Annotated in this window: 49 protein-coding genes (1 of these 49 running past the window's edge); 16 read left to right on the top strand and 33 right to left on the bottom strand. The window is 67.0% G+C overall.

The window, feature by feature from the left end; genetic code table 11:
* On the top strand, positions 1 to 436 hold the 3' portion of the coding sequence (locus B7K21_RS11145; RefSeq protein WP_159448513.1) for an anti-sigma factor. It extends 443 nt beyond the left edge of the window; 436 of the gene's 879 nt are visible here — the last part of the coding sequence; its start codon lies beyond the left edge, outside the window; the stop codon is at positions 434 to 436.
* Positions 437 to 684: 248 nt separating this feature from the next.
* Positions 685 to 1,353 (top strand): dienelactone hydrolase family protein, encoded by a 669-nt coding sequence (locus tag B7K21_RS11140; protein ID WP_084075573.1) that lies wholly within the window; start codon positions 685 to 687, stop codon positions 1,351 to 1,353.
* 10 nt (positions 1,354 to 1,363) lie between these two features.
* Here the strand turns inward: B7K21_RS11140 and B7K21_RS11135 are convergent, their stop codons facing one another.
* The 3 genes from B7K21_RS11135 to B7K21_RS11125 all read right to left on the bottom strand — a co-directional run bounded on the left by B7K21_RS11135 (position 1,364) and on the right by B7K21_RS11125 (position 2,837).
* The gene (locus tag B7K21_RS11135; protein ID WP_084075571.1) at positions 1,364 to 1,873 is read right to left on the bottom strand and encodes a DUF6226 family protein; all 510 of its coding nucleotides are present in this window, start codon (positions 1,871 to 1,873) and stop codon (positions 1,364 to 1,366) included.
* 97 nt (positions 1,874 to 1,970) lie between these two features.
* Positions 1,971 to 2,489, bottom strand: a complete 519-nt coding sequence (locus tag B7K21_RS11130) for an aminoacyl-tRNA deacylase (protein ID WP_084075569.1) — start codon at positions 2,487 to 2,489, stop codon at positions 1,971 to 1,973.
* Between the two features lie 72 nt (positions 2,490 to 2,561).
* On the bottom strand, positions 2,562 to 2,837 hold the full coding sequence (locus B7K21_RS11125) for a hypothetical protein (RefSeq protein ID WP_084075568.1): 276 nt from the start codon (positions 2,835 to 2,837) through the stop codon (positions 2,562 to 2,564).
* A gap of 305 nt (positions 2,838 to 3,142) precedes the next feature.
* Between B7K21_RS11125 and B7K21_RS11120 the strand changes: the two genes are divergently transcribed.
* Positions 3,143 to 4,465 carry an MFS transporter gene (locus tag B7K21_RS11120; protein WP_159448511.1) on the top strand — a complete coding sequence of 441 codons (1,323 nt, stop codon included), beginning with the start codon at positions 3,143 to 3,145 and terminating at the stop codon, positions 4,463 to 4,465.
* Positions 4,466 to 4,571: 106 nt separating this feature from the next.
* On the opposite strand, the gene B7K21_RS11115 is transcribed toward B7K21_RS11120, so the two are convergent.
* The gene (locus B7K21_RS11115; protein ID WP_084075564.1) at positions 4,572 to 5,783 is read right to left on the bottom strand and encodes a cobalamin-independent methionine synthase II family protein; all 1,212 of its coding nucleotides are present in this window, start codon (positions 5,781 to 5,783) and stop codon (positions 4,572 to 4,574) included.
* A gap of 381 nt (positions 5,784 to 6,164) precedes the next feature.
* Positions 6,165 to 6,815, bottom strand: coding sequence for a DUF6226 family protein (locus tag B7K21_RS11110; RefSeq protein WP_084075562.1), 651 nt, complete (start codon positions 6,813 to 6,815; stop codon positions 6,165 to 6,167).
* 85 nt (positions 6,816 to 6,900) lie between these two features.
* On the opposite strand from B7K21_RS11110, the gene B7K21_RS11105 reads away from it, so the two are divergent.
* The 3 genes from B7K21_RS11105 to B7K21_RS11095 are packed head-to-tail and all read left to right on the top strand — an operon-like array spanning position 6,901 to position 8,097.
* Positions 6,901 to 7,104, top strand: coding sequence for a hypothetical protein (locus B7K21_RS11105; RefSeq protein ID WP_144016204.1), 204 nt, complete (start codon positions 6,901 to 6,903; stop codon positions 7,102 to 7,104).
* Positions 7,105 to 7,108: 4 nt separating this feature from the next.
* Positions 7,109 to 7,411 carry a hypothetical protein gene (locus B7K21_RS11100; RefSeq protein WP_084075558.1) on the top strand — a complete coding sequence of 101 codons (303 nt, stop codon included), beginning with the start codon at positions 7,109 to 7,111 and terminating at the stop codon, positions 7,409 to 7,411.
* Positions 7,412 to 7,455: 44 nt separating this feature from the next.
* Positions 7,456 to 8,097: an exonuclease subunit SbcD gene (locus tag B7K21_RS11095; protein ID WP_084075556.1), complete on the top strand. Its 642-nt coding sequence runs from the start codon at positions 7,456 to 7,458 to the stop codon at positions 8,095 to 8,097.
* Here the strand turns inward: B7K21_RS11095 and B7K21_RS11090 are convergent.
* The 6 genes from B7K21_RS11090 to B7K21_RS11065 form a co-directional block, all read right to left on the bottom strand.
* Entirely contained in the window at positions 8,054 to 8,836 is a 783-nt protein-coding gene (locus tag B7K21_RS11090) for a hypothetical protein (RefSeq protein ID WP_084075554.1), read from the bottom strand. The genes B7K21_RS11095 and B7K21_RS11090 overlap by 44 nt on opposite strands.
* Before the next feature lie 17 nt (positions 8,837 to 8,853).
* Positions 8,854 to 10,950, bottom strand: coding sequence for a beta-galactosidase (locus B7K21_RS11085; protein WP_084075552.1), 2,097 nt, complete (start codon positions 10,948 to 10,950; stop codon positions 8,854 to 8,856).
* A 32-nt stretch (positions 10,951 to 10,982) separates the two neighbouring features.
* Positions 10,983 to 11,963: an ABC transporter permease gene (locus B7K21_RS11080; protein WP_084075551.1), complete on the bottom strand. Its 981-nt coding sequence runs from the start codon at positions 11,961 to 11,963 to the stop codon at positions 10,983 to 10,985.
* Complete coding sequence (locus B7K21_RS11075) at positions 11,960 to 13,465, bottom strand: sugar ABC transporter ATP-binding protein (RefSeq protein WP_234989293.1); 1,506 nt, start codon at positions 13,463 to 13,465, stop codon at positions 11,960 to 11,962. Before B7K21_RS11075 ends, B7K21_RS11080 begins: the two co-directional genes overlap by 4 nt.
* Before the next feature lie 148 nt (positions 13,466 to 13,613).
* Positions 13,614 to 14,771, bottom strand: a complete 1,158-nt coding sequence (locus B7K21_RS11070; RefSeq protein ID WP_084075549.1) for a substrate-binding domain-containing protein — start codon at positions 14,769 to 14,771, stop codon at positions 13,614 to 13,616.
* 209 nt (positions 14,772 to 14,980) lie between these two features.
* On the bottom strand, positions 14,981 to 16,216 hold the full coding sequence (locus B7K21_RS11065; RefSeq protein WP_159448510.1) for a LacI family DNA-binding transcriptional regulator: 1,236 nt from the start codon (positions 16,214 to 16,216) through the stop codon (positions 14,981 to 14,983).
* Here B7K21_RS11065 and B7K21_RS11060 point away from each other — a divergent pair.
* Genes B7K21_RS11060 through B7K21_RS11050 form a run of 3 tightly spaced genes read left to right on the top strand, consistent with a single transcriptional unit; the run spans position 16,202 to position 21,813 of the window.
* The gene (locus B7K21_RS11060) at positions 16,202 to 17,413 is read left to right on the top strand and encodes an exonuclease SbcCD subunit D C-terminal domain-containing protein (RefSeq protein ID WP_084075545.1); all 1,212 of its coding nucleotides are present in this window, start codon (positions 16,202 to 16,204) and stop codon (positions 17,411 to 17,413) included. The genes B7K21_RS11065 and B7K21_RS11060 overlap by 15 nt on opposite strands.
* Positions 17,410 to 20,421, top strand: a complete 3,012-nt coding sequence (locus tag B7K21_RS11055) for an AAA family ATPase (protein ID WP_084075543.1) — start codon at positions 17,410 to 17,412, stop codon at positions 20,419 to 20,421. Before B7K21_RS11060 ends, B7K21_RS11055 begins: the two co-directional genes overlap by 4 nt.
* Positions 20,422 to 20,424: 3 nt before the next feature.
* Positions 20,425 to 21,813, top strand: a complete 1,389-nt coding sequence (locus B7K21_RS11050) for a hypothetical protein (RefSeq protein WP_084075541.1) — start codon at positions 20,425 to 20,427, stop codon at positions 21,811 to 21,813.
* Here B7K21_RS11050 and B7K21_RS11045 read toward each other — a convergent pair.
* The 13 genes from B7K21_RS11045 to B7K21_RS12495 all read right to left on the bottom strand — a co-directional run bounded on the left by B7K21_RS11045 (position 21,759) and on the right by B7K21_RS12495 (position 33,005).
* Positions 21,759 to 22,916, bottom strand: coding sequence for an ATP-binding protein (locus B7K21_RS11045; RefSeq protein ID WP_084075539.1), 1,158 nt, complete (start codon positions 22,914 to 22,916; stop codon positions 21,759 to 21,761). The genes B7K21_RS11050 and B7K21_RS11045 overlap by 55 nt on opposite strands.
* Before the next feature lie 103 nt (positions 22,917 to 23,019).
* Complete coding sequence (locus B7K21_RS11040; protein ID WP_084075537.1) at positions 23,020 to 23,247, bottom strand: HypC/HybG/HupF family hydrogenase formation chaperone; 228 nt, start codon at positions 23,245 to 23,247, stop codon at positions 23,020 to 23,022.
* 62 nt (positions 23,248 to 23,309) lie between these two features.
* Positions 23,310 to 24,008, bottom strand: coding sequence for an energy-coupling factor ABC transporter permease (locus tag B7K21_RS11035; RefSeq protein WP_159448509.1), 699 nt, complete (start codon positions 24,006 to 24,008; stop codon positions 23,310 to 23,312).
* A gap of 16 nt (positions 24,009 to 24,024) precedes the next feature.
* A complete protein-coding gene (locus B7K21_RS12680) occupies positions 24,025 to 24,837 on the bottom strand; it encodes a DUF6390 family protein (protein WP_159448508.1) in 813 nt (270 codons plus the stop codon).
* Positions 24,834 to 25,817, bottom strand: a complete 984-nt coding sequence (locus B7K21_RS11030) for a DMT family transporter (protein ID WP_084075533.1) — start codon at positions 25,815 to 25,817, stop codon at positions 24,834 to 24,836. The genes B7K21_RS12680 and B7K21_RS11030 overlap by 4 nt, the downstream gene beginning before the upstream one ends.
* Positions 25,814 to 26,059: a HypC/HybG/HupF family hydrogenase formation chaperone gene (locus B7K21_RS11025; RefSeq protein ID WP_159448507.1), complete on the bottom strand. Its 246-nt coding sequence runs from the start codon at positions 26,057 to 26,059 to the stop codon at positions 25,814 to 25,816. The genes B7K21_RS11030 and B7K21_RS11025 overlap by 4 nt, the downstream gene beginning before the upstream one ends.
* A 2-nt stretch (positions 26,060 to 26,061) precedes the next feature.
* A complete protein-coding gene (locus tag B7K21_RS11020; protein ID WP_144016203.1) occupies positions 26,062 to 26,592 on the bottom strand; it encodes a hydrogenase maturation protease in 531 nt (176 codons plus the stop codon).
* 12 nt (positions 26,593 to 26,604) lie between these two features.
* A complete protein-coding gene (locus B7K21_RS11015; RefSeq protein WP_084075527.1) occupies positions 26,605 to 27,912 on the bottom strand; it encodes a Ni/Fe hydrogenase subunit alpha in 1,308 nt (435 codons plus the stop codon).
* Complete coding sequence (locus tag B7K21_RS11010) at positions 27,909 to 28,748, bottom strand: oxidoreductase (RefSeq protein ID WP_084075525.1); 840 nt, start codon at positions 28,746 to 28,748, stop codon at positions 27,909 to 27,911. The genes B7K21_RS11015 and B7K21_RS11010 overlap by 4 nt, the downstream gene beginning before the upstream one ends.
* Positions 28,748 to 29,653, bottom strand: coding sequence for an FAD/NAD(P)-binding protein (locus B7K21_RS11005; RefSeq protein WP_084075523.1), 906 nt, complete (start codon positions 29,651 to 29,653; stop codon positions 28,748 to 28,750). Before B7K21_RS11005 ends, B7K21_RS11010 begins: the two co-directional genes overlap by 1 nt.
* Before the next feature lie 277 nt (positions 29,654 to 29,930).
* Positions 29,931 to 31,160: an ATP-binding protein gene (locus B7K21_RS11000; RefSeq protein ID WP_200806305.1), complete on the bottom strand. Its 1,230-nt coding sequence runs from the start codon at positions 31,158 to 31,160 to the stop codon at positions 29,931 to 29,933.
* Positions 31,161 to 31,366: 206 nt separating this feature from the next.
* The gene (locus tag B7K21_RS10995; protein WP_084075521.1) at positions 31,367 to 32,533 is read right to left on the bottom strand and encodes a 4Fe-4S dicluster domain-containing protein; all 1,167 of its coding nucleotides are present in this window, start codon (positions 32,531 to 32,533) and stop codon (positions 31,367 to 31,369) included.
* An 88-nt stretch (positions 32,534 to 32,621) separates the two neighbouring features.
* Entirely contained in the window at positions 32,622 to 33,005 is a 384-nt protein-coding gene (locus tag B7K21_RS12495; RefSeq protein ID WP_144016202.1) for a hypothetical protein, read from the bottom strand.
* Between the two features lie 677 nt (positions 33,006 to 33,682).
* Between B7K21_RS12495 and B7K21_RS12675 the strand changes: the two genes are divergently transcribed.
* Both B7K21_RS12675 and B7K21_RS12670 read left to right on the top strand, forming a co-directional pair.
* Positions 33,683 to 34,096, top strand: coding sequence for a hypothetical protein (locus B7K21_RS12675; RefSeq protein WP_159448506.1), 414 nt, complete (start codon positions 33,683 to 33,685; stop codon positions 34,094 to 34,096).
* A 664-nt stretch (positions 34,097 to 34,760) separates the two neighbouring features.
* Positions 34,761 to 36,191, top strand: coding sequence for an ATP-dependent endonuclease (locus tag B7K21_RS12670; RefSeq protein ID WP_159448505.1), 1,431 nt, complete (start codon positions 34,761 to 34,763; stop codon positions 36,189 to 36,191).
* An 820-nt stretch (positions 36,192 to 37,011) separates the two neighbouring features.
* On the opposite strand, the gene B7K21_RS10985 is transcribed toward B7K21_RS12670, so the two are convergent.
* The 6 genes from B7K21_RS10985 to B7K21_RS12665 all read right to left on the bottom strand — a co-directional run bounded on the left by B7K21_RS10985 (position 37,012) and on the right by B7K21_RS12665 (position 46,664).
* Positions 37,012 to 40,143 carry a type I restriction endonuclease subunit R gene (locus tag B7K21_RS10985; RefSeq protein ID WP_084075517.1) on the bottom strand — a complete coding sequence of 1,044 codons (3,132 nt, stop codon included), beginning with the start codon at positions 40,141 to 40,143 and terminating at the stop codon, positions 37,012 to 37,014.
* A complete protein-coding gene (locus B7K21_RS10980) occupies positions 40,143 to 41,195 on the bottom strand; it encodes an SIR2 family protein (protein ID WP_084075515.1) in 1,053 nt (350 codons plus the stop codon). The genes B7K21_RS10985 and B7K21_RS10980 overlap by 1 nt, the downstream gene beginning before the upstream one ends.
* A gap of 4 nt (positions 41,196 to 41,199) precedes the next feature.
* Positions 41,200 to 42,507: a restriction endonuclease subunit S gene (locus B7K21_RS10975; protein WP_084075513.1), complete on the bottom strand. Its 1,308-nt coding sequence runs from the start codon at positions 42,505 to 42,507 to the stop codon at positions 41,200 to 41,202.
* Positions 42,497 to 44,071, bottom strand: a complete 1,575-nt coding sequence (locus B7K21_RS10970) for a class I SAM-dependent DNA methyltransferase (RefSeq protein ID WP_084075511.1) — start codon at positions 44,069 to 44,071, stop codon at positions 42,497 to 42,499. The genes B7K21_RS10975 and B7K21_RS10970 overlap by 11 nt, the downstream gene beginning before the upstream one ends.
* Positions 44,072 to 44,132: 61 nt before the next feature.
* Complete coding sequence (locus tag B7K21_RS10965; protein WP_084075510.1) at positions 44,133 to 46,331, bottom strand: DUF262 domain-containing protein; 2,199 nt, start codon at positions 46,329 to 46,331, stop codon at positions 44,133 to 44,135.
* Between the two features lie 168 nt (positions 46,332 to 46,499).
* On the bottom strand, positions 46,500 to 46,664 hold the full coding sequence (locus tag B7K21_RS12665) for a hypothetical protein (RefSeq protein ID WP_159448504.1): 165 nt from the start codon (positions 46,662 to 46,664) through the stop codon (positions 46,500 to 46,502).
* 87 nt (positions 46,665 to 46,751) lie between these two features.
* Here B7K21_RS12665 and B7K21_RS12660 point away from each other — a divergent pair, with 87 nt between their 5' ends.
* Positions 46,752 to 47,444, top strand: coding sequence for a DUF429 domain-containing protein (locus B7K21_RS12660; protein ID WP_159448503.1), 693 nt, complete (start codon positions 46,752 to 46,754; stop codon positions 47,442 to 47,444).
* A 318-nt stretch (positions 47,445 to 47,762) separates the two neighbouring features.
* Entirely contained in the window at positions 47,763 to 48,365 is a 603-nt protein-coding gene (locus tag B7K21_RS10955) for a hypothetical protein (RefSeq protein WP_084075509.1), read from the top strand.
* Here the strand turns inward: B7K21_RS10955 and B7K21_RS10950 are convergent.
* Positions 48,336 to 48,908 carry a uracil-DNA glycosylase family protein gene (locus B7K21_RS10950; RefSeq protein WP_234989291.1) on the bottom strand — a complete coding sequence of 191 codons (573 nt, stop codon included), beginning with the start codon at positions 48,906 to 48,908 and terminating at the stop codon, positions 48,336 to 48,338. The genes B7K21_RS10955 and B7K21_RS10950 overlap by 30 nt on opposite strands.
* A gap of 182 nt (positions 48,909 to 49,090) precedes the next feature.
* On the opposite strand from B7K21_RS10950, the gene B7K21_RS10945 reads away from it, so the two are divergent.
* From B7K21_RS10945 to B7K21_RS10935, 3 genes are all read left to right on the top strand, one after another.
* Complete coding sequence (locus B7K21_RS10945; protein ID WP_084075507.1) at positions 49,091 to 51,040, top strand: leucine-rich repeat protein; 1,950 nt, start codon at positions 49,091 to 49,093, stop codon at positions 51,038 to 51,040.
* Between the two features lie 235 nt (positions 51,041 to 51,275).
* Complete coding sequence (locus tag B7K21_RS10940; protein ID WP_144016201.1) at positions 51,276 to 52,817, top strand: Ig-like domain-containing protein; 1,542 nt, start codon at positions 51,276 to 51,278, stop codon at positions 52,815 to 52,817.
* Between the two features lie 127 nt (positions 52,818 to 52,944).
* A complete protein-coding gene (locus B7K21_RS10935; RefSeq protein WP_144016221.1) occupies positions 52,945 to 53,790 on the top strand; it encodes a Sir2 family NAD-dependent protein deacetylase in 846 nt (281 codons plus the stop codon).
* 40 nt (positions 53,791 to 53,830) lie between these two features.
* Here B7K21_RS10935 and B7K21_RS10930 read toward each other — a convergent pair whose 3' ends face one another.
* Together B7K21_RS10930 and B7K21_RS10925 are read right to left on the bottom strand one after the other, a co-directional pair.
* Positions 53,831 to 56,197, bottom strand: a complete 2,367-nt coding sequence (locus B7K21_RS10930) for a hypothetical protein (RefSeq protein ID WP_159448502.1) — start codon at positions 56,195 to 56,197, stop codon at positions 53,831 to 53,833.
* A gap of 234 nt (positions 56,198 to 56,431) precedes the next feature.
* Positions 56,432 to 57,553: a DUF2510 domain-containing protein gene (locus tag B7K21_RS10925; RefSeq protein WP_084075503.1), complete on the bottom strand. Its 1,122-nt coding sequence runs from the start codon at positions 57,551 to 57,553 to the stop codon at positions 56,432 to 56,434.
* Between the last annotated feature and the right edge of the window lie 118 nt (positions 57,554 to 57,671).

Below are 57,671 nucleotides of genomic sequence, written 5' to 3'. Positions count from 1 at the left end.
GAGCCTGCTCGTCGCCGCGGCGTCGGTGCTCGCCCTCGCGGCGGTGGGCCTGGGCTGGGGTCTGAGCCAGGACGACCCGGGAGACTCGCTCGCGATGGAGCGCGAGGTCATGATGATCGCCTCGGCGCCCGATGCGCATTCGATGGACCTGGATCTTGGGTCGACGCACATCGTCGTGTCTGACCGCATGGAGGCGTTCGCCGTCATGGGGACGTCGACCCCGATGCCGGACAAGGGCATGGAGTATCAGCTGTGGCTGGTGATGGAGGACGGCACCAAGGTCGCCGGCCCCACGTTCATGCCTGGCGACGACGGCGAGGTGATGACGATGATGCACGTGGACCTTGCGGGCGCGATGGCGATCGGCGTCACGATCGAGCCCGAGGGCGGATCGGCGGCGCCCACGTCGGAGGTCATCGCCGAGGTCGCGCTGTAGCGCGCACCCGGAACCGATCCCACGCGTACGGCGCATCTCGGGCATCTCGGCATGCCCGACGCACCCCGGAGGTCACAATCGGGTCACGCCGGTTCACTTCGCCTTGAGGACTCGCTACCGTCGCAGGTGCGAAGGGGGTGTCCCGCCATGCGGGGCAGCGCGAAGCTCGCTCGTGCGTGATCAATGGCGATCACGCGCGGGCGGCCCCACCTTCGCCTTCACCTCCCGTGCCTTCACGTCCCGCTCGCATGCTCGTCCGCACACCCCTGCGGGCATCTCGAGTCGCGCCGCGAGGGGAGCCGAGCGAGACTGAGCGTATGGCGGAGATCCTGCTCTTCCATCACGCGTACGGCCTCACGGAGTCCCTCCGGGCGTATGCGGACCGTCTGCGCGCCGAGGGACATCTGGTGCACTCGCCCGACGCGTATGCCGGCTTGTGCTTCGCCCGCCTCGACGACGGGGTGCAGCATGCGCAGGACATCGGGCACGACGCCCTGGCCGACGTGGCCCACCGCGCGGCGAGGCAGCATCGCAGTGCGACGGTCGTGATGGGCTTCGGCCTCGGGGCGATGCAGGCGCAGTTGCTCGCACAGGATCTGCCTCGGATCAGGGGCTGCGTGCTCATGGGCGGGGCGCTCGCGCCGCGGTCTCTCGGCTCGGACTGGCGGCCGTCGGTGCAGCTCGAGGTGCACCTCGCAGAGCCGGACGAGTGGGTCGAGGAGGAGTCGTTGCAGGCGCTCCGGTATCACGCCCCTCACGCGCGCGTGTTCCGGTATGCGAACCGCGGGCACCTGTTCGCGGAGCGCGACTGCCGCGACTGGGACGGCGACGCGGCGGATCTGTTCGAGGAGCGTGTGGACGAGTTCCTCGCGGGGATTGCGAGCGCGGATCACGCCGTCGCGGCGCGAGGCCTGTAGCGCCTGGAGCTTAGGCGAAGGGCCAGTTGAGCACCGCGTCGGAGACGAAGTCCTCGAGCACTGCGGTCATGTCGTCGAGACTCTCGTCGCACGCATCGCAGTCGCACACCGGCACGCGCACTTCACGGCCCGCCCAGCGCATGACGACACCGTGGGTGGCGGTCTCGATCACCTGGAGCGCAGGCCCTCCGCCGTGGGGCGCGATGAGGCGCACGGGGGGCGGCGCGTCGCGCAGTCGCCTGCGAGGCGCCGACCAGGCGGCCACGTCGGCCGGCGTGCCTTCGGGCGGCCGGTACGACTCGGTCGCATCGGTGTCCGTCGCAGCGCGCTCCTCTACGACGTGGTCGACGAGAGCGCGCGCGACCGGCCAGATCGCCTCGAAGCGCTCGGGATTCGTCACGCGCGAGTAGGTGTCAGGCAATGGCGAGCGCCCGGTCTCCCAGCGCCGTCCGTAGGGGATCGGCGCTCCGGAGTCGGGGTCTCGGAAGTCTCCGAAGTCGACGTCGGGCCTGGTGTACACATCACCAGCGTAAGACTGGTCGTCCACGCACGGTAGCCCCCACCTGAGGGGCGGATGTACCGTGCGAACCGTGCAGAAGCGGACGGAATGCGCCGATTCAGAGCTCGTCGGTGACGTCCGCCACGGTCGCACGGGTCGCGCTCACCAGGTCGGCCGCGTCGAGCGTGGCGCTCACGCCATGTGCACCGCCGCCGATGCTCACGGGCTCGGCACGTTCGACGATGAGCGCATCCGCGATCACCGGCCACGGCGTACCGTCCGCGCGGCCCTGCGCCCCGAACGGGGTGATCGTGCCGCGCTCATATCCCGTGGCGTCGCGCGCGGTCCCTGCGTCAGGCATCGACAGGCGGCTCACCCCCAGCAGGGCTCGCAGCTTGGGCCACGAGATCTGCCGGTCGCCTGGCACAAGCACGAGCAGGAAGTCGTCGTCGCCCCGACGCACCACGAGAGTCTTGACGACTTGGCGCGGGAGCAGCCCGCGCGCCGCGGCAGCCTCATCGAGGGACGCGACGGGGCCGTGGCTCACGACCGTGTGCACCACGCCCGACGCGGCGAGCGCCTCGGTCGCGCGGGTAAAGGGCGCGGGAACGGCCGGGATCTCAGAGGTCTCGCTCATGCTCACGCAACATACGCCGCACCCGGCGTGTTCCCGGGGAGGCGGCCCGAGCGTCGGGCATGCCGCGCCCGGTCACGTGTCGACGCCGAAGCCCCTGCCCGTCATCGTGGGCCCGTGCTCCCCCATCGGCGGAGGCGTGTGCATCTCCACCGTGATCTCGGGCGCGACCGCGGGCGCGATGTCCGTGGCCCACCAGTCGCTGAAGGCGACGGTGGCGGAGGACAGCCAGCCGTCCGTCACTGCGACGTAGGCGAAGGCGATCAGGAGCACGAGGGTCACGAGCTCGAACAGCGGAATCAACTGAATGCGACGGGCGGCATCACGTGCACGGGCGGCGTCGATCGCCATTCGCGGCTGCGGCGCCGATGCGCGGAATGTACGTATGGCATCGGACGCCAGATTCGGCGTAGTCACAAGTCCCCCCTGGGTTGTGAATCGAGTACGTAGGTGCCATCTCGTACAACCGTAAGTCTGCCATGACTATTCCGCGCGCGGTGACAACGCGTGGCTTGTTTACCAGGAATTCAACGCACGGCTGTCTCTTATGTCCGATTCTACGAGCACCAGTGCACAGGCCCCCTCCGCGCCGTGTGGGAGCATGTGGGAAGTCCCCCGCTCCGCCGATGGAGCACGGACCTGAGAGGGCATCCCACGTGACCGACGAGCGCTCGCCCAGCCCTGCGCCCAGCCTGGCAGACCCCTACGAGCCCGCGCGGGTCGCCGTCGCCGCCTCCACAGTTCCAGGCACAGCCGACAGCGTCGCGCTGCCCAACGCCGCCGCCCCCGTACCCGCGCCGGCCGAGGTGTCCCGGCGGCGGGCCGTGGCCGCGATCATCGCCCTCGCCGCGTCGATGTTCCTGTACGTGTCCAACGAGATCGCACCGCTGGGACTGATCTCCGTGATCGCAGCCGATCTGGGCGAGACCGAGTCCACGGTGGGACTGCTCATCGCAGCCGGCGCCGCATCGGTCATCGTGCTCTCGGTCCCGCTCGCGCTGCTCGCGAAGCGGGTCCCGTACCGGTGGACGCTCACCGCGGCCGGAGTGCTCTTCGCCGGCGCGCTCGTGATGCACGCCGCGTCGACATCGTTCGAGATGCTCGTCGCCGGCCGACTCCTCGGCGCCGCGGCGCACGCGCTGTTCTGGGCGGTCGTCACGCCAGCTGCGGCGGGGATGTTCCCCGTCCAGGTGCGCGGGCGCATGGTGTCTCGCACGATGATCGGAGCGTCCGCCGCGGGCGTCGCCGGGCTGCCCGGGCTCACCTGGATCGCCCAGACCACGTCGTGGCAGACCTCGTACCTGCTGCTCGCCGCCCTCACCGTTCTCGCCACGGCGGCCGTCGCAGTGCTGCTCCCCACCTTCAGGGGCGACGAGGGCTCGACCGCGCGCGGCGAGCTGCCCAGCTGGCCCGCCTTCATCCGCGTGCTGTGCGTCGCCGCGCTCAGCGTCGGCTCGCTCGCGACCGTATGGACCTACATCACCCCGTATCTGCTGCAGGTGCCCGGCTTCGCACCAGCGACGGTGCCCCTGCTGCTGGCCGCAGGCGGAGGGGTCGGCGTGGTCGCCATGGCGCTCGTGGGGAGGTTCCTGGACCGTTGGCCCGTGCGCTCGGTCGCCGTGGCGCTGGCCATGCTGCTCGTCGTCTACCTCGTGCTGGGACTCGCCGGCTCGGTGCCGGCCGTCTCCGTCGCGATGGTGCTGCTGCAGGGCTTCTCGTGGTCCGTCGCCGTCGCCGCGATGCTGAACTGGGGGATGAGGCACGCCCCCGGCCGCACTGACATCGCGGTGGCTGCGTACAACTCCTCGTTCAACGCGGGCAATGCGCTCGGGCCCTTCATCGGCGCGGCGCTGCTCGCAGGCGCCGGCGCGGCCGTGCTGCCGTGGGCGTCGGCCGGGCTCGTGACCGTCGCGCTGGCCGTCGTCGCGTCGTCGCGCCCGTGGCACCTGCTGGAACGCATGAGATCAGCCCGACGCTAGGGCTGGCCCCTTCTCCGGATGCACCCGGGCACACCCGGTGACGCAGCGAGGCCCGGCACCCCAGGGGGGCGCCGGGCCTCGAAGGGTAGTGCCGCGTCGGGCGTTGTCAGCCGTTCAACTGCTGGGCGGCGCGACGTGCGCCCTCGCCCAGCGACTCGAGCTTGGCCCACGCGATCTGCGGGTGAACGCGACCGCCGAGGCCGCAGTCGGTCGACGCGACGACGTTCTCCGCTCCCACGAGGTCGGCGAAGCGGACGATGCGCTCGGCGACCAGGTCGGGGTGCTCGACCACGTTGGTGGAGTGACCCACCACGCCCGGGAGGATCTTCTTGCCCTCGGGCAGCGACACGTCCTTCCAGACCTTCCACTCGTGCTCGTGGCGCGCGTTGGCGGCCTCGAACGAGTACTGGCCGGCGTTGATCTCCAGCATCTTGTCCGCGATGTGCACGAACTCGAGGTCCGTGGTGTGCGGGCCGTGCCACGAGCCCCAGCACAGGTGGAAGCGGATCCTGTCCTCAGGCAGCCCCTTGATCGCGTGGTTGATCGCGTCGATGCGGGTCTGGATGAACGCGCGGTAGTCGGCCACGCTGGGCTCGGGGTTGATCTGGTCCCACGACTCGGCGAGGGACGGGTCGTCGATCTGCAGCGTCAGGCCCGCGTCGATGATCGCCTTGTACTCCTCGCGGAGCACGTCGGCCCAGGCCCAGATGTGCTCCTCCTCGTTGGCGTAGTACTTGTTGCCGATGCGAGCGGCAGATCCGGGCGCGAGCGCCGTGATGAAGCCATCCTCGAGGCCATTGGCGTCGAGCGCGCCGCGCAGGTGGCGCGTGTCTGCGGAGACGAGGTCGTGGCCGCGGTAGGAGAGCGGGCCCGTGACCTCGGGCCAGAACGGCGGCTCGCCCATGAGCACGCCCGAGGTCGGGTCGAAGTACGCCTCCGCGAACTTGGTCCAGTCGCGGCGGTCGTTCATGGTGGTCAGCTGCACGTTGCCTGGCGTCGAGCGCACCGGCTCGGGCATCGGCGCGTCCTTGGCGGGCAGCGAGAGGCCGCCGGTGCGCTGGAAGCTGTACGACCACCAGGCGCCGAAGTCGTGGCCCGGCGACATCGCCTTGCCGAACTCACCGTCGCCCACGACCGTGATGCCGGCCTCGACCTGGCTGCGCACCACGTCGGTCACGGCCTCCTGGACCAGAGCGTCGAACTCGTCGTTGGTCTCGAAGGTGAAGCCGTCGTCGGCGACGGGACGGGCGGCGTTCGCCTCCGCGAGCTTCGCGGTGCGCGGCAGCGAGCCTGCCGTGGTGGTCTGGATGGTGCTCATGCTTCTCCTCGGTGTGCGACGGCGGCGCCCTGCTCTGGGCGACCGTCGGCGCGTGGGTCGACGGGGCTGTCGCAGGCAACTTCCGTTCCGGCCGGCATCACCGGGCGGCGGATCCGAGGCTTCGTTTGATGCGCTGCTGCGGCCATTGTGCCTGATTGGCGGGTGTCGCTCAAAGTGGTGGTGGGGTGGGCGCGCCAGCATCCGATCACCACCCCACCCCACGTCGAGACCCCGTCCCGCCGTCGCCGCGGCTCCCGCACGCGGTGTGCTCGGCAGCCGGCGTGTCACACGGTCGAAGCGGGCGGACACGCCGCCTTCAGGGCGATCCGCGTGCGGGAGCCGCGGCGGGCACGCGGCGCCATGCGCAGAATGCGTGCCACGTCAGGCCGCGCGCAGCGGCCACGGCGCGAACGGCGGCCGCTCGCGCATGAGCGCCCTCAGCTCGCGGCGCTGCGAGAAGGACTTACGGGTCCAGCCGCCCGATGCGCCGTGCCCCGGCAACGTGAGCCCGTGACGGACTCCTCCGCTGTCGATGGCCTCCCACGCCTCCCCCGCGGCGACGGCGAAGGCGAACTCCTCGAGGTAGTCGGCCAACTCCTCCGCGCTGTCATCGCACGCGTCGCATGCGCACACCGGTGCGAGCACCTCGAGCGAGGCGCCAGCGAGCATCTGCACCCCGGGCGCCGCGCTCTCGATCACTGTGAGGGGCACGCCTGGCCCACGGGGCTCGAGCCGCCGCACGGGGGATGGCTCACCGTCGCTCGACGGACGCGCCTCCCGCAGGTGTTCGCCTTGAGCCCGCCCGACGCTCGGGTCGGCCCCATCGATCACGACGGCGTCGTAGGTGGCCACCAGATGGTCGACGATCGCGCGCGCCACGGTCCACATGACCTCGAAGCGCTCGGGGTGCGACGTCACGCTGTAGGCATCATCGGGAGGCCAGCCGTCGAGGCTGCGCCTGAGCCCGTACGGGATCACCGCGCCCGCGTCGTCGCGGTACTCGGGGAACGCCACATCGGGCCTGGTGTACACGCGAATGACGCTACCTGCCGCGCACACCGGCCACAAGCATGCGGAACCCTGGCGGAGGGCGCGTCCAAGGTCTACCGTGAGCCTCATGTACGGACCCATGATTCCCGCCGGCTACGACATCCTGTGGTCGATCGTCGCAGTTCTCGGAGTGCTCGTGTGGCTCGCCGTCATCGGAGGCTTCTTCTGGATGGTCTTCAATGTCGCGAGGATGCGCAAGGATCTCACGGCGATGCGCCGGGAGCTCGCCCTCGCGAGGGGCGAGGACCCTCTGGACGCACCGGGAGCGTGACGCCGTGACTGAGCAGACGAACTCCAAGCAGCCGGCGCTCGCTCCTGTCGCGCCCTCGAATCCTCACTCAGTGCTCGGTGCGCAGATCGCGTTGGGGATCTGGTTCGTGCTGTCGATGATCGCCGCTGGCCAGATCTTCGGCACCGTGTTCAGCGACTTCGACGGAGTCGACCAGAACTGGTTCGTGGGCGGCATGGCGATCGCCGCGATCGCGAACATCCCGGTGATCGTGCTCTTCACGATGCTGAAGAAGATCCACCTCAACATTGCGGCGCTGCGTGACGCGAAGGCACCCGCGGAGAGCTGACCCGACGCCGCATCGGTGTCAGCCCTGGCCGATAGCCTGCGGGCATGCGGCTTCTGCACACCTCTGACTGGCACATCGGGCGGACCTTCCATGGTCACAGCACCGATGAGCACCTGGCGCAGGTGCTCGCCGCGATCGCCGTCGCGGTCGCGGAGCACGGCGTGGATGCGGTGATCGTCGCGGGCGACATCTTCGACACGTCCACGCCCAAGGCCGACGCGTTCACGATGCTGGGCGACGCGGTGCGCGCGATCCGCGAGGCGGGTGCCACGGTCATCCTCACCTCGGGCAATCACGACGGGCCGCAGCGCCTGGGCCACATGGCCGAGTTCGCGTCCTTCGGCGGCGTGCACGTGCGCACCGAGGTCGCGGCGCTCGCCGAGCCCGTGACGCTCACCGACGAGCACGGCGACGTGCTGGTGTACGGCATCCCCTACCTGCACCCTGAGTTCGTGCGCGCGGCCTTCCCGGAGTCCGATGCTCGCACCCACGCACCACGACGAACTCACATCGGTCCAAGCCATGGTGAGGCTGGCCAGTCCCAGTATCTTCGGGGAGCTCGAGCCGCGGAATGGGGCGCCCGCGCAGGCACGGACGCCCCATCCTGGAGGAGGCCGGGACTGCAGCCCCGGACGAAGCCGCTCAGAGGTGGAGAGTCGCCCTCCCTGCGGCCACTAGTTCGATGACCTTGCGGGCCTTGTCGCTCGCGCTGGCAGCAAGGAACGACCCCGCGTCATCGCGGTCGAGCACCAAGGTGATTGACAGAGACTTGCCGAGCGATCGCAACCAGCTCTCGACGTTGCCGGCAACGACGTCGCGCGCCCCCGAGATGTCGACCAGCGAGGGGTCGACGGTCGTGATCGATGTGACCTTGTGCTCCGCGTCGAAGTCGAGCACCAGCGAGGCCCAGAGGGAGTCGCCATCGTGCACGCCGAGGAAGACCGTAGTCTCCGGCGGCACCATCGCGCGCACCGCGGCATTCATCTCCTTGAGCGACACCCCGGTGTTCCACTGCATGCCCATGACCTGACGGGCAGGCCCGGGGTAGGTCACGATGCCGTCGGGGTAGTCATCGAAGGCCGCGTACGTGCGCTGCACGTACGAGTCGAGGTCCTCATCGATCTCCCAGGAGTTCTGAACCTGGGCGAAGTACGAGTCGACCGCCTGCCGCTCCAGCACCACGACGAAATCGACCTTGTCGCGGTTGAGCTCATAGAGCTCTCGCGCGAGCGTATGCGGGTTCTCGACCGTCTCGACGGCGCCCTCGCACGGCTCGCCCAAGGTGTGACGGAACTTGAGGACCGCGCCGTGCTCGTGGATCACCACGAGACGCCGCGCAGCCTTCGCCGAGCTCAGCAGCAGAGCCTGAGCATTCCTCCAGTGGTCGACATCGATGTCGGCCATGAGCACGTCCTTGTGCAGCATGTCAGTGTCACTTCCTCTCAGGCCGCAAGGGTGCAGCGGTAGACATGGATCGAGTAGGGCGCCATCTGCGCCGTGATGGTGCGACCGGCGGCCGTCACCTCGCGTCCGTCCCAGATCTCCTCGACGGACCTCAGCTCGGCTCCGAAAGACACGCTCGCGTCGATCGGATCCGCTGTGGGATTGGCGACGAACACGACCTTCTCCGGGGCCCCGTCCCGCGCCGAGTGCACAGTGACCTCGAGGCGATCGTCGTTGCGCACGACGCGCAGGGCGCCGGCCGCGTCGACGGCCTGGCCGAGCGCTTCCGCCACTGCCACGGCGTCCGTTGCGACGAGGATGCTCCCGTCGCCGACATCGGCCTTCACGACGCCACCGGCATCGACCGAGCCAACCGCGTCGGCCAGGATCGTGCAGGGCTTCATGGAGCTGTCCAGCGTCGGGAGCTTCGGCCCGACGACCACGGTGCCCCCGCTCTTGGCGAAGGCCACCAGCGCCGCCTGGGTGTCGCTGCTCAGGTAGTCGAGGGTGGTCAGCACGACCACGTCGCGCTCGTTCCACCGCTCCGGGTCCAGATCCGTATCGGAGAGGACCGGCGCGACTCCGAGCTCGGAGAGCCCGTCCTCGAACGACTGGAACCACTCGCTCTTGATCATCTGCACCGGCGCGTCGAAGCCGAGCTTGGCCTCGCTCATCGTGACCGGCCCGGCGTACTCGGAGAAGCCGGAAGGCGTCTCGAGGAAGTCGCCGGGGAACGACACGAGGACGCTTGCCGCCTCAAGCCGGTCGTACTCGCGGTTCGCGAGCAGTAGCACGTCTGCGTCCCTGCGGAACCGGTGCATCTCTCCCCTGTCCAGCATGGCGTTGACCGCACCGAACATCGCCACCTTCTCAGCACGTTCGCGGCCGTCGCGACGGATCGGCGAGTCGAGCCAACGGTCACGTTCCACGAGCATGTAGCGAGAGAATCCACGAATGCCCTGCATGAGCGCCGCCTTGGTCACGAACTCCTCGTCATGCCAGTCGCCGGGGTTGAGGTACCAGGGCCAGACGCCGGCGATGAACTCCGGGATGTACGGGTAGCGACTGGTGCCGGCCACGTAGGACGCGACTGTCTTGACGTGGTGGAACAGCTCCTTGCGCGAGTAGATGTCGAAGCCGACGAAGTCCAACTTCTCCTCGAGCTTCGCGATGTTGAACGGGGCGGTGTAGCCGGACGCCGCTCCACCCGGACCGAGCGGGTGCGGGTAGTTGTGGAACAGCGCGATCCCGCTGAGACCGCGTTCGCGCATCATCTGCGCGAGCCGGTCCATGGCGACGATCAGGTAGTGCTCGCGATACTCGGCCCAGTCGGCGTACCAGGGGATGTCCTGCTTGTCGGTAGCAGCGAATCGACGGGGCGGGTCGACCTGGGCGAGCGAGTCGTACGAGGTCCCGTAGGCGTCGTTCACTGCGTCGAGGCTGCCGTACTTGTCGGACAGAAATGCCCTGTAGAGCGCGAGCGACTCGGCGGAGTAGTCGGCGATGTAGGCGTTGACGCCGAAGAAGTAGGCCATCTCGTTGTCGACCTGCGCCCCGACGATGCCGCCGTTGGGGTAAGCGTGCTTGGCGAGGATGGCGCATATCGCGTCGTACCAGAGCGCCGTCTCGTCGTAGAACTCGTCGGACGCATAGTTGAGGGCGGGGATCGGCTTGGGCACCTGGGTGAGGACGACCTTCGAGCCTGCCCCGCTGACGGCGTGGAGGCGCTCGTTGGCGAGGATGCGCTTCGGGTACCCGAACCACGTGAGCTCGGAGTTGATCTGCGGCCCGGGGCGGACGATGATCTTGAACCCCTTCTGCTCGCAGAGGGTGAGGAACGCGTCGATGTCGTTCGACGGGTTGACCTCACCGAAGTCGAAGCGTCCTCTCTCCAGCTCGTGGGCCTCCCACGGGATGTAGATTGAGATCATCGTGAAGCCCATGCGCTTCACGGACTCGAGGATGCCGTCCCACTTGTCACGGTCGAGCCGCCAGTAGTGCACTGCCCCGCCGTAGAGGTTCGACTCTGCGCCATCGACGGTGATGGCCTGATCGCGGATGGCGATCGGTCGGGACGTATTCCGGTTCTCGGACACAGTATTCCCTTTCTTTCTCTCAGTGATGCGGCCTATCGACCGCGCGCGAGCGCGACCGCGAGGACGATGATGATTCCGCGGATGATCTGCTGCTGGCTGGAATCGAGGCCAGCGAGGATGAGGCCGTTGTTGATGAGGCCCATGAGGAGGGCGCCGAACATGGTTCGGACGATGGAGCCTCGTCCTCCAGCGAGCGCGGTGCCGCCGAGGATGACCGCTGCGATCGCCGTGAGCTCGTCGCCGTCGCCCCATTGGAAGCGTCCGGATTGGAGCCTCCCGGCATACAGCATCCCTGCGAGGGAGGCAGCCATGGCGGAGATCATCATGACTCGGAACTTGATGGCTCTGGTGTTGATGCCGGAGTACTCCGCAGCGGTGCGGTTGGAGCCGGTGGCGAGCACCTTGCGACCGAAGCGGGTCCGGTTGAGGGCGACGGCTCCGACGGCGACGGCCAGCAGGCTCCAGACGACGAGCCCGGGTATCGGTCCGATGTTCCCGGAGCCGAACAGCCCGGTGAACGTGTCGTCAATAATGGGGATCGGTGCCGAGCTAGTGATCCATTGCGCGAAGCCGGCGGCGACGCCCATCATCGCGAGAGTCACCAGGAACGAAGGAATCCTCACGTAGGCGACGAGCGCCCCGTTGACCGCACCGACGATGGCGCCTGTGACGAGCCCCGCGAGGATGCCCGGTACCAGCCCGAAGGCCGCGATCGCCATGGCAGTGGACACCGAGGTGAGGCCAGCGATCGAACCGACCGAGAGATCGATCTCGGCGTTTGCGATGACGAACGTCATGCCGACCGCGATCACCATGATGATGGCGGATTGGCGCGCGATGTTGAGCAAGTTCTGCGAGCTCATGAACCCCTGGTCTCCAAGGAGGATCGCGAAGATCAGGAAGATCACCACGAACCCGATGAAGATGATGTCCCGACGCCAGTCGAACCAGGCGGGCAGCTGGAACCCACCGCCGGCCTGGGCCTCCTGCCGCTCCTGCGCGTCGACGCTCATGATCCGATCCCCTGAACTGCCAGCTCGAGATCGACTTCACTGTTGATCATTTCCGCTCCAATGCTGTTCACGATGCGTCCTTCGCGGACGACGAGGTAGCGATCGCACATGGCGATCAGCTCGGGGTACTCGGATGAGATGACGAGGACGGCCTTGCCCTCATCTGCGAGCCGCTTGACGATGCCGACGATCTCGGCCTTGGTGCCGATGTCGACTCCTGCGGTTGGCTCGTCGAGGATGAGGACGTCGGGCTCGGTCCCGAGCCACTTGGCGAGCACGATCTTCTGCTGGTTGCCGCCGGAGAGGAGCCGGGCCGGGCTATCGGGCCGTGCCACGGCGATCGAGAAAGCCTCGATGAGTCGGTCCGACAGCGTCTTGACCTTCGCGCGCGAAAGGAGCCCGTTGGACCTCACCTCGTCGAGCAACGGGAGCGTCAGGTTCTCGCGGACAGAGTGGTCGAGCACGAGACCCTGGAGTCTGCGGTCCTCGGGCACAAGCGCGATGCCCTGGTCGATGGCCTTAGCGGGGCTGCCCAGGTCGATGACCTCTCCGCCCTTGCGGACCACCCCCGCGGTGACCTTGGTGACCCCGAAGAGCGCCCGCGCAAGCTCGGTGCGACCCGAGCCCATCAGCCCCGCGAGCCCCACGATCTCCCCGGCGCGTATCTGGAAAGAGACCTGGTCGATGCCGGGTGCCTCGAGGCCCTGCACTTCAAGCAGGACTGGGGCGTCCTCGGGAACGGTGCGCCTGTCCCCGGGGGGAGCGGCGAGCTCCTTGCCCGCGATGCCGTTGACGATCTCCTCCGGAGAGATGTCGGCCAGGGTCGACGTCAGCAGGTTGCTGCCGTTGCGCAGGATCGTGATGCGGTCGGCGATTTGGAAGACCTCGTCCATGCGGTGGGAGATGTAGACAATGGCGATGCCCTGCGCCTTGAGCCGTCCGATGAGCTCGAACAGCGCGCCCACCTCGTTCTTGCTGAGCGAGGCGGTGGGCTCGTCCATGATGAGCACCCGCGCGTCCTGGCTCAGCGCCTTGGCGATCTCGGTGAGCTGCCATTCGGCGGTCGGCAGCCCGGCGACGTCAGCAGTGACGTCCACGTTGACGTCCATGCGGGAGAAGATCTCTCCCGCCGTGGTCTGCATCGCCGCGTCGTCGATCAGCCGCCACTTAAGTGGCTCCTGGTCGAGGTAGATGTTCTGGGCGACGGTGAGGCTGGGGACCAGCGAGAACTCCTGGAAGACCATGCCGATGCCTGCGGCCTTGGCCTGGTGGATCCCCTCGAAATCGAACGGCTTGCCGAAGAGCTCGATCGCGCCGCCCTCTCGCGAGTACACGCCTTGAAGGATCTTCATGAGAGTCGACTTGCCGGCACCGTTGCCGCCCGCGAGCGCGTGGACCTCGCCGGGTGCGACCTCGAAGTCGACGCCGTGGAGCACCGTGACGCCGTTGAACGACTTGGTGATGCCGGTCATCCGGATGGCCGGGGCACTGGGCTCGGACATGCAGTTGCCTCCGCTTCTGTGGTGTGGGGGTGCGACGCTCGCGCCGGTGCGGCGGTGGTGGTCTCGGGCGTCGCGCAGCACGGGCGCGAGCGTCGCGTGTCAGGAAGGCTGGGGCGCGGCGCGGCTGCCTCCGCGCCCCAGCTGGCGGCTAGTCGGCGTAGGAGTCCGTGAGCTCCGACGGCGGGTCGACGTGGTAGACCGAAGTCCAGGCTTCGAGCACGTTCTCATGGGTCACCGGCAACGCCGACAAGGCCACGTATGGGGGAAGGTCCTTGCCGAGCAGGGCGCCAGCGGCGAGGTTGGCCTCGGTGACTCCCTGGTCGTAAGGGACCTGGGCACCAAGGCCAACGATCATCTCGTCCTTCGCCAGGGCGATCGCCACGTTCGTTCCAAGATCCTCCGTGGCGATCTTGAGGTCGGTGCGCGCGGCGGAGCGAGCCGCGGCCATCACGCCCTCTGCGGGCACATCCCACACGGCCCAGATGCCGTCGAGGTCGGGGTACCGGGTGAGCCAGGCGTCGGCAACGGCCTGAGCGTCGCCCGCGAAGTCCGGACCGGCGATGCCCTGTTCAGCGACGATCTCGATGCTCGGGTAGTCGCTCTCGATCGTCGCCTTGAAGCCGTCGTAGCGCTGCTGTGTCACGAAGAAGTCAGCCTCGTGGTAGATCAGGCCGATAGCACCCTCTCCCGCGAGGGCCTTGGCCATGAGGTGCGCGGAGACGACACCGTTGCCGTAGTTGTCGGCGGAGACGATGGATACGTAGTCCTCGCCCGCGGTCATGCCGTCGGGGACGTTGTCCATGAAAACCAGGGTGATTCCTGCGTCAGCGGCGGCCTGGTAGGCGCTCGCGGTCGCGACGGGGTCCGTGGGAATAGAGACGATGATGTCGGGATCCTTGGCCATGACAGTCTCGATGTCGGAGACCTGCTGGCCTGGGTCGAAGTCCGCGTCAGTGACGGCCACGACCTCGATACCGAGCTCCTCGAACCGTGCCTGAAGACCTGCAATCTGCGCATTGGCCCAGTCGTTGCCTCCGTAGTGCATGACGATCGCCGCGGTGGCGCCGAGTTGCCGTACCTGCGCGATCTCGTCATCTGTGAGTTCGGCCGCAGATGCTTCCGATGGTTCCTCCCCGCTGGGGCCCTTCGAGAAGACCTGGCCCTCGATGGCAGCGAGGGCTTCGTCGGCCTGCGTGAACTCCGAACCGTCCGTCGGCGCCGTCGCGCCTGCCTCGCCCGACGAGCACGCCGCAAGTCCCAGCGTTGCGACCGCTGCGGCAGCGGCCCACTTCATGGTGCTTCGCATGAGCAATCTCCTTTGATCGCCTATCGAAACCCGCATCTCCGCCTCCTAGCGCAGCCCTTGCGGGTTGCCCGCCGCGCGGCGGACCACCTCTAGGGTGAACGTTCGCCTTGCCTCTTGTCAAGCGCTAAGGCGAACGTTCTCTCTTGGACGTGTTCGGGACTCCAAGGAGTCCTCTCTCGTGAAGTGTCTGCGCGCTTGCTTCGCGGGCTCTAGGCGCGAGTGTTGACTGCCGCGGTCGACTCTCGGATCACAAGCGTGGGCGTCATTGGCTCAAGGTTCGGCTCGCGCTTCTCAAGGAGGTCAAGCAAGACCTCCACACACCGCGTGCCCACCTCAGCGAATGACTGCCTCACCGTAGTGAGTGGCGGGAACATCTGCGCCGCGAACTCGTTGTCGTCGAAGCCCACGATCGAGAGGTCGTCGGGAACACGCACGCCACGTTCGTACAGTGCTCGCAGGAATCCGAGCGCCATCAAGTCCGACGCCACGAACACCGCGCTTGGCAGTCCCTCGTCACACATCTCTCGCCCAATGGCGTACGCACTGTCCCCCGACCAGTCGCCGTAACGAATCCGCGGCGCGGGCAGTCCCGCTGCACGCATCTCCGCCTGCCAACCTCGCACACGGACCCGGCCGTCGAGCCAATCCTGACTCCCTGCAATGTGGACGATGTTGCGGTGGCCCAGCGAGATGAGATGCCGGGTCGCCTGTCGCGCCCCTTGCTCTTGGTCCTCGAAGAACGCCACCGCACCGGGTACCTGCGTCTCGCCTGGCGCCAGCACCACCACCGGCCTGCCGACAGCGCTGTGCTCCGCAAGCATCGCTAGTTCGACGCGTGGCGCGATCACCGCGATCCCCTCGATGCCAGCCTCGGAGAACTCACGGAGGATCTGATCAAAGGCTTCGCGAGTCGGTTTGCCGACCGTGGCGACCAGAGTCGTGTAGCCAGCTGCGCGGGCAGCTGCCTGCACCGCGGCAAGCGTGCTCACCGGACCATACTTCGGCGAACTGTCCGCGATCACGCCGATCGTCAGCGTCCTCCTCGTGACTAGCGCACGCGCGTAGGCGTTGCGGCGGTAGCCCAACTCCTGCGCTACGGCGAGTACCCGCTGCCGTGTCTCTTCGGATGCGCGACCACCACCGTTGAGGATGCGCGAAACCGCCTGGTAGGAGACCCCTGCCCGCTCCGCGACGTCCTTGATGGAGGGTGTCCGTCGCTCCGACATACCAAAGCCCCCACGAGTGTTCCTGAAACACGGAGCCACCATCTCCAGTGGCGCACCATCGTCGCCATTGTGCCTGCTCGGTACCGATTCGCGTGGCGAGACATCCCCAGACTCGTTGAAGTCGCGCCGATGCGACGCCTCGATGTCTTCGGAGCGCAAGTCCGACGCCGCATCGCTGTCAGCCCTGGCCGATAGCCTGCGGGCATGCGGCTTCTGCACACCTCTGACTGGCACATCGGGCGGACCTTCCATGGTCACAGCACCGATGAGCACCTGGCGCAGGTGCTCGCCGCGATCGCCGTCGCGGTCGCGGAGCACGGCGTGGATGCGGTGATCGTCGCGGGCGACATCTTCGACACGTCCACGCCCAAGGCCGACGCGTTCACGATGCTGGGCGACGCGGTGCGCGCGATCCGCGAGGCGGGTGCCACGGTCATCCTCACCTCGGGCAATCACGACGGGCCGCAGCGCCTGGGCCACATGGCCGAGTTCGCGTCCTTCGGCGGCGTGCACGTGCGCACCGAGGTCGCGGCGCTCGCCGAGCCCGTGACGCTCACCGACGAGCACGGCGACGTGCTGGTGTACGGCATCCCCTACCTGCACCCCGAGTTCGTGCGCGCGGCCTTCCCGGAGTCCGATGCTCGCACCCACGGCGACGCCCTCGCCTTCGCGATGGGCGCCATCAGGTCCGACGTGGCGGCGAGGTCCAGCGCGAAGGGGACCACTGCGTCGGGCGGGCCGCGGTATGTGGTCGCCTCGCACTGCTTCGCCGCGGGTGGCGCGGAGCCGACGCACGACACCACCGAGGATTCGGGCCGCGCGGAGGAGCGCGACATCACGCGCGGCGGACTGAATCTGGTGCCGCTCAGCACGTTCGAGGGGCCGGACTACGTGGCGCTCGGCCACATCCACTCGCGCGTGACGCTCGCCGAGAACGTGCGGTACTGCGGCGCCCCGCTGAGGTTCAGCTTCGGCGAGCGCAGCAGCGCCAAGGGTGCGTGGCTCGTCGACCTGGGCCCGGACGGCGTGGCCGAGACGACGTGGCTCGAGCTGCCGACGCCCCGCGAGGCCGTACGCCTCACGGGCACGCTCGACGACCTGCTGTCCCCCGGCGCGCACGAGGACGCGGTGGACGCGTGGGTCGAGGTGGTGCTCACCGACGACGTGCGGCCCCGTGATGCGATGCGCCGCATCCAGGAGTGCTTCCCGCACGCCGTCACACTGCGTCATGAGCCCGCGAACCGCACCGAGCGAGAGACCCAGACCTATGCGGAGCGCACCGCAGGCAAGACCGACCTGGAGCTCGTCGACGAGTTCGCCGCCTTCGTCCGCAACGGCCAGGCGCTCACTGACGCGGAACGGGGCCTGGTCACCGACACACTCGGTGCGCTCGAGGCGAAGGAGGCCTCACGATGAGGGTCCTCACGCTCGAGCTCGAGGGATTCGGCCCCTACCTCGCGGCGCAGACCGTGGACTTCGGAGCTTTCGAGACCGACGGCCTGTTCGTCATCACTGGCCGCACGGGCGCGGGCAAGTCCACGATCCTGGATGCGATCTGCTTCGCCCTGTACGGCTCGGTGCCGCGGTACGAGGGTGGCGAGAAGACGCTGCGCAGCCACTTCTGCTCCGAGGACGACTCGACGTGGGTGAGGCTGATCTTCGAAGTCGGCGGCGAGCGCTACCGGATCTGGCGCTCCCCCGACTACGAGCGCGCGAAGAAGCGCGGCGAAGGCACCACCACCAAGGCCGCTGAGGCCGAGCTGCACGTGTGGCGCGGCGACGACTGGGAGCCGCTCGAGGTCAAGCCGCGCGAGGCGGGCCACCGCATCGGCGAGATCATGCAGCTCAGCGCCGAGCAGTTCCTGCAGGTCATCCTGCTGGCGCAGGGCCGATTCCAGGACTTCCTGCAGGCCGGCACGCGCGAGCGACTCGATGTGCTGCGCTCGCTGTTCGGCACGCAACGCTTCAGCGCGCTCGAGTCTCACGTGCGCGAACTCGCCAAGGAAGCCGGCCGCGAGGTCGAGACATCCGATACCGCGCTGAGCGGCCTGATCGCTCGCGTCGCGAACCTGGCGGGCCAGGAGATGCCCAAGTCGGCTGGCAGGGACGCCTGGCTCGCGGAGGTGCTCGCGGGGCTCACGGAGGCGTCCACCACGGCCGACGCGGCGCGCACGGGCGCGGCGAAGGCTGCAGAGGCCGCGGGGAAGGCTCTCGCCGCCGCCGAGTCGACTGCGGAGCGTGCACGCAAAGTCGCCACGGCGCGCGCGGATCTCGCGGCGCTCGAGGAACGCGCGGATGCTCACGCCACGGACGTGGCACGGCTTGAGGCGGCGCGCCGCGCGGTGCCCGTGGCGGGGCACCTCGGCACGGTCGAGGCGGCACGGTCCCGCGCAGGCGCGGCCGCGCGCGGGCTAGAGCTGGCGCTCGCACAGGCGCAGTCATCCCCCGCCGCCGCAGTGGCGCACGCCGACGGGGCCGCCGGCCTGTCTTTGGCGGACGCCGCCGCGTTGCGAGACAGGGCGACGTCACTGACGGCAGAGCGAGGTTCCCTCAAGGACGCGCTCGAGCGTGAGGAGTCGCTCCCCCGACTGCGCGAGGCCGCGCATGAGGCCAGCGAGGCCGTCACCCTCGTCCGCGCACGGCGTGACGAGATCTCCGCAGACCTGGAACGACTTCCCGCTGAAATCAAGGCCATCCAGCAGCGCCGCACCGAGGCCGCCGCAACCGCTTCGCGCGCAGATGACCTCGCACAGGCCGTGGCGCGTGCACAGAAGGCAGTGGCGGCGCACGAGCGTGCCGCCGTGTTGTCCGCCGAGCTTGCCGATGCTCACCAGCGAGAACTCGAGGCCTCGGAGACGCGGCGCACGGCCGTCGAGGCGCACGCGGATCTGCTGCGCCGTCGACTCGCGAGCGAGGGCGCCCGGATCGCGGCCGAGCTCAAGCCCGGCGAGCCGTGCGCGGTGTGCGGCTCAACCGAGCACCCCCACCCGGCGCAGCCGTCCGACGACCATGTCACCGATGCCGAGGTCGAGGCTGCCGCCGATGCCGCGCGCGTGGCGACAGGTGACTTCGAGTCGGCGAGCCAGGCCAGGGCCGATGTCCAGACGCGGGTGGAGCTCGCCCGGAGCGAGGCCGGCGAGGGCACTGTCGAGGACGCTCGCGCCACGCTCGAGAGCGCGCGGGCGCAGGCGTCGGCGGCGACCGAGGCTGCGGAGACGGTCGCGGAACTCGAGGCGACCCTCACGCGTCTCGACGCCCGGGAGTCCGAGCTCAAGGCGGACCTCGCTGCTCAGTCGCAGGCGGTCGAGGCCGCACAGACCGCCGCCACGCAGACGGCGCAGCGCGTGACAGATGCCGAGTCGACGGCGAGTCAGGCGCGAGGCGACTTCGACAGCGTCTCCGCTCGCGCCTCCGCACTCGACGACGCGATCGCGCTGCTCGGGTCTCTCGCCGCTGCGCGCGAGGAAGACGCCGACGCCGCAGCGGCACTCGTGCAGGCGACGCAGGAGCTCACGTCCGCGCTGAGCGAGGCCGGCTTCGACTCGGCGGATGAGGCGCGCGCGGCGACGCTGCCCTCGACGGACCTCGCCACGCTCTCGAACGCGGTCGAAGAGCACGAACGAGGGCTCGCCGCGGCACGCGCCGTGCTCGCCTCGATCAGCGGTGCTGATGACGACGCGGCGCACGATCTCGACGAGGTGGACGCAGCGGTCTCCGCAGCACGCGAGTCCCACGTGCAGGCGAAGGCGGCCCACGAACAGGCGATCACCTCCGCGTCGCATGCGGGCGATCGCCTCGGGCAGGCGCGCGAGCTCGCCCATGAGTACGAGGCGAAGGCGGCCTCGACTGCGAGGGCGCGAGAGCGTCGGGACGTGGTCGAGAACCTCGCGAACACGCTCGAGGGCAAGGAGCCGAACGACCGACGCATGCGGCTCGAGTCGTTCGTTCTCGCCGCCAAGCTCGAGCAGATCGTCGCGGCCGCCAACGCGCGGCTCACGACCATGAGCTCGGGTCAGTACACGCTCGAGTACGACGACGGTGCCCAGTTCCGAGGCGCGCAGTCCGGGCTGGACCTTCGCATCGCCGACGCGCACACGGGCCGATCCCGTTCCACCCGGTCGCTCTCGGGCGGGGAGACGTTCCTCGCCTCACTCGCCCTCGCGCTCGGACTCGCGGAGACGGTCACGGCCGAGGCGGGCGGCATCCGCCTGGACACGCTGTTCATCGACGAGGGCTTCGGCTCACTGGACGAGGACACGCTCGAGATCGCGATGTCCACACTGGACGACCTGCGCTCGGGCGGTCGCACCGTGGGGCTCATCTCGCACGTGGAGGCGATGAAGGAGGCGATCCCGGCCAAGCTGGAGGTCTCCAAGCGCGCCGACGGCTCCAGTGAGGTGCGGTCGGAGAGTGCGGGGCGGTAGGCGATGGACGACCAGAAGGGCCTTGCATCCGGAGAGATCCGCGTGGGCCACATCGACAGTGGATCCGCGAACCCGGTTCAGTCATGTGTGCTGCGCATGGAACCAGGCGAAGGCCTCATGCTCCTCGTGCCATTTGTCAGACACCACGACCAGTTCGCGGTCGCTGCTGATTGGTTCCTGAGGGAATCGCTGCCCTCAAGTCTGCTGTTCGTGGACAACCTCGGCTACGTCACGCTCTCGGACCTGCGATGGCGCGGGACCTCAGGGAGCGGGATCGCCCTTGGACGGCTCGAGGTGGGCGTGGCGATCTTCGGCGAACCGCGCGATGTCAAGGATGACTACGAGGTCGAGACGTTCGAATCACGGATCGACGGACTGGACCGATTCTTCGGCACCGGCGGCATCGAGATAGACCACGGCGCTACAACCACCGCCACGTTGAGGGATATGGAAGGCGTGGCTTGGCAACACGGCGACTTCGACTTCGAGATCCGTCCGCGAACCCAGTGGGGCGGCGTTGACGGGAGGTCCTTCGAGGCCAACTCGCGGGCCTGGATCCGGACTTCGATCCCCGGCGGGGCCTCCGTCAGCTCGCACAGGCGCGCCCAAGACGCCATCAGGGCGTTCCTCACCCTGAACTACGGGACCGCGCTGTACTGGCGAGAGCACCGCGTACTCGACGATCAGTTTCCAGTCCACTTCATCGATGGCTCCACAGGGAAGCCAGTTCCGGTTGCCACGATGCTTCGCGCGTCGCAGCGAGACACGGAACAGGTCGAGCCGAACTTTCGGGATCTTGCGTTCCCGCTCACCACCATGGAACGTCTCGAACCTCGCCACTTCGCCCGGTGGTGCGACCTCTATAGCGATCCACTCTTTCGCAAGGCTGCACAGCCGACGGTCGAGGTCATCCACGGTGCCTCACGATTCCTGGAGCCACAGGTGATGATGCTGGTCTCGTCCCTGGAGTCAATGGGCTACTACCTCGACGAGGAACGTCGCAAGCGCCGAGCGGTCGAGGTTCGGATCCAGCTCACCCTCGAGTCAGCAGGCATCACGGCTGCGCGCATCGGAGGCGTTGCCGCGGTCTCGCGGTTCTTGGCGCGTGTCTACAACGACGTCAAGCACGCCGATCGCGAGCGCAAGTCGGACTTCCTCGATCTGTACCTCGCGTCGCTAGTCGCACAGGTCGTGATGCGCGCGCAGCTTCCTGCACTGCTCGGCCTCGACTTGATACTCGACGACCACTTCATGGTGGAGGACATGGTCGAGTCCTTCAAGCGCAACGGAGTTGAACTCACGGACGCGGGCGAACTCCGCGCCATAGCCAATGAGCGTCAATCAGCGAGCGGTCCGTCGGCCGCCAGGAGCTCGGATACTCCCACTGCGTGAATACGGTCGGCGAGCGCAAATCTGTCGACCCCGGCATGCGCAACGAGGATCCGTTCGAGGCCCAGATCCTCAAGTGCGATTCGCATGCTCGGCGTGACCTTCGGGGCGTCCGTGCGCTTCACCTCGATCCCCCACTGAGTAGTGCCGAGATCTACGACGATGTCGATCTCGGCCCCCGCCTGCGTGCGCCAGAAGTACAGCGGGTGGCCCCAGCGCGCGACGTGCTCGACCACCATTCCTTCCCAGCTCGCGCCAAGGATCGGGTGAGCCAGCAGGTCCTGCGTCGCCGCGATTCCCAGCAGCCGGTGCAACGTTCCGCTGTCCCGTAGATAGGTCTTGGGCGAGCGCACCTGACGCTTCCCGATGTTCGCAAGCCATGGTTGCAGCTGCCGCACTACCAGTGCATCCGTCAAGGCGTCGAGGTACCGGCGCGCTGTCGGGTCTGACGTGCCGAGTGAGCGCGCCATCTCGGCTCCGCTCCACGTGCCCGACTGGCGGTGAGCGAGCATCGTCCAGAAGCGGCGCATGGTGGTCGCGGGCACCCGAGAACCGAGCTGAGCGAGGTCACGCTCGAGGAATGTCGAGATGTAGTCTCCGAGCCACGCTCCTGCCGCCTCGTCGGTCGGAGCAGTGAACGACTCGGGAAGACCACCTCTGAACCAGAGCCGATCGAGCTGGCCGGACCCCACCTCCGGGAGCCCAAGCGGTCCGAGTTCTACCAGCGCGATGCGTCCCGCGAGTGACTCGGCGCCGAGCCCGACAAGATCGGGGGACGCACTCCCGAGCAGGAGAAACCGGCCCGGGCGTCGGTCCTGGTCTATGAGTACCCGCAGTATGGGGAACAACTCGGGCATCCGCTGTGCCTCATCGATGACCACAGGCCCGGCGAGCGGCTCAAGCGCGAGCATCGGGTCAGCGAGCCTTGCACGGTCGCGCGGGTCCTCCAGGTCGAAGTACTGGCTGCGGTCAGGCGACAGTTGGCGGCGCACCAGCGACGTCTTCCCCACCTGGCGGGGCCCGGTGAGAAGGACTGCAGGCGCCCGCTCGAGCGCAGCACGAAGTCGATCTGCATCTCGCTTCCGGGCAAGCCAAGGAGAATTCACATTGCAATCCTAACATTGAATATTAGATTTACAAGGTGATACCCGGGCGCTGATGCGGCGAACTGGCACGACCAAGACTCTCGCACCGCCCGCACCACACAGCTTACGAGGCCGGCGCCGCCTTGCCCCGCGCCTTCCTCGCCGCCTTGACCTGCTCCTCGGTGAGCCGCTCGAGCGCGAAGCCGGAGCGGATCACCACCCAGTCGCCCGGCGCGATGTCGTCGTCCTGGATGGTCATCTCGAGCACCTCTTCGCGCAGGTCGTCGTGCTCGACGACAGCTCGCCCGTCGTGGTGCACCTCGAGGACCTTCGCGAACGTTCCGCTTTCCATGTCACTGCCTCCCTGCTCTTCAGTCAGGCGCGCGGCAGGTGCCGCGCGTCACGTCCACTTCCTCACGGCGCCATCGCCGGAGCGTCCTTCGAGGCAGCGGCCACGGGCCCGCGCACGCGTCCCCGGCGGCGTGCGCCGTGGCGGCCCCACGCGAGCCCGATGGCGAGCGCCGTTCCCGTCGCGACGGCCTCGAGCACCCCCCACGCGGCGTGGTGCGGCAGCACCTGGGACAGCACGATGCCCGACGCTCCCCCGGCAGCGGACACGGCCACGAGCGTCAGCGCGGACGCCATGACGCTCACCCATGCCCCCACGGCTGCGGCGACGATCGCGCGCCAGCCAGCCGCCGCGTCGGGCGGGCGCCGTCTGGCCGCGAGCGCGAGGACGCCGCGATACGCGCTGTAGCCGGCGAGCACCCCGACCACGCCCATGACCAGGACGTTCACGCCGAGCGCTGCGATTCCGCCGTCGCCCCAGGCGAGCGCCTCGAGAGCGAGTACTGCGGCCATCGTGAGCATCGCGAGCCACGGCCCCAGTGCGATCGCGAGCAGCGTGCCGCCGATCACGTGCGCCGTGTAGGGGCCGTAGAACGGCACGTCGGCGAGGTGGAACACGAGCACCGCGCCGGCGCCGCCGAGTGCGACGCCCCACCTCTGGTGCCCGCGTCTGAGTTCGCGCGCGGACCACACGAGCGCGCCTGTGGACATCGCCCCGGCGACGACGAGGGTGCCCGGGTCGAGCACTCCATCCGGGATGTGCATGTGCTTCTCCTTCCAGTCAGGCCAGCACCGCGGCCGGCGCGGCGTACCGGCAGGCGTTGACCGCCATGAGTTCGTGGGCTGTGGAGGCGCGCAGGTCCTGCAGGTCGGCGAGCGTGAGGCGGTCGCAGACCCAGTCCCAATGGAGCGCCACCCAGTCGCCCGGGCGCACGTCGCGCGCGAGGGCGTGGCCGTCGCGACGGATGCGCGCAGTCTCGGCGCGGGGCGCGTCGAGCCCGAGGTGCGTCCCATCCCACGTGAGATGTCGCGCGGTGACGACGGCGCTGTCGCCCACGATCGAGTCGACTCGCCCCCACCGGATGCGGCACAGGTCCAGCACCTCCAGCGGCGTGTCTCCCATGCCGCCGCGCAGCAGCCCTACCCAGGGGTAGACGCCGAACACGTGGAAGCTGTGGTGCGGGGTGGCGCCCAGCGCGACCGCGTCGGACAGGCGCTCGAACTCGGTGCGGGTCAGGCGCGGCTTGAAGCGCGTCTCGAGGGAGTCGGCGAAGCGCCGCCCCCCGCAGCGGGCGAGCGCGCGGCCCCCGAGCCAGTACGTGTGCACGGTCAGGGCGTCGAGCGGGGCGCGGCCCAGGCACTCGCCGATGTGCTCGAGGTAGGGCCACGCACCTTCGAAGCCGCGCGCGACCTCGGCGAGCGCACGCCCGGACGCATGTGCGTGCACGCGTTCCAGCAGCTCGCCCGCGCGGTCGGGGCCGCAGTAGCCCTTCTCGTTGGGCGGGAGGGCGTAGCGGCCGAACAGCACGGCACCCTCGTCGGCTCTTCGCAGATGCCCGACGCCGGGGTCCGGTCCCGTGTCGGCGAGAGTCATGGGCGGCCTGGCTGACGGTCGGGATCGCCGGGGGGAGGCGTGAGGTGCCTGGCTGGGGATCCGGGGGCAGCGGTGGAGGCAGGCGCGGCCCAGATGAGGGCGCCGCCCACGATGAGGGCCGCGAGCCACGGGGACTTGATCGCGAGCGCGGTCGGGTCTGCAGAGCCGGCCAGCAGCGCGGTGATGACGGCACCGAGCACAAGCACGGCGGTGACGTCCACGGCGGGTGCACGCCACAGCGCCTGGTGCCACGTGAGCACGTAGCCGGCGAGCACGATGCCGGTGAGTGCGACCCAGCCCCATTGCGCGGCGGTGGCGGGCACCACCGCGCCGAGGCTCCCGGTGGAGGCGGCCCACAGCAGCAGCGCGAGCGATCCGCCGCCCATGCGCGCCACGGATACGGTCCACGGAGTGACGCCTGCGAGCAGGCGCTTGGAGATGACCACCTCGACGGCCCACAGGCCGGTGGCGCCTGCGATGAGGAGCGTGCCCGAGTCGGGCACGAGCGCGACGGTGCCGGCGAGGCCGAACACCCCGATGATGAGCAGCGCGAGCGCGCTCGCATGCCACCACGTGACTTTCTCCTTGAGCAGCGGCACGGCGAGCAGGGCGACCCAGATGAACAGGGTCTTGTGCACGAAGGCCGCCTGGGTGGATGCGGTGGAGGCGAGTCCGGCGAAGAACATCGTGAACGGCACCGCTCCGCCCAGGATCGCCACGTACGCCAGACCCCACCACTGGCGCGAGCGCGTGGGACGGGTCAGCGCGACGGAGCCCGCGGCGCCGCGGGCGCGGGCCGCACTCCGGGCGACGAGGAAGACGACGCCGATGACCACGGCAGAGGCGGCGTTCTTGGCAGTCGTGTAGGCGGAGGGATCGCCGTACGCGGCCACGCCGTTGCCGTTGATCCAGATGGCGAAGCCGGAGATGACGGCGGTCGCGAGCGCGAGCAGCAGGCCTCGGGTGCGTGTGGTGTTCATTCGGGCACCTCCCAGGTGCGACGGCTGGCCTGCGGCCTGGTCCTGCGGATCTCGAGTGCATCGCGGGCCTCGGGTTCGCTGATCCGCTCGAGCGCGAAGCCGGACTGGATGACGACCCACTCGCCCACCCGCAGGGGCGCGTCGGCGGTGGGAAGGGTGAGGGCCGCGACCGCCTCACGTCGACCGTCATGCGTGACGATGACCCGGCCGTCCGATCCGACGGCCTCAACCTGCGCGATCACTCCTAGGCACATGAGCTGGCCCCCGCCTCTGCCTCGTCGAGCTCCACGTCCTCGACATCGCTCAGCGCGCGGGCGAGCTCCGCGATGACGATCGCGACGGCATCGTCGATGGCGGCGACGACGTGTGAGGACATCGGGCCGTGATCGAAGGTGGCAGCCTCGACGCCGACGATGGCGACGTGCCGCGGCAGGGTGCCGAGCGTGCGAGACAGTTCTACGGCTCCCGCCACGCCGAAGGCGTGGCTCCCTCCCCGTCCGGCGGCCGCGAAGGCGTCGGTGGGCAGCGGCGCGTCGTCGACGCCTGCGTGGCGGACCGTGACCGCGCCGGGCTCTCCCCCGGAGACGATCGCGTCGATGAGCACCGCGATCTGCGCCCCGTCCCATGACTGCACGAGCGCGGTCGGGTCTTCGCGAGTGAGCACGGTGACGTGAGGACCCGCGAGCGGCGCGACTCGTGCGGCGACGGCGGCACCGACGGCGTCGTCGCCGCGGTCGGGCTGTCCCAGCCCGATCACCATCGCTCGCGTGGTCACGTCACACCCCCGTCATGACCTCGTGACCCTCAGGTCGAGGAAGTGGGTGGCGCACGAGATGCACGGGTCGTAGTTGCGGATGGCCTCCTCGCAGCGGTGCGTGAGCGAGTGGTCGTCGAGGTCCACCCACTGCTCGGCCGCGAGACGAAGGTCGGCTTCGATGCTCGCCTGGTTCTGCGAGGTGGGCGGGACGATCTGCGCGTCTTCGATGACGCCGTCGGCGTCGATCCGGTAGCGGTGCCAGATGAGGCCGCGCGGGGCTTCGGAGGCTCCGACGCCCTCCCCCGCCACCGGCGCGACCGGCACGGAAGGAGCGTGGCCGTCCTGCCACTGGTCGATGATGCGCAGCGCCTCCTCGAAGGCATAGGCGAGCTCCACCGTGCGCACGATGATCGACTTGAACGGGTTGCGGCACTGCACGCCCAGCCTCGCGCGGAGCGCGGCCTCCTTGGATCGGTCGCTGAGCTGGTCGAAGTTGAGCGTGTACCGCGCGAGTGGCCCCACGAAGTACGGGGCGCCGTCGAAGTGCGCGTGCAGGGCGTTGGAGTGCTCCACATGGAACTCCTTCACGTGCCGGGGAATCTCCGCGACCGGGAAGCGCACGCCGCTGGTGGCGACCACCTCGGTGCCGCGCTCGAGCGGATACCAGTCGGGGTGGCGCAAGGACACGTACGTGTAGTCCTGCTCCATCTCAGGGAAGTCGAAGGTGGCCACGAGCGCCACGGCAGCGAGCGCGTCCTCAAGTCCCTGCTCGAGCGCGGGGCGCAGCCGCTCGAGTTCGGTGACGGTGGGCATGCGGTAGAAGCCGCCGACCTTCACGTTGACGGGGTGGATGGCGCGCCCGCCCACGAGCTCCATGAGGTCGTTGCCGCACTTCTTGAGGCGCAGGGCCATCTTCACGACGTCGGGATGATCCTTGGCCATCTCCAGCACCGACTCGTAACCCAGGAAGTCCGGCGCGTGGAGCATGAAGACGTGCAGCGAATGGGACTCGATCCACTCGCCGCAGTACAGCAGCCGCCGCATGTCCTGGATCTCGGGGGTGGTCGTGACGCCGCAGATGGTCTCCATCGCCTCGGTGGACGCCGACTGGTACGCGACCGGGCAGATGCCGCAGATGCGCGCGGTGATGTCGGGCGGCTCGGTGTACTTGCGGCCGCGCAGAAAGCCCTCGTAGAAGCGCGGCGGCTCGAAGATGTTGAGCTTCACGTCCACGACCTGACGGTCGCGGATCTCGATGTGCATACCGCCTTCACCCTCGACGCGGGCCAGCATGCCGACGTTGAGGACCTGCCCGCCGTCCTTGAGCTGATGGGTCATCGCGTACCTCCCTCGGTGGTGCGCGAGGCGACCTTGTCGCTCGCCGCCGCGAACTCTGGCGACCCGGCGTTGAAGGTGCGGTAGACGCGGACGATGTCAGCGTCGGGCATACCCAACTCCGTGAGCTGCCTGGTGAGGGCGTCGGTGTTGGCGCTGTCCTGCGGGCCGAAGCAGCCGTAGCAGCCGCGCCCGTAGCTGGGGCACAGCGCGCCGCAGCCGGCCTGCGTGACGGGGCCGAGGCAGGGCGTCCCGGTGGCGACGGGGACGCACACGTTGCCCTTGAGCTTGCACTCCACGCACACCGAGTAGCTGGGGATGCGCGGCTTGCGACCGTTGAGGAATGCCGCAAGCACCTCGATGAGCTGCGCCTTGTCCACGGGGCAGCCTCGCAGCTCGTAGTCGACGTCCACGTGGGATGCGATCGGCGTCGAGGTATCGAGGGTGCTGAGGTATTCGGGGTGGGCGTAGACGATCGAGCGGAACTCGTCCACGTCGGCCCAGTTGCGCAGCGCTTGGATGCCGCCGGCGGTGGCGCACGCGCCGATCGTCACGAGCGTGCCGGACTGCGCGCGGATCTCGTGGATGCGCTTGACGTCCTCCGGTGTGGTGATGGAACCCTCGACGAGGCTCAGCTCGTATGGGCCCTCGACCACGGCGCGGGTCGCCTCCGGGAAGTACGCGATGTGCACGGCCTCGGCGATGGACAGCAGCTCGTCCTCGCAGTTGAGCAGGCTCAACTGGCAGCCGTCGCAGGACGCGAACTTCCACACGGCCAACTTGGGGCGCGCGGGGGCCTCGGCGTGGTCGTGATCGTGGGTGTGTGTGGCGGTGGTCATCACAGCTCCCTCACGTTCATGAGCGGTTCGAGGCGGGCGTAGTCGAGCACGGGCCCGTCGACGCACAGGAAGACATCGCGCAGTTGGCAGTGCCCGCATAGCCCGATGCCGCACTTCATGGACCGCTCCATGGACAGGCGCACCTTCGCAGGCGGCAGCCCTCGACTGACCAGGGCCGATGCGGCCGCGCGCATCATCCCCTCCGGGCCGCACACGAACGCCCACGCGCGGCGCGGGTCGAAGCCGGCACGCGCGATCAGTTCGGTGACGAACCCGACCTTGCCCTTGTAGCCATACGGCGCGTTGTCCACGGTCATCTGCACGTTCACGTCGTTGAGGTCAGCCCACCGGCGCATCTCATCGCCGTAGAGGATGTCCTCTGGGGTGCGGGAGCCGTACAGCAGCAGCACCTTGCCGTACTTGTCGCGTTCGGCCAGCACGTCCAGGATGGCCGGGCGCAGGGGGGCCAGCCCGATGCCGCCGGTGACGAAGACGACGTCGCCGCCCACGGCGTCGGGCGCGTCCCACGACGTGCCGAACGGGCCACGCACGCCGATCTCCGTGCCGGGCGGCGCGTTGACGAGGGCGCGGGTGACGGCGCCGACGTTGCGGATCGTGTGCTCCAGGGGCGCACCTTCGTCCGCGCCACGCGGGTCCCCCGAGATGGAGATGGGCACCTCCCCCACGCCGAACGCGTGCAGCATCGTGAACTGGCCGGCGCGGAAGCGCATGGGGCCGCCGTCGACCGGGTCGAGCATCAGGGTGAACGTGTCGCGCGTGTCCTGGCGGACGCGGGTGATCGCGTAGCGGCGCGGCACCATTGGGTCGCCGGTGGTGGAGGGTGCACTCGCCCGCGCGGCGACGCCTTCGTCGTCGTGGAGTGCAAGGTTGCGGATGTCGGCCATGACACGCCTCCACCTGCGACGCTACGACCGAGAGGTGCGCGCGAAAGGGACCTTGGTCCGGGGTGCAAGCGCGGAGCGCGCGGGACTCAGCGTGAACATGCAAACGTCGTTGGCATATCCCGGGGACGTGTAAAGAATCTCGCGCTTTCTTTACACGTTGACACTTGCGGGCACCGCGCCGTGCGTGTCGCTTCAGTCGTGGATAGCCGAAGCACAGCCGCGAACTGGGGACGGCAGCGGCGATCGCGCGTAGGCCCCTTCGCGGGCATCGATGCCCTTAGGGCCCGAGCGCGCCGATCGCCACGACGTTGACACCGTCCGCGCGCCGATACGAAGGTCCCGTGCCGGTGATCACGGTCAACACCGCTCGCTCGCTGTCGACATTGTCGGCGAATGCACGCAGGCCAGCGGCGGCGGTATCGAGAGTGTCGGCGCTGGCCCCAAGCTTGACCTCGAAGCCGGCCCACAGGCCGGATGGAAGCTGAACGATGGCGTCCACCTCCCGACCGGCCGAGTCACGCGCGTGGAAGACCTGCCCGCCGAGCGGCTGAGCAAGAACTCGCAGGTCATGCACCACGAGCGACTCGAACAGCTGACCCGCGTAGCCAAGGTCGGCCCGTAGCGCCTTGGCATCGCCCCCGACGAGAGCGAGCGCGAGCGAAGGGTCCGCGAGGTGCCGCTTGGGCTCCTTGCGCAGCGACGCAGACGAACGGAGATGAGCCGACCACGCCGGCTGATCCTCGACAACGAAGATGCGAGTCAACGCGTCGAGATACTCCCGGACCGCATCGCGCGACAGAGAAGCCTCGTCCCGCGCGAGAGTGCTCACCGTCACTTCGGTGCCAACAGATCGGGCGAGAGCCCGCATCAGGCGCATCACCCGAGTAGGGTCACGGTCCCGCCCTGCGCCGCCGATATCTACGGTCGCAATTGTCTCGGCATAGTCGCGAATCGCCGCGAGCGTCGAGGCGTATGACAATCCACGCATCCCCGGCCATCCGCCCGTCGCGAGCCGAGTCAACAGGCCATCGAAGTCGAGTTCCGGGGCGGCCGCTCGCGGCGGCTCTCCCGCCAGGATCGCGGAGAGCGAGACGGCCCCATTGGCTTCGCCGCCCTCATAGAGCGAGAGGGTGCGCATTCTGAGTCGAGCGAACCTCCCCGCTCCCGAGTGCCGCACCGAGTCGGCGACAGGCGCCGTAGAGCCAGTCAGCAGGAACTGACCAAGAGCGTCGGCACTATCCACCGCGCGCCGCACCGCATTCCACACGACGGGATGCAATTGCCACTCGTCGAGCAGGCGCGGGCGCGCCCCTTCGAGCACCAGCGACGGATCGACGGCCACCTGCGCGGGCACGCTGGGGTCAGCGTCGAGGTGGACGATGCTCGCCGCCCGTCGCGAAGCCGTCACGGTCTTGCCGCACGCCTTCGGCCCCTCGATGAGCACCGCTCCTGCACGCTCGAGCGCGTGGTCGAGTTCGCGATCTGCAATCCGCGGCAAGTACTTCACTTTGACTCCAGTCGTCGATTTGCGAGCGTTCCAGTCGTCAATTTGCGAGCATACCAGTCGCCACTTTGACTACTCCAGCAGTCTCCCGAGGACTGGCACAGCCCCCCAGTGCGAACCACACAATAGGTCGCCGACAGGACGCCAACCAGGGCTTCATCGCGGGCCTGTGGATACTCACGCATGCAGGGAGGACGACGGGGGCAACTTCACGAGCGCGCGGCACCGCTGCCGAGGCCGGACATGCGTGTCAGTTCCGCAGCCTCCTCGACGATGTCGATGCCCACCGGGCACCACGTGATGCAGCGGCCGCATCCCACGCAGCCGAGCATGCCGAACTGGTCCTCCCAGCTGGACAGTTTGTGGGTGATCCACTGGCGGTACCTCGACTTGGTCTCTCCGCGCAGCGGCCCGCCGTGGATGTACGAGAACTGCTCCGAGAAGCACGAGTCCCACACGCGGTGGCGCTCGCCCTCGTCGCCTGCGAGGTCGCTCACGTCCTGGATGGTGGTGCAGAAGCAGGTGGGGCACACGAGCGTGCAGTTGGTGCAGGCGAGGCAGCGCGTGGCGATCTCCTCCCAGCGGGACGACTCGACGCTCGCGCGCAGGACGCCGTGAATGGTGCTCGTGTCGATGGCCCTCGTCTGCCTCTTGGCGGCGGCGTCGGTGATCTCGAGCGCGCGGGCGTGGTCGTGCTCGTCGCCGTCGCCGGCCTCGATCGCGTCCGCGACCTGGCGGCCGTGCTCGGTGCCGATCTCCATGACGAAGTGGTGGTTGTGCTCGTCGAGCACCTCGGTCAGGAGAAGGTCGTAGGCGGCCTCGCCTGTCTCGGGGTTGGTCTCCGCGGGGCGGGGGCCTGTGCCCATGGAGGCGCAGAAGCAGGTTTCGGCAGGCTGTCCGCAGGCGACGGCGACCACGAAGGTGTGCTCGCGTCGGGCGGCGTAGTGCGCGTCCTCGTACATGCGCCCGGCGAGGACCTTGTCGTGGATCTGTACGGCGCGAAGGTCGCAGGACCGGGTGCCGAGGAGCGCGATGGGGGCGGCGTCGGGGCGGTCGCGCTCCACGGTGAAGTGACCCTCGTCGTGGTCGCGGCGTCCGCGCCAGATGACCTCCTCGGCAGGGAAGAACACCGGCTTGGAGGATATGGCGGGGGCGGCGAAGCCGAAGAAGGAGCGGTCGTCGCGCTCGGTGAGGCGGTACTCGGCGGGGCGCTGGGTGTCTCCGCGTCCGCGCGGGAGGTCGGAGACCGTGCGAATCTCCCCGGTGACGATCGCATCGCCCCGGACGGTAGGCCCCATGACCCGGTAGCCACGTGCCCGCAGCTCCGCGATGAGGGTGCCGAGGTCTGGTGGATTGAGGATCCGGATGTCGCCCATGACACGCCTCCTCTTGCGACGCTAGCCCTGGGCGGGGCGGGCGGAAGGGACGTTGGTCCTGCCTGCCCGACGCTCGGGCCGGGCCGGACTACGGAGCGGAGTTCTTGCCGGGCCGCTTAGTGGCACTGCGCTCGATGGAGCATTGTGCGTTGCCGACGCCACAGCCCATGGAAACGATCGCGTCGAGGTAGCACTGGAGCACAGCGTGCGGAAGCTCGCGGGTTCCTTCAGCCCGAACCTGTCGGACTTCCCAACAGGTTGCCCCCTCCACCAACGCACCCTCGGCATAGTCATTGGCGAGGTTCTCGTTGACGTTCGTGCGTGACGTCGGCAGCAGGTCCGCGGTCTGCTGCTGCGTGAGCCAAACCGTGCCACCTTCGACCTGTAACTCGATTGCAGGATCGCCACCCTCCCGCTGATGCAGGACGACCTCGCCATTTGATCGCTCCTGCGACGACACCTCTTCGACCATGCAGGATGACGGCCCTGGCACTCGAGACCACAAGCGACCGCGTTCTCACGGCACACAATGTCGGCGGGAACCGGCAGATGAGCCGCATGCCACGGCGCGACGACCGCGCGCTGCCCGATCATTGTGAGGTGTGCCGGTCCGTCCGAGGAGGCGGAATCGCACGACCGTCGCGCTCGATCGCGCGCCCAGGCGGGAGTCGACACGAGATCAGCCGTCAACGCTGAGTTCCCGCGTAAAGCAGACCAGGATGACCAGAGGCAAACCAGCGCGCTTCGGCGCCATCTAGACCCACGGCGGGAACAGCGGATCCTCGCGCAGAGGTGACGGTTCTCCGGGTGGAGCGCTCGCAACTGCCGCATATGCGTGCCCGACACGCGCATCGGGGCGATAGCCGAAACCCCAGCCCTCACGGCTCGACGGAGGACCGAGTCACGCCGCTTCTGAGTGCTCGAACGAGGCAGCAGTGTCGAGCGCGTCGCTCGCGGCGTCGTCTGCGGCGGACATGCCGCGAGGCAACGAGTACCTCATCAGTCGCAATTGGCTGAACGTCGCAAACTCGAGGGTGAGATGGGCTGTGCTACTGGTGTAGACGCCGGGCTACCGAACTTCCCTGAGAGACTGATCGAGTTGGGGAAGTTCGCGGGGCTCTCCGCTCACGAGTCAGGATCGGCAGACGTATGCATGCGGAAGGAACCTTCGATGTACGGTACACCGACGACGACTGGTCAGTGCGCCAAGACGAGGCATATCACTTCATCGCCTCCCAGGCCACCCTGCAGCGCCAAACGAGTTACACCGAGCTTAGCGCCGTCCTAGCGAGACGAACCGGCCTACGGCACCTGAGCTTCGCGCTCGACCGCGACCGCGCGGCCATGGGTGAGCTCCTGGGCTCAGTTGCCCGTCGTTCCTTCGACGATCGAGACGCGGTGTTGTCATCGATTGTGCTCTACCTGAACGAGAACGATGCCGGCTCAGGCTTATATGCATTGGCGATCGAGCTCGGCCTCCTCGACACATCGTGGCCAAAGCAACGGCGGTGGGAGCTCTGGGTGCAACATGTCGCCAAGACTCATTCCGCGTTCGAGCGCTGACAAGCTGGCACCACGCCGCGCCACCGAGGCGGAGGCGCACACTAGGGCCAGTCGTCCCTTGAGGCACGTCAAGATGTCACGAGTCATTGCGGCGGACCCCATGCGCAGACACGGCCGATATGTTGTAGCCGTGATACCACTCAAGGTCCGCTGGAACAGAGCGCTGTTCCCTGCAGATGTGATCAGTTTCTCGCCCAGGAGGGGAACAACACTTCGTGATGTAGGCGTCACCACTGAGTGGACTGACGAGCTCCTGGCGCCGACGGGCGGCGGCGGCGACGGGCTCGGCGATCTGCGACCGCACGAAACCTTTGACCTACTAGTTCACGACCAGCGCGGCCGTCGCTTCCGCACCGACTACGACCGTCTTGTGCGTCCTGTCGAGCTCCGGCAGGGCCAAGCAGTCGTCATCACGCTGTCTTGGCGGCCAGAGGGTCCACCGCAAGAACGGAGCATGATTCACGTGTGCTGGTCAGCGCGAGACCGCATGGCGAATCGAGCCCCCAGGCTCCTGAAGAACGAGGATGCAAGGACCCTGGCGCATTTCCTGCACGATCCCCGTGCAGTGAATCGCGTGATTCTGCTAGGAAGTTCGCGTGTTCGCAAAGCAACTCGACTTGACACGCGCACGCGAATCGCGAACTCACAACCGAGAGAGGTCGAAGTGATTGACGAAGAGCCGCTCGGTCGGATGGCAACGCTGTCCGTGTCCGGCTTCCGCGGTTTCCGGGAGTCACAGTCTCTGCGACTTGCGCAGCCAAGCGGTGCACCTGGAAGTGGCCTGACCGTGATAGTCGGCGCCAACAACACAGGCAAGTCAACCATCTGGGAGTCGTTCGACGCCATCGCCCGAAAGACGCGCCAAGACGTCTCGTTTTCCGAGGGCCGGCGGAACCGCCTCTCTCCGAACGGAGTGTCGATTGAAGCCACGTGGGCGGGCGGTTTCACCTTCGCGCTCAAGAGCCGAAGCCCCAATACGAGTGAGACTCGCTCCATGTGGACGCCCTCAGAGCCAACCCGAGACCGTGCAGAGATAGTTTCGGTACCATCACGCCGCTACTTTCAGTCGCGCTTCGGCAAGAACACGACGACAGAGCGGGACTGGATGAACTCCTCGTCCGACTTCGCTAGGTCTCGCCGCTTCGATCACAACGACCAGTTCACTGGCAGGCTCTTCGACCTTCACAACAATGAGGAGAAGAAAGCACGATTCGACAAACTCATGACGGAAGTAGTCGGGAAGAAGCTCGAGTGGACGATTGACCTATCAGACGGACCTGATGGGCAGTCGTTCTACGTTCGAGTTGCTACAGGTGAAGGCCTGGCTCACACGAGCGAAGGGCTCGGCGATGGGATCATCAGCCTGCTGTTCATTCTCAACGCGCTCTACGACTCTGAGCCCCGAACCCTACTCGTAATCGACGAACCTGAGCTTTCGCTACACCCTCAGATGGTGCGCCGACTCGGCAAGGTAATGGCGCGCTACGCCGCGGACCGCCAGATCGTGCTGTTCACGCACTCTCCGCTGCTCGTCCGGTGGGATGACATCGAACGCGGGGCAGAGGTAGCGCGCGTGTACAAGGCTCAAGGCGACTCGCGCGTCGCACAAGCAAGCCGTGCATGTATCAGCGACTTGTCAGGTATGCGAGCGAGTTGGCGGAATCCACACGCGTTAGGGAATGACGCGAACGAGATCCTATTTCTCGACGACGGGGTGGTTGTGGTGGAGGGCCAGGAGGATGCAGCCCTTCTACCGCGCGCGTTCGAGGACCTCGGCGTCGAGATGTGCGGGACGATATTCGGCTGGGGCGCGGGAGGCGAGGGCAACATTGCCAAGTTGCTGGCACTCCTGAACGACTTAGGCTACGAGCGGGTTGCGGCAGTTCTCGACAACAACGTCCCCGACACAGTCGCGAGAATTCAGGATCAGTTCCCTAACTACATGGCGCAGACGATTCCAGCTCCAGACATCCGAGACAAGCCCGAACGCGGGGTCGAGGGCCTCATGGACGAACGCGGTCGAGCAGTGAAGGACGTGCATCGGGCCGAAGCAGCTGCGACATTGTCTGAGGTGAGTCGCTACCTCACGCCCTAGGCGCGCGCCCTTGCAACGCCGGAGGAGCGCGCAGCCGTCACAAAAGGACATTGACCGCAACGAAGGCTGGTCGACCAGGCACGAAGCCCGGAGGCTTGACACTCGTTGGCAGAAAACCGGACCCCGCCTGCGAACGAGAGCCGCACGGAGCGCACGCTCCGTCTGCGCCTTGGCGCAGTTCAGTCACGGAACTCGCAACGCGTAAACCATTTCGCCCGGGCGAACTAAGTCATGATGCCGGCGCGCGGCCCGAGTCCTCCCGCGGGCAGATTCAAGTGGACGGTCCACTCATCACTACCGCGTCGGCAATGAAAGGCGAGCCTCAAGGGGTGCTTCCTATACCTATCGGTCCACGTTTCTCGGTCCCACCACGGCGGAGCGGTGCTTGGTGCAATCGCGATACGGCGTTCCGTGCCCTGTTCGATGTCTCTTAGGTCGGCACTTCGCGTACGGCTAGGGCTTCCGTCAATACCCTGCCGAAACTCCCCGGGACCCCACGTGTACTCGCCTATCCTGGTTCGATCACCAAGCGGAGTGGATTCATACCAGTCCAACCCGTCAGGCCGAATCTCGATCCAGACGGAGTCGAGCGACAGCAGCTCAGTCGGCCCTTGGAGTTCGAATCGGAGGGCACGATCACCAGAGTCGAGGATTGCGATCCCAGCGTCAAACGTTGGAGTGAGTGCCGCCAGCCTCCGCTCACGCTCAATGGCAGCTAGTTCTCGCGCCGTAGCATTCGCTCGGACGGCTGCCCGCCAGGAAGCAATGGCAGCGCCCGCTGCGAGAAGAGCAGCGACGGTTGAGAGCCAATCTGTTACCGTCACCGCGCCCACTCCCCGCTCAGCGCCTCCGCCTGCTCCAACACAGTAGCGACCGCACCCTCGGCCATCTCCGGCGGGTACCCGTACTTCTTGAGGATCCTCTTCACCATCACGCGCATCTGCGCCCGGACCGACTCGCGCAGGGTCCAGTCGATAGCCGCGTTAGCGCGTACCTTCTCAACGAGCTCCCTAGCGATCACCGCGAGTTGCGCGTCACCCATGATCGAATGCACATCACCATTCGCGTCCAGCGCCTCGTAGAACGCGAACTCATCCTCGTTCAGCCCCAGTTCCTCGCCACGCTCGTCGGCCTTGCGCAGGTCGCGCGCCAGGTCGACGAGTTCCTGAATCACCATCGCAGAGTCGATCGCGCGGTTGCGGTACTTGATCACTGACGCCTCAAGTAGTTGCGAGAATCGCCGTTCCAGCACCACGTTCCGCTTGCCGCGCACCTTGATCTCGTCGAGCAGCAGCCGCTCTAGCATCTCCACGGCGAGGTTTCGCTGCGGCATGTGCTGCATCTCGGCGAGGAACTCATCCGATAGCAGCGAAATCGCCGGACGGTCCAACCCTGCCGCCTCGAAGATATCCACGACGCCCTCGGAGAGCACGGACCGCGACACGATCTGCCGGATGGCCATCTCGGCGTCATCCTGCCGATGCCTCTGGAGCGACCTCTTGCCAAGCTGCACATTGATGGCTTCGAAGAACGCAACCTCCTCGCGAATCTTCTCTGCCTCCGCAGTCGCCGCGGCGAGCGCATATGCCTTCTTGAACTCTCGGAACTGGTCCGTGTACCGCTGCTTGCCGTCTGGCAGTCCCAGGATGTAGTTGAGTCCGTTGCCGATGCAGGCGAGTCGCTCACTGGGCTTCCCCATGAGAAATGGGCCGTAATCGAAGCCTGGTTCCACACCCCGCGACGTGGTCTGGTTGAGGAAGAAGTCGCGGATAGTCTCGTAGCGACGCATCGTCTCTGCGATCGCCTCGGCGATGTCGAGGCTGGGCGCACCCTTGCCGCCCTCCGCCCGGTACGTGTGCAGCGCTTCCTTGAGTTCGGTGGCGATGCCGATGTAGTCGACCACCAGTCCCCCGGGCTTGTCCTTGAACACCCGGTTGACGCGGGCGATCGCCTGCATCAGCCCGTGCCCCCGCATCGGCTTGTCGATGTACATCGTGTGTAGCGACGGCGCGTCGAAGCCGGTGAGCCACATGTCGCGCACGATGACCAGCTTGAAGGGGTCCTTCGGGTCGCGGAACTTGGTGGCCATCTCCCCCCGCCGCGCCTTGCTACGGATGTGCTGCTGCCATTCGGGACCGTCGCTTGCGGAACCGGTCATGATGACGTTGACGAACCCGTCGTCCTCGTCTTCGCCCTTCCACGAGGGCCGCAGCGCCACGATCTCGTCATAAAGTGCCACCGCGATGGGCCGCGACATGGCGACGATCATGCCCTTGCCGTCCATCCCGTCGCGCAGGCGTGCCTCGAAGTGCTCCACGATGTCTGCGGCCACGGCCTTGACTCGCTCGGGCGCGCCCACCACGGCGGCAAGTTGCGCCCACTTGGACTTGAGCTTCTCGCGCCCCTCGGCCTCCTCGGCCTCGGTGGCCGCCTCGAACTCGGGGTCGATGGATAGGCGTTGGTCGTCGTCCAGGTGCAACTTGGCAAGCCGCTGCTCGTAGTAGATGGGGACTGTGGCGCCGTCGTCCACGGCCTTCTTGATGTCATAGACGTCGATGTAGTCGCCAAAGATGGCGCGCGTGTTCTGGTCGGCCTGCTCGATGGGCGTGCCGGTGAAGCCAATGAACGACGCGTTGGGCAAGGCGTCGCGCAGGTGCCGTGCGAACCCGTCGATGAGGTCGTACTGGCTACGGTGGGCCTCGTCGGCGATGACGACGATGTTGCGCCGCCCGCTCAGCGCCTCGAGCCTGCCGCCCTTTTCTTCGGGGAAGAACTTCTGCAGGGTGGTGAAGATGACACCACCTGACTCACGGGTGAGCATTCCCCGCAGGTCCGCGCGAGACTCAGCTTGCTCCGGATGCTGGCGCAACAGTTCGTGGCATCGCGAGAAGGTGGCGAAGAGTTGCTGGTCCAGGTCGTTGCGGTCGGTGAGCACCACGATGGTGGGGTTGCCCATGAGCGGCTCGCGGATGATGCGCCCGGCGTAGAACGCCATGGTGAGCGACTTGCCCGAGCCCTGCGTGTGCCACACGACGCCGACGCGCTGGTCGCCTGCGTCGGTCTCGTTGCCCTCGGCGTAGTGGGGCGCAGCGGCGGCGCGCAACGTCTGCCCTACGGCACGTTGGACGGCGTGGTACTGGTGGTAGCCGGCGATCTTCTTGACGGGTGCACCCGCTCCATCGTCCTCGAACACGGTGAAGTCGCGGATCAGGTCCAACAGTCGCTTCGGCGCGCACAGATCTTCGATGACGGTCTGGAGTTCGGAAGCTCCGCCCGCTTCGAGTCGGTCGGCGGGGTCGGCGTGCCACGCTTTGAACCACTCCTTGCCCCCGGTGAGGCTTCCGACCCGTGCGCTCACTCCGTCTGAGACAACCAGTAGGGCGTTGGTGTGAAAGAGCGTGGGGATCTGCGCCTTGTAGGTCTGGAGCTGCTTGTACGCCTCCCAGACGTCGGCGGTGTCGCTCGCGGCGTTCTTGAGTTCGAACTCCACCAGGGGCAGTCCGTTGACGAATAGCACCACGTCGGGCCTGCGGTTGACCTTGCCCTCGACCACGGTGAACTGGTTGACGGTCAGGTAGTCGTTGTTCTCGGGGTGGTCGAAGTCGATGACGCGCACCTGGGCTCCGCGAATCTGGCCGCCGGGCGCTCGGTACTCAACGGTGACGCCGTTGACCAGGTGACGGTGGGTGGCGCGGTTGCGAGTGACGAGGTCGGGGCCCTCGGCGCGGAGCAGGCGCTTGAGGGCGTCCTCGACGGCCGATGCCGGGAGGTCTGGGTTGAGACGGGCGAGGGCTGCGCGGAGGCGGGCGTCGAGCGTGGTCTGGGTGAACTCGGCGCGCTCGGCTCCTGGCTCGCCGGGCGCGATCGACTCGCCGTAGACGGTGGTCCAACCGGCGGCCTCAAGCCACTCGAGTGCGGCCTCTTCGACATCGTTTTCAGTCAGACTCGCCATTATGCACCGGCCTCTTTCGCGAGATAGAGCCCATAGAGCAGGGCCACGTGCGCGTCGTCATGCGATCCGTCGTACCAGATTGGATGGATCTTGATCTCGGTGAGCTGATGCTCCCTCGCCACTCGGGTTTGTTCGTCCGCAGGTCGCTGTAGGAGAGCAAAGTGCCTCGCCATGGAAGGCTCGTTCTCGTGGACCTGTCGGAGGGTGGCTACTGTGCGATCGCTTCCGAGGCTGCACCCCAAGAAGAGCATGCGCTTGTTCAGATAGAGATTCGCAAGTGCTGAACGAACACTGCCCCTCGGACCGTATGCGGCCTCATACTCCCCCGGGAACAAGACGCGGCTCGCGGGCTTCCGTGAGTCACCATGCAACTTCAGAATGAAGCGGGTCCTGTCGTCGTTGAGTCTTGGATATTCCGCGACCCCTGCGCCGGACAGAACCTCGGGAACGCTTCCGCTCTCGAATTGGTAACAGAACTCGAGCACGCTATCCAAATTCGTGGTAATCGCGAGTTTTGGAAAAATGGCCGGTAAGAGCCGCACTGGGCCTTCGACATATGCGATATTTGCCACTTTGAGGGCGTGTTCGAGGAGCTCATCCATCAGGTTCTGATTGCTCTTGGCTTCGAGGAGCGCGGCCGCCTCCTCGAAGTGGCCTGAAGCGAGAAGCGCATCGAGTTCGCGCGGCTCGCAAGTTGTCTCGCTCACTGCTCCCCTCAACAGGCCGGCCCAAGTGGGGATACCCGAGGGCACAGAGAGCCCAGATCCGACGAAAGGTGCCACCTGTCCGCGGGCGACAGCGTCCGAGAGCTCCTCGAACCGGCCTCTATTGCTGTGCAGTGCGAGGATCTCATCGAGGTTTTCCTCTTGCTGGGGTCGGAAGAAGGACGCAAGCCAATCGCGGTACTCGGCGTCGTACCGATCTTCAAATTGCTGAAGTACTTCTAGTGGCGCAAAGGACGTTGAACCTATGGAAACCGTCTCAACGGGGTCACCGTTTTCGAGCAAGAAGGTGAGGTCGAGATCGAATAACCTCCGCAGTTCGCTGGTCATTTGGCTAGACCGTCACGTTCGGCGTTGGCGAGAATAGCTCTGCGAGCAGGCGGTCGCGGGCATCAACAAGCGTAGTTTTCTCGGAGACTCCGGCAACGATGCGGTCATACAACGGCCGTACTTGACGATCGAATTCCGCCATGACCGCTGGCGAGCATCGCACGACCTTGATCCCTCGAAATGATGACTTGCTGATCTCTAGGAATGTCGAACCATTGGCGCGCGCCACGATCTCCGGTTGAGCGTGCTGCGCCCAGAGCAACAGGAAGATGTTGGAGACGTCAGTCGCCGGGAACATCGCAATGAACCCCTGGTTGATGGCGACGTGAGTGTCGGTGACAGCGAGATAACCGATAGGCGCCCTCGACGACATGAGTACGGTGCCGACCGGAAGAGCGCCAGAGCCGATCTGCGTCAACCCGGCGTTTGTAATGTACCTTTCGGTCGACTGCAACACCGGGCTCGTGAGCCGCGATAGGTCCTTCGGTGTCGCAAATGGCACCGTGCCGTCAGTCCAGAACTCCTCAACTTTGGTGCTTGGGGTCGATCCGCCGACAACGCCAGCCAACTCCCCAATCTCAACGACGGGCCAACCCTCGGGAGTCTTGCCGAGTTCGGAGTCGACGAGGCGGTCTGGGAAGAGGTCGGCGAGGTGCTTGGGAAGGCCGGGATCGCGACCCTCGGCCTTGGCGCGGACGGGGTCAAAGTCCACGAACCACGACTTGAAGAGAGCGCGCGCCATCTCCTCGAGGGTTTCGTTCATGCGGCGGTTGAGCTCGATCTTGTCGTCGAGGGTGCCGAGGATGTGGGCGATGCGGCGCTGTTCGTCGATCGGCGGGACGACTACCGGAATGCGTGCAACGGTCTTCTGATTCAGCGACGCCATGGTGGTGCCGGTTGAGTGTTGAAGCAACCATGCGCGCGTGCCGGCTGTCTGTAATTGATAGGCGAAGAATCGACAGTCGACAGTCTCGGGAAGCCGGAGACGGATGCCATCTGATCCAAGGAACCAACCATCTTGTTCGGACTTTACGAGCGCCGAGCGATCGACTGCGCCCTTTCGACCAAACACGATGTCACCTTCGCGGAGGAGGTACTCCGGAAGGCGCGCGACGACCTCCTCCGGCACTAGCGGAGTCTTCTCAGTCACCCTTAGGGAGCCGTAGCCGACTTCACCGACTGAGATCACTGGAACACCGATCGAAGAGTACTCATGGGCTTTGAGCGTCGTCCCGAAGGGCCCTGTCTTGATCTCGCCGCCTGATTCGGCTATCAGGTCGCCGATTGTCGTCTGCCGCCAGTCAGCCGCCATAGCCGAGTTCCTTGAGATTGGTGGCAATGGCCTTGTCGAGCCGCGCGGCCTCGGCTTGCTGCTCACGCAGAAGAGCAGACAATCGCGTCATCTTCTCGTCGAACGACTCTTCATCTGCCTCCGCAGCCTCGGCTCCGACGTACCGCCCGGGCGTCAGCACATGCCCGTGAGCCCGCACGTCGTCCAGCGACGCGCTCTTGCAGAAGCCGGCCACGTCGTCGTACGTTCCGAAGCCCTCCTCGCCGCGCCACGCGTGGTACGTGTCAGAGATCATCCTGATGTCTGCGTCGGTCATCTCGCGCAAGGTGCGGCCGATCATTGAGCCCATCTTGCGGGCGTCGATGAACAGAACCTCGCCGCGGCGGTCGCGGAACTTGTGGTTCCTGCGATCGCGCGCCAGGAACCACAGGCATACCGGGATCTGCGTCGAATAGAACAGTTGCCCCGGGAGCGCGACGATGCAGTCCACCAGGCCCTGCTCCACCAGGTTCTTGCGGATCTCGCCCTCGCCCGACTGGTTGGACGACATCGACCCGTTGGCCAGCACAAAGCCCGCCACGCCCGTCGGCGAAAGCTTGCTCACCATGTGCTGCACCCACGCGAAGTTGGCGTTGCCCACGGGCGGCACGCCGTAGTCCCAGCGCTTGTCCTCGCGCAGGCGCTCGCCGCCCCAGGCCGAGATGTTGAAAGGCGGGTTGGCGAGGATGAAGTCGGCCTTGAGGTCCGGGTGCTTGTCGTGATGGAACGTGTCGCCGTGGACGATGTTGTCGGCACCGATGCCGCGGATCGCCAGGTTCATCTTGGCCAGGCGCCACGTGGTGTGGTTGGACTCCTGGCCATAGATGGAGATGTCGTTCTTGCTGCCGTTGCCGGCGTGGTGCTCGCGCAGGAACTCGTGCGACTGGACGAACATACCCGCTGAGCCGCAGCAGGGGTCGTAGACGCGGCCGTTGTAGGGCTCGATCATCTCGACCAGTAGCTTGACCACGCTGCGCGGGGTGTAGAACTCGCCGCCACGCTTGCCCTCGGAGCTCGCGAACTGACTGAGGAAGTACTCGTAGACGCGTCCCAGGGTGTCGGTACTGCGGGCTTCCTTGTTGCCGATCTGGATGTTGGCGATGAGGTCAATGAGCGCGCCGAGGCGGACCTTGTCGAGCGCCTCGCGCGCGTAGTTCTTGGGGAGCACGTCCTTGAGGGACGGGTTCTCGCGCTCGATCGCGTCCATGGCGTCGTCGACGGTCTTGCCGATGGTGGGCTGGCGGGCCTGGTTCTTGAGGTGCTGCCAACGCGCACTCGGCGGAACCCAGAAGATGTTCTGAGCCTTGTACTCGTCCTCGTCCTCGGGGTCGGCTCCCTCTGCTTGTTGTTCCGGGGACGAGAGGAAGGCGTGGTGCTCGTCGAAGGCGTCGGAAATGTACTTCAGGAAGATCAGGCCCAGGACGACGTGCTTGTACTCCGCCGCGTCCATGTTGTTGCGCAGGGTGTCCGCAGCCTTCCAGAGCTGGGCCTCGAAGGGGAGGTCTGATTGGAGCCTGGACTTCTTTGCGTTTGGCGTCGTAGTCATGCCAGCATCCTGCCTTCAGGGCGCGTTACTGAGCCTTTGGACGCGCGGACCAACAAGCCCCTCACACCATCTCCCGCAGCTCCGCCAGCGTCTTCCCGGTCGGCACGTGGGTCCAACCTGTCCAACCGTTGATGCTGTAGCCAACGAGGGCTCCGAGCGCTGTCGACGGAGCCCGGAACTGCCCTGCGGCCGTTTCCAGGCCCCCTGATGATTGGACCATCGCCTCGTACTCTTCGCCGCTCCGAATCGCAACGTATCGAAGCCTGTCTCCAGGCATGACCAGCCCACCAGCAATGAGAGGCAAGACATCGCCTTGAATCTCATGCACGGCACGCTCGCCTCGAACCGCCGCAGGCGTTGACGCTTCGCTAGTGCCAGGCGCAGCCTGAACCGCGAGGGCTTCGGGGTCCGGAGGTGAGCCGTCACCGCCACCGCGCGGCCACGCCTCGATTGCGAGCTTCGCGAGCCACACAGCCCGCGCCTGAATGCGCTTCTCATCCCAGACCGCAGTCCAAGCTGCATCGTCCCACTCGCTCGCGGTCGGGGGAAAGGTCAAGACAGAGGCGGTGGTGATTCGAACCAGACTGTGGGTTTGAAGCGTCCGCCGCTTCTTCGCCCACGGATCGTTGCTCAGCGCAGAGTTCAAGCTCTGCGTTGCGATCGTAAGGTTCCCCAGGGAGTGGACCGCCGAAAGCCGCGACTCCCTGTCCTCTTCATTAGCATCCGCAGATAAGGGCCAGTTCGTCTCCCACTTCACGGGCAGGATGTGCTCGATCGTGAGCGACTTCGACCTGGCGCTGTGCGGGACTGCCGGTTCAGCACGAGAGGTTAAGAGATGGTTCTCCAGCCCTATCAGCAATGTGCGAAGCCTCGCCCGTACGATGTCGCGGTAGAGGTTCGAGTTGAACAGGCCCAGTGCGAACTCGCGGTCGCCCGGCCAGTAGCGGCTCTCGGCATCCTGACGGAGAAGTCCATCGACAAGCACGTCGCCTGCGTGCTCGAGGTCATTGCGCTTGATCTCGCCGAGCAGCCCCGCGAAGAGTCGGTTGTAGTCCTTCGTTGTCAGGCGGCAAATCGCCCGCCGCATCAAGTACGAGTCGATCGCCAGGGCGCCGGCTCGTGCTTGGGCAGGAGGGACCTCGGCCTCCGCATGAAGGAAGAGCAGGAGGGGCCACGGAGTGGTGACGTTGGCAACCTCGAGGCGGTCAATCATCTGCGCGACGGGATCAGACATCGGCAACGCGACTAGGGCGTCCATCGCATCGGCGTACACACGAATGCTGCGGATCACGTCCGCCGCTCGCGCGCCCGACACTCTCAACCAGCGCTTGAACTCCTCGAACAGGTGCTCAACCGAGCTCTCTTCGCCTCGCTGGGCACCGAGCCAGTAGGCGAGGAGCTGGTCCACCCGGACACGCTTGATGCGGCCAGTCGTCACAGTTTCCCGCCAGTGGCCCCCGTCGAGCGCGGCCCAGTAATCCTTGAGCAAAGCGTGCTCCTGGGCCTGATCACCTTGCCTGTGGAGAGTCTGGAACAGAAGGTTCTTCACCAGGTCTGCTGCGTCTAGACGTACGCCACGATGGTTCAGCGCCTCAAAGATCACCTGCGGGTCGTCCTTGGAATCAAGGAAGATGCTGACGACCTTCACCCGGTTCTCGACTGCGAAGTGAAGTAGATCCAGCCGGTCGGCGGGCCGATCCGACTCTTCGACCCAGGACTTGAGGGTCGACTCGAACCACCGGGACGCTCTGACGATCAGATGGCGAGGATCTGCGGCCGGCGCCTCGTACCCGGGCTCCCGCATCGCCCACTCAAACGCGGAGGCATCAGGCTCGAGTGGAGTGACTTTGAAACGGTCCTCTGGGAACTCGCTGTCTTCACCCACCCGATTGGCAATCAGAGCAGCGAAACTACCCTCAGCCTGCATTGCGCCCGTCCCAGCGGCAACCCGTCGCGCCGCAGCCAGAAAGACCTGCAACGTAGTCATCCGTTGCTGCCCATCGATCACCATCGAAGTGGGCTTGCGACGAGGAACCGGTGCGCGGTGCTGCGTAACAAGAGCTCCGAGGAAGTACTCCGGCGGATTGTCCTCGTCTGCCATCTCGCCCGACTCGGCGTCCTCAGCTGCCTTGCGAATGTCGTTCCAAAGTGGACGCCAGTTCTTCTCTTCGTCCCACACGTAAGGGCGTTGGAAGATCGGAATCACGTACCGATGATCTTTGCTGAATACCGAACTCAGCAGCTCGTCGCCAGCCTTCATGCAGACACACGCCCCCTCGCGCTACCAGAACAACGCCTTCCACCCCGCAGAGATGGCTTTCCAACGCAGGCTACATGGATTGCCTCAGTGCGTCCCAGAGATGCGGCAGGACCCCCAAAGCAACACCCATGCTGCCTACATCGGCCCGCCACATCCACCAAGCCCGAGTCATCGCCCGAAATGCTTCTTCACCTCCGCCACCTGCTCATCATCGAGCAGCCAGCGCGCATTCTTATCCTCACCGTTCGGTCGATACTCGGAACGCAGGAAGACCCGGATCCTGCGTTGATCGATACCGATTCGATTCGCCAGTTCTCGTGGTGTCGTCGCCATGCAGCCACCGTACTCAGCGCGGCTCACAAATGTGCCGCAGGAGGGAAATCCGTTGCCCGTGTCAGAGCGTTCTGCCAGGCTCACCTCATGACAGTTCTTGGATTGGACGGGTGCAAGAGCGGCTGGGTGGTAGTAGTCGCGGACAAGACGAGGTTCGTCGACGCCTTCGTCGCGCCGAACATTGCCTCCGCCGCACAGACGGGGGCCCAGCGGTGGCAAGCAACTGTGATGGTGGTAGATATCCCCATCGGCATTCCGGACAGCGGAAAGCGTGCGGCAGATACCGAAGCGCGTGCCTTCACCAAGCCGCGGAGCAGTTCGGTCTTCTCAACACCTGTGCGAGCAGCTCTCGAAGCAGCAAGCTACGACGCCGCTCGCGCAGCGTCCATCGCGGCGACAGGCGGGACGAGCTTGTCCAAGCAGGCATGGGCAATTGGAGACAAGATCCTTGAGGTCGACGCGTTCGCAAAGTCAGCGACACTGACGGTGCGCGAGGGCCATCCCGAAGTGAGCTTCCGAGCAATGTCAGACGCCCCGATCGAGCACTACAAGAAGACGTTCGCGGGCGCGACCCTTCGCATGTCGCTTCTCGAGGGCGAGGGCCTCTCCTTGAACCCTGACCACGGAGTGCTCCGAACACGCGGCGTTGATCTGGACGACTTCCTGGACGCCGGCGCGATGGCATGGACCGCTCGGAGAGTCGACCAGGGTCTTGCGGCGTCGATGCCAGCTGTTCCCGAAGTCTTCAGCGATGGGTGGCGAAGTGCGATCTGGTACTGAGATTCGACGCGCGAATCGAGGCCGCGGCGTGAGGCTCTGGCCGCTCGAGTATCGCCGGAAACCGCATCTGACTCGAGTGCTGAGCGTGCAACGCTACCTGCGATGGTCTCGATGGGTGTATCTCGGGGTGGGCGTCACAGGCATGCTGATGCTCGCAACTGTCGTTGGCGGCATCGGGTTTCCAGAAGCAGATATTTGGGCTGCTTGGTTCGTCACTTGCTTCTCGTGCTGGGCAGTCATGTTCTTGGCCGGAGTCCTTTGCTTCGTCACTGCGCCGAGACCGGATACACATGTACTAGAGCACCTGCGAGCAGCGCCGTGAACAGCGTTGTCACTGTCGCGGCGCTCTTCATCGTGATTGGCACATGCGCCATTGGGCTCTACCAGTTTGCGCTCTCGACCGTCGCGGTCCGGGAGTTTGAACGAGAGTCAAGGGCGCTGCCAGCGGGAAAACCAGTACTGGAGTTCTCGTTGCTCACAACCGACGATGTCGACTTCTCCGTCGATGAACCGAAGATCCACGGCTACCCCACAGCACTGGAGCTCGAAGCGATAGAAGAGCAACTCCTACGTGACCTCTACACCCAGTCGCTCCGTCAGCGCGCGTTCCTAGCGGAGTTTGGCGCGAAGATAGTTGCAGTAGCCGCGACGGTAGCCGTGTCCCTGATCGCAGAGCACGCTGCGTCGACCACATACCCCAACCTAAGCGCGCTAGCAGCGGAGGGGTTGCTGAGCGTCGAGTCCGCGAGCGACGCCGTATCAGGGCTGCTGATACTCGCCGCGGTAGTCTTCGGGATCCTGGCGTCCGCATACATCGTCCTCTTGACGCGCGCCGTCAACGCTCGGGGGCTCGCCGCTGCGTACCGGCCGAAGCCTGCGAGGCCAGGCACGTCAGACGTCGAAGGGCAGTTGCCCAAGTAGATCGACGAGCTCTCCCATCACAGCGCTCGCCTTAGCAGCAGCATCGTACGGCCCAGGCATCCTGAACACCTGGGCGCCCCACGCCGTCCGCGCCTCCTGCAGACCGGGTCCACCAGCAGCGGAACGCCCGAGCAGCGCCTCGACCGGCTGACGGAACACGCACACCACCAGCGGCACCTCGAGCTCGCCCAGCTTCGATGCCAACAACGATCGCCCATGCTCCAACTCGCCTGGCACGAGGTCCTTCTCCCCCACGGTCGGCCGCTTCACGATGTCGGTGAACCCGACCTCAGCGGCAAGTGCGGCGGCCTCGAAGGTCCGTTCACCGTCGGGCAGGCTGAACAGCCCGGCGGCGGCGAGCCGCCGAAGCTGCCGCTGTCCCACCTGGCCCTGGTAGTAGTGCCCGGCCGCGACCGAGACGGGCGACGGGTTGAGCCCGACGATCACCGCGCGCGGATGCTCCGGCATCACGTCACGCAGCGTGACGTACTCGACGCCCATCCACTCCTCGCGCCCCTGGTATCCGTGCAGTTCCTCGTCCACCACTCCTCGAACCTACCGCGCGGACGGACGACGCGGGAGAGAACCAGCCACAAGCCGGAGCCGCACAAGCGACAACCCCACCAAAAAACGGAGGCAAGTTGCCAGATCGCGCCTCACCCCCTACCGTCGTACGGAAGCGCGCCGGACCCCGACGGCGCCACGATGCCGAGGGATGGCCAAGGATGACCCGCAACCGCTCCCGCGTGAGCCTCGCCCTGCTCGCCTCGATCATCGCTGCGGCGTTCGTCGCGACGCCGGCGCGAGCGGTGCCGATGAACGTGACCATTGATGGCATCTCGTACTTCGCGGACGACTTCCTCATCGAGAACGGCGCCACCGTCATGGGTTACGACGCATCGGCGGGCTCCGACGTCGTGATCCCCGACATCGTCTACATCACCGGCCAGCCGTACCGCGTCACCGCGGTGAACGTCTCGGCATTCGCGAACAAAGCACTGACATCACTCACGCTCGGCTCGCACGTCAGGACCATCGGCGACAGCGCGTTCGCGCACAACAACCTCACCAGTGTCGATATCCCCGCCAGCGTGCTCTGGATCGGAAACGGCGCCTTCGCGAACTCCGGCCTGACGAACATCACTTTCCACGAGGGCCTCCAAGGAGTCGGCGAGTTGGCATTCGGCTCCACCGCGCTCGGTGCCGTCACCCTTCCCGGCTCGGTGACGGGCCTCGCCCCCAGGGCGTTCGAAGGTGCCGGCATCAGCTCGCTGGTGCTGCCGGATGGACTCGCGTCCATTCCTCGAAGCGCCTTCCGGAACAACCCCATGACGACGGTGCAGCTGCCTTCTGGGCTGGTCTCCATCGGCGACATGGCGTTCGAGAACACTGCGCTCACCTCGCTGACCATCCCCGAAGGCGTGACGACGATCGGCTTCGCGGCCTTCAGGGGCGCCAGCCTCACGAGCCTGTCCCTCCCGGACAGTCTCAACTTCATCGGCGAGTACTCCTTCGCGGGCAACGACCTCACCGAGGTGAGCATCCCGGGTGGCGTGAAGACCATCAGCTACTCGGCGTTCGCCAGCAACGACCTCACCACCGTGAACCTCGCCGAGGGCGTCACGCGGGTGGCCACGCATGCATTCAAGAACAACCCCTTCTCGAGCATCGTGCTGCCCGCGAGCATCACCCAGATCGACTCGGTGGCGTTCGACACGAATCCCCTCACGCAGGTCACGATGCTCGGACCGGCTCCGTTCGTCGGCACCCACGGGCTGGGCAACAGCGACCCGCTCGTCACCTACTACCAGCGCTATGCAGGCTCGGGCTACACGTCGCCCACGTGGGACACGGGCGATGACACGTGGCGCACCCAGGCGCTCGTGCAGCTCGCCTTCGACGCCAACGGCCACGGCACGGCTCCATCCGCGCGGGACGTCAACCTGGGCGGGACCACCGCCGAACCCGCCGCTCTCAGTGCCACGGGCTACACCTTCGCAGGATGGTTCGACTCGCCCGCCGGCGGCTCCGAGTTCGACTTCGACGCCGCACTGACGAGCGACACCACCGCGTACGCCCAGTGGACCATCAACACCTACGACGTGACCTTCGAGCCCGGCAACGGCAACGCCTCCTGGTTCGAGTCCGTCGACTACAACACCACCGTCGCCGCGCCCTCCGACCCTGCGCGCGGCGGCTACACCTTCGCGGGCTGGTTCACCGCGGCCACCGGAGGCGCGGAGTTCGACTTCCAGGCCCCCATCACCGCCGCGACCACGGTCTACGCCCAGTGGGCCGACGTGCCCGCCGCCCTCGAGGCGCCGTCCGATGTGGCCCCCGGCGACAGCATTACCGTCACGGGCAAGGGGTTCGCACCCGGCGAGGAGCTCCAGCTCTGGTTCCTCTCCAGCCCGGTTCTCCTGACCACGGTCACGGCCGACGCCGCGGGCACCTTCGCCGCCGAGGTCACCATCCCTGCGGAAGCCACCGCGGGCACGCACCACCTCGAGGTGCGGTCCGCCTCGAGCGAGCCGGTGAGCTCCGAGGTCGAGGTCGCCGCCGTGCTCGCGACGACCGGATGGAACGGCACCTGGACGGCCGCGTCGGCCGCAGCGCTGCTCGCCCTGGGCGGAGCGCTGGTGCTGGCACGGCGTCGGATTGGCACTCACGCCTGACGCGACAGGTCCCGCCGCCACAGAGGCACACAGCGGCCCCCTCCAGCACAAGGTCCCCTACCCGCGATGTGGAGACGGATGTCGCAGCGCGCACGGCGGCGCTCATCGGGCGGCTGCTCTAGCGTCGGCCTCGCACCAAGGCGCGTACGCCACCCTTGCCCAGGCCACCGCCCTCCACTACGTTGGCGTCAAACCCTTCCGCCGCACCCCGGCAATCGACGAGATGAGTTCACGCGTGACTTCCGCCCGCCCTACCCGCATCGGCGCGAGCGCCGCCGCTCTCGCTGCCCTCACGGTCTGCACCATCGGCACCTCTGCATCGGCTGCGGTGCCGTATCCCGACGAGGTGATCCTCAGCCCCGCGGATGGCGCGACAGGCGTCTCGGACACCTCCAACCTCACGATCGACTTCGGTAGCCCCATCCAGGCCGGAAGCGGCAACGTCACGCTGCTGCAGACCACCCCCGTCACGCTGCTCGAGGACACCCTGGACGACACGTCCCTTCTCACCGTCACCACGGGCTCCTTCTTCGCGGATGTGGACCCGGCATTCGCCCCTGACGGGATCTTCGGCCGCAACGACGGAGCCGGTGGCGGCGACTTCGGCGGCGACACCCCTGGCGACCGCACCGCCTACTCGGGGTTCTCAGGCGGCTTCCTCGAGGCGACTGGCGTCGCCTTCGGAGGAACCAATCCCGTCGTCGTCGAGTGGCAGAACATCGACATCACCGGAGCCACATACCTGGAGTTCAGCGCAGACTTCGCGTCAGCCCTCATGCCAGACGAGAACGACTGGGTTCGCGTCGAGGCGATCATCGACGGAGGCGGCGCCCAGCCTGTTCTCGAGTTCAGCACCGAGGGCCTGGACAGCACCTTCGAGGCATCTGACACAGGTCAACAGCTCTCGAGCTCCGCACGCTCCTTTGCACGCCCCATCACGGGCACGGGCACCACGTTGACGCTGCGAGTCACCATCTCGCTCAGCGGGGTCTCCGCCACCGGTGACGACATCGCGATCGACAACGTCACGGTCGCAGGCAACGACGGTGCGCCTACCTTGGTCGAGCAGGCGGCGGTCTCCGCCCCGAACGTCACGCTGTCCGGCTCGATGCTTTCCTTGGATCCTGCCGCCGTGCTCGCACCCAACACCCACTACTCAGTGCTCGTGGACGAGGGCGCGGTCACGGACACCGAGGTGACACCAGCAAGTTTCGCTGGCCTGACCGTGCTGAGCGCATGGGACTTCACCACCGGCGACGCTGGGGCCCCTCAGATGTTGTCGCTCAGCCCAGCTGACGACACGACCGACGCGCCCGTGGACAGCAATCTCAGCATCATCTTCGATCGCAGCATCACGGCCGTCTTCGGCGACATCACACTGCACCGCGCATCCGACGACGCGGTCGTCCAGACCTTCGACGTCACCACGGACGCCTCGGTCTCCACCACGAACGTCCTCAACGACACGGTCATGATCAACCCATCGGCTGACCTCGACTTCTCGACGGACTACTACGTGCTGATCGACTCGGGCGCCTTCGAGGCATCGGTCACGCCGTTCAGCGACTTCCCCGGCTTCTCCTCCACCACGGAGTGGAACTTCACCACCGATGAGACGCCATCCGGTCCAGGAACCGACGGCGAGGAGAGCCCGAGCTCCGAGCTCCCCGAGACGGGACCCGCGAACGCGTTGCCGGCCGCAGTTCTCGCCGCGGCGCTGTCCGCCGCGGGCGGCGCCCTGCTGCTGCGGAGTCGGCGCCTCACCCACCGACGCTAGCGCCTTCCGCGCGGCAGGCAGGCGTCGCCACCCGTCAGGCGGCTGCTCAAGCCGGGCATGTCACGACCCCCACGGTTGTTCATGCGACCATCGTGGGAGCGAGACACCCCGGAGGCATCGCGTGACGATCGAGGACACCCAGCGCCCCGAGCTGGCCACTGCGGTCTCGCGCGCGGTCGCAGCCCTGGAAGGCCGCTCCATCGGCGTCCTCACCGGCGCCGGCGTGTCCACCGACTCAGGGATCCCCGACTACCGTGGCGCGAACACGCCACGCCGCACTCCGATGACAGCGCATGACTTGATCGGGGACGAGGCGAAGCGCCGCCGCTACTGGGTGGGATCGCACCTCGGTTGGAAGGCCTTCGCCGGCTCGCAGCCCAATGCAGGGCACGAGGCGCTCGCCGCGCTCGATCACGCCGGGATCGTCACCGGACTGGTCACGCAGAACGTGGACGGGTTGCACCTGCGCGCGGGTTCGCGGCGAGTGATCGAGCTGCACGGCAACATGCGCACGGTGACGTGCCTCGACTGCGGCGCGCAGTTCTCGCGCCACGACATCGCCGTGCGCATCGAAGCCGACAACCCGGCGCTGGCCGTGCCCGAGGCGATCGAGCTCGGCCCCGACGGCGACGTGCTGCCAAACACCTGGGAGAACGTCACCGTGCCCGACTGCTCCGTGTGCGGGGGCATCCTCAAGCCGGACGTGGTGTTCTTCGGCGAGTACGTCCCCGTCGCGCAGACGCGCGCCGCCGAACAGATCGTGGACGAGGCCGACGCGCTGCTCGTCGTGGGCTCGTCGCTCGCCGTGAACTCGGGCGTGCGCCTCGTGGAGCGCGCCCACCGGCGCGGCCTTCCGATCGTGATCATCAACCGCGGCCCCACCAAGGGCGACCGCCGCGCGAGCGTGAAGATCGACGCGGGCACCAGCGAGACGCTTCAGGCACTCACCTTCGCGCTCATCGATCGCCAATAGGAACGCCCGACTCGGTGGTCATCTCCACTTCATCATCGGCTCAGCGCCCGCCTTCCCGACGTCGCGGCAACGCAACCGCCGCGCCGCCCAGGACCACGGCGAGCAGCGCCACCCACGCGAGCGTCCACGTGCTGCCGTCAGGTCCGGTCGCGGGCATCGCGTCCACCTCGGCGTCGGTCACCACAGGCTCCACCACCACGGGAGGCGCCGTCACGTCCAGCGGCGCCCACCCGATCAGAGTGCCGTTCTCCGCATAGACGGCGACGCTGTGCGCGCCAGGCTCCAGGCTCGTCGGCACGAGCAGCGCCACGTGTCCGTTGCCGATCATCATCGGCGTGGAGAACACGTAGACCTTGTCGTCAGGCCCCAGTTGAGGGCCGGCGCAGTCGCCCGCGTGCACGGTGAAAGACGCGCCCTGCTCGAGCTCGGTCACCTCCACGCCGTCCACGCAGAGGACGATGACGCCCTCGGTCGGCTCGGTCAGGTCCGCCGCGAGCGCCGCGAAGCCCACGCCCACCACCGTGTCGCTGTCGGTCAGCTGCGACAGTCCCGTGGCGTCGACCGTCACGTCGTACGTGAGCGACCCGCGGTTGAAGTCATCCCACGTCAGCACATGCACCACGTCCCACGTGAGCGTTGCACCCGGGGCGAGTGAAGCGTCGGGCGGGAGCGTGCCCAGCACGTCCGACGCGGCATCGCTCAGCACGATCTCCGTCAGCGGGTAGGCGCCCGTGTTCTCGACGATGCTGGTGAAGGTCACCGTGTCGCCGATGCTCGGGTAGCCGTCGCCATTGGTATCCACGTAGTCGTGGGTCACGTCGAGCGTCGTCGCGGGCGCGACGTAGGGGCCGAGCGGGAACCCCTCGCCCACGTCGCTCAGTCGGCGAACCTCGTCATCGATCACGCCGTGAAAGGTCACGCCGAACGAGGTGGCCAAGACCCAACCGGTGAGGATGTCAAAGACGACCGCGTCGGATGCACTCTCACCCGGACTCACAACTCGTCCAGACAGAGCCGGCGACTGAGTGGGCTGGGCATCTTCAGGCACCACAGGCGACCACACCTTGTCGATCTCGATCGCCTGCTCGGAGTCCGCGCCGTTGGTGACGGTCCACGTGCGCCTGATCTGCTCCCCCACCTGGCCTACGCCGTCGCCGTTGGAGTCGAGCAGCTCGAACTCCACGCTCCAGGTCACGTCCGTCGTGAGCTTGCGCAGGAAGAAGCGCTTCGTGACGGTGACCGTCGCAGAAGCGGGCCCGTCGAGGAACATCGCGAGGGTGGGCGCGGCCGCGAGCCGGAACTCCATGTCGATGTAGCCGCGAGTCAGGTCTGCGGACGACACATGCATGGGCTGCAGAGCGCCCCCGACGTCCGGGTCGCTGCTCAGGTTCGCCACGGTCAACGAGGGCGTCGGGAGCGAAGCGCCCGGCGCGAGCCCGGCGGCGTCAGTGCGCGCACCGACGAGCCCACCGCCGTAGCTGGGCGACACGCGCGACGCCTCGACCAGATCCAAGGTGATGTTGCCGGTGTTCTCCATGTGCAGCGAGTAGTCGATGAGGTCACCTACCTCGCCCTCGCCTAGCCCGCGGGTGGTGCTACGCGTCGCGTCGCGCCACTGGAGCGTCACGTCCGCGTCGAACGACACATCGATCGCCTCGGTCTCCACCGCGTCGGGCGCGTAGGACTCCTGAATCGCCACGGCAGCCCCGGTGCCATCGAGGTAGTGGATCTCCGCTGCGGACGGAGGCAGAGGCACCTCACCATCGAGCATGTGCTGCGCAGTGACGGTGACCCAGGGCGTCATCAGGAGCGCCTGGCCGTCGACGAACACGGCATGCGTCAGCCCTCCAAGGTTGATCACAGTGTCGGGAGTGCCGTTGATGCGGGTGGTGACCGTGTAGGTCACTCGGTCACCCTCTGCAGGAAGACCGTCCGTCGTGTTGCCGTGAGTCTCTTCGACCACGATGTTGATCGTTGAGGCCGTGTACAGCACGGGCGGCGCGGAGACACTCAGTGGCACCAGGCCCCCGTCTGAGTTGCGCGTGAGCTGCACAGCCCCACCGCTCAAGGACGGGCCCGAGCCATCGGCCGCGAGCATGGCGCTGCCGACCGTCACCTTGGTGGACCAGCCGGACGTTCCGTATGCACCTGACGCCACCGTCCCCGGGATCGTGAAACCCAGGAGGGCCACGCTGGCGAAGTCGATGTCGAGCTCGAAGGGGTAGACCACCTCATCCCCGTCGTCCGGAAGCCCGTCGCCGTCGACGTCGGTCCACAGGTACGGGTTGCCCCACGTGAAGCCCGCATAGCCGTTGTCCGCGTCGTAGTTATTGCTTGGGTCGTACTCGGCCGCTGCGGCTGGCGCCGCGACGAGCACGGACGCGACCAGAGCGGCGATCACTGCCACGACGCCCGCACGAGTGTGCCCCATTGTTCGAGATGCGGGCGCCTCGTGGGGCGCATGGAACTGCCGGTGGTGTGGTGTGGCGGACATGCGAGACCCCTCGTCAGGCCTCCCCAGCGAAATGCCCCCTGCTTACCCCGGGGAAGGTAAGACTCATCAGCACGAATGTGCTGTGCACCAACGTACCGCCAGGCTTGACAGTTGTCGCGCGAATCGGATGAAGTCGTCCGCCTCGCGTCAGAACCCGTAGAGCGTCTGACTTCCGTCGACCACCCAGTCAAGGTCCACGGTCCGCGAGCCCAGCTTCGAGTCGGTGTCGCCGAGGAGCACGTAGTCGCTGCGCCCCGTGATCGACCCGGTGTCGTCCCACGTCGTGTCGATCACCAGCCACTCGCCATCGACCTTCACCCGGTTCCAGGCATGCCCACCCGTCGTGTAGCCGCTGCGCGTCTCACCGGTCACGATGACCGCCTCGAGCCCCACAGCGTCGGCCAGCAGCAGGTACGCCTCGGCATAACCCGTGCACACCGCTGTGCCCTCTCCAAGCAGGCCATAGGCCTCCTGCGAGCGGGCCACCACCGCCGACGTGCTCGACGACTCCCCCGCATTGATCGCGTCGTACGCGCCGTAGTCGTACTGGCCCGCGTCGATGACGAGGTCGTGCACCACGGTCGCCAGCGCGGCCTCATCGCCGGCGGCCGCCGCCACCTCAGGCGCCGCGGCGAGCTGCTGCACGCTGACCGCAGTCGCAGCCCTGCGGCGCGCGGCCTCCGCATCGTCGTACACATACTCAGGCTCGATCTCAAGCCGCGTCGGCCCCACCCACACGTTCCAATTGACGACGAACACGTACGGGTTCTGAGTCAGAGCCTCGTACATCGCGTCGTTCACGACCTCGGCCGCGTCCGGTCCGTTGACGAACGCCACGTCGATGCGCTCCTCCTGCGCGACCATCGACGCCGCCAGGTACTCGACCAGTTCGTCCGAGCCGAACACGGGGTACGCCACCGCCGGCCCGCTCGGGGCGGGCCTGGTCAACGCGTCGGGCCACGGCACGAACGACGGCAGCCTGCCGAAGTACCCCAGCACCACTACCAGCACCATCAGCGGCGCGTACACCGCCAGGCGTCCCTTCCAGCGCGGCTTCGCCCGCCCGACGCGTGGGTCGCCGACGCGCGGTTCCACACCCCGCGCCATGCCCGGGTTCACGCCAGTCTCGATCTTGGTGACGCGGTCGCGCGTACGGCTCGTCCACGCAGTGCCGCTCCAGTAGCGCTCGAGGTCCGACCGCGCCGGGTCAGGAAGCCAGCCCGCGTCGGGCAATCTCACATGGCTCGGCGGCCCCTCGTTCCAGGTCATCGCGTCCCCCTCGCCCCGGCCGATCGGTGAGGTCAGACTAGCGTCCCGGTGTCACGAACCTCGATCTTCCCCTGAACGCACGAAAGGCCACCCGTCATTGGGTGGCCTTTCGTGGAAT

It is taken from the genome of Demequina sp. NBRC 110052, from assembly GCF_002090075.1.
GTDB lineage: Bacteria > Actinomycetota > Actinomycetes > Actinomycetales > Demequinaceae > Demequina.
Note: the sequence above shows the minus strand (reverse complement) of the source record. Positions and strands in the feature narration are given on the sequence as shown.

Coding starts and splice junctions, on each gene's coding strand:
- B7K21_RS11050 (WP_084075541.1), top strand. CDS start 20,425: ATGGACGACCAGAAGGGCCTTGCATCCGGAGAGATCCGCGTGGGCCAC.
- B7K21_RS12665 (WP_159448504.1), bottom strand. CDS start 46,664: ATGGCGACGACACCACGAGAACTGGCGAATCGAATCGGTATCGATCAA.
- B7K21_RS10975 (WP_084075513.1), bottom strand. CDS start 42,507: ATGGCGGCTGACTGGCGGCAGACGACAATCGGCGACCTGATAGCCGAA.
- B7K21_RS11095 (WP_084075556.1), top strand. CDS start 7,456: ATGCGGCTTCTGCACACCTCTGACTGGCACATCGGGCGGACCTTCCAT.
- B7K21_RS10925 (WP_084075503.1), bottom strand. CDS start 57,553: ATGACCTGGAACGAGGGGCCGCCGAGCCATGTGAGATTGCCCGACGCG.
- B7K21_RS11030 (WP_084075533.1), bottom strand. CDS start 25,817: ATGAACACCACACGCACCCGAGGCCTGCTGCTCGCGCTCGCGACCGCC.
- B7K21_RS11105 (WP_144016204.1), top strand. CDS start 6,901: ATGTACGGACCCATGATTCCCGCCGGCTACGACATCCTGTGGTCGATC.
- B7K21_RS10985 (WP_084075517.1), bottom strand. CDS start 40,143: ATGGCGAGTCTGACTGAAAACGATGTCGAAGAGGCCGCACTCGAGTGG.
- B7K21_RS10945 (WP_084075507.1), top strand. CDS start 49,091: ATGACCCGCAACCGCTCCCGCGTGAGCCTCGCCCTGCTCGCCTCGATC.
- B7K21_RS10965 (WP_084075510.1), bottom strand. CDS start 46,331: ATGAAGGCTGGCGACGAGCTGCTGAGTTCGGTATTCAGCAAAGATCAT.
- B7K21_RS12495 (WP_144016202.1), bottom strand. CDS start 33,005: ATGGTCGAAGAGGTGTCGTCGCAGGAGCGATCAAATGGCGAGGTCGTC.
- B7K21_RS12680 (WP_159448508.1), bottom strand. CDS start 24,837: ATGACTCTCGCCGACACGGGACCGGACCCCGGCGTCGGGCATCTGCGA.
- B7K21_RS11130 (WP_084075569.1), bottom strand. CDS start 2,489: ATGAGCGAGACCTCTGAGATCCCGGCCGTTCCCGCGCCCTTTACCCGC.
- B7K21_RS11015 (WP_084075527.1), bottom strand. CDS start 27,912: ATGACCCATCAGCTCAAGGACGGCGGGCAGGTCCTCAACGTCGGCATG.
- B7K21_RS10995 (WP_084075521.1), bottom strand. CDS start 32,533: ATGGGCGACATCCGGATCCTCAATCCACCAGACCTCGGCACCCTCATC.
- B7K21_RS11035 (WP_159448509.1), bottom strand. CDS start 24,008: ATGCACATCCCGGATGGAGTGCTCGACCCGGGCACCCTCGTCGTCGCC.
- B7K21_RS11075 (WP_234989293.1), bottom strand. CDS start 13,465: ATGTCCGAGCCCAGTGCCCCGGCCATCCGGATGACCGGCATCACCAAG.
- B7K21_RS11115 (WP_084075564.1), bottom strand. CDS start 5,783: ATGAGCACCATCCAGACCACCACGGCAGGCTCGCTGCCGCGCACCGCG.
- B7K21_RS11040 (WP_084075537.1), bottom strand. CDS start 23,247: ATGGAAAGCGGAACGTTCGCGAAGGTCCTCGAGGTGCACCACGACGGG.
- B7K21_RS12660 (WP_159448503.1), top strand. CDS start 46,752: ATGACAGTTCTTGGATTGGACGGGTGCAAGAGCGGCTGGGTGGTAGTA.
- B7K21_RS11125 (WP_084075568.1), bottom strand. CDS start 2,837: ATGGCGATCGACGCCGCCCGTGCACGTGATGCCGCCCGTCGCATTCAG.
- B7K21_RS11005 (WP_084075523.1), bottom strand. CDS start 29,653: ATGGCCGACATCCGCAACCTTGCACTCCACGACGACGAAGGCGTCGCC.
- B7K21_RS11140 (WP_084075573.1), top strand. CDS start 685: ATGCTCGTCCGCACACCCCTGCGGGCATCTCGAGTCGCGCCGCGAGGG.
- B7K21_RS10980 (WP_084075515.1), bottom strand. CDS start 41,195: ATGACCAGCGAACTGCGGAGGTTATTCGATCTCGACCTCACCTTCTTG.
- B7K21_RS10970 (WP_084075511.1), bottom strand. CDS start 44,071: ATGACTACGACGCCAAACGCAAAGAAGTCCAGGCTCCAATCAGACCTC.
- B7K21_RS11055 (WP_084075543.1), top strand. CDS start 17,410: ATGAGGGTCCTCACGCTCGAGCTCGAGGGATTCGGCCCCTACCTCGCG.
- B7K21_RS11080 (WP_084075551.1), bottom strand. CDS start 11,963: ATGAGCGTCGACGCGCAGGAGCGGCAGGAGGCCCAGGCCGGCGGTGGG.
- B7K21_RS11090 (WP_084075554.1), bottom strand. CDS start 8,836: ATGCTGCACAAGGACGTGCTCATGGCCGACATCGATGTCGACCACTGG.
- B7K21_RS11060 (WP_084075545.1), top strand. CDS start 16,202: ATGCGGCTTCTGCACACCTCTGACTGGCACATCGGGCGGACCTTCCAT.
- B7K21_RS11010 (WP_084075525.1), bottom strand. CDS start 28,748: ATGACCACCGCCACACACACCCACGATCACGACCACGCCGAGGCCCCC.
- B7K21_RS12675 (WP_159448506.1), top strand. CDS start 33,683: ATGCATGCGGAAGGAACCTTCGATGTACGGTACACCGACGACGACTGG.
- B7K21_RS11070 (WP_084075549.1), bottom strand. CDS start 14,771: ATGCGAAGCACCATGAAGTGGGCCGCTGCCGCAGCGGTCGCAACGCTG.